Annotated in this window: 53 protein-coding genes and 1 pseudogene (2 of these 54 cut by a window edge); 34 read left to right on the top strand and 20 right to left on the bottom strand. The window is 35.2% G+C overall.

All coding sequences use genetic code 11. The features are described 5' to 3' along the window. The 9 genes from B8967_RS06155 to B8967_RS06115 all read left to right on the top strand — a co-directional run. Positions 1-1,000 carry the 3' portion of a right-handed parallel beta-helix repeat-containing protein gene (locus B8967_RS06155; RefSeq protein ID WP_084085202.1) on the top strand. It extends 131 nt beyond the left edge of the window, so the window shows 1,000 of its 1,131 coding nt (coding positions 132-1,131); the start codon falls outside the window, past its left edge; it ends in the stop codon at positions 998-1,000. 11 nt (positions 1,001-1,011) lie between these two features. Then, positions 1,012-2,160: a glycosyltransferase family 4 protein gene (locus B8967_RS06150; protein WP_084085200.1), complete on the top strand. Its 1,149-nt coding sequence runs from the start codon at positions 1,012-1,014 to the stop codon at positions 2,158-2,160. Between the two features lies 1 nt (position 2,161). After that, positions 2,162-3,058 (top strand): NAD-dependent epimerase/dehydratase family protein, encoded by an 897-nt coding sequence (locus B8967_RS06145; protein WP_084085198.1) that lies wholly within the window; start codon positions 2,162-2,164, stop codon positions 3,056-3,058. Continuing rightward, positions 3,055-4,020, top strand: coding sequence for an MraY family glycosyltransferase (locus B8967_RS06140; RefSeq protein ID WP_084085196.1), 966 nt, complete (start codon positions 3,055-3,057; stop codon positions 4,018-4,020). The genes B8967_RS06145 and B8967_RS06140 overlap by 4 nt, the downstream gene beginning before the upstream one ends. Positions 4,021-4,037: 17 nt before the next feature. Next, positions 4,038-4,583 carry a dTDP-4-dehydrorhamnose 3,5-epimerase gene (rfbC, locus tag B8967_RS06135; protein ID WP_084085194.1) on the top strand — a complete coding sequence of 182 codons (546 nt, stop codon included), beginning with the start codon at positions 4,038-4,040 and terminating at the stop codon, positions 4,581-4,583. 95 nt (positions 4,584-4,678) lie between these two features. Then, a complete protein-coding gene (rimO, locus tag B8967_RS06130) occupies positions 4,679-5,980 on the top strand; it encodes a 30S ribosomal protein S12 methylthiotransferase RimO (protein ID WP_084085192.1) in 1,302 nt (433 codons plus the stop codon). 387 nt (positions 5,981-6,367) lie between these two features. Continuing rightward, on the top strand, positions 6,368-7,042 hold the full coding sequence (locus B8967_RS06125) for a hypothetical protein (protein WP_084085190.1): 675 nt from the start codon (positions 6,368-6,370) through the stop codon (positions 7,040-7,042). A 33-nt stretch (positions 7,043-7,075) separates the two neighbouring features. Beyond that, the gene (locus B8967_RS06120) at positions 7,076-7,783 is read left to right on the top strand and encodes a hypothetical protein (RefSeq protein ID WP_084085188.1); all 708 of its coding nucleotides are present in this window, start codon (positions 7,076-7,078) and stop codon (positions 7,781-7,783) included. Between the two features lie 722 nt (positions 7,784-8,505). Then, on the top strand, positions 8,506-8,877 hold the full coding sequence (locus tag B8967_RS06115; RefSeq protein ID WP_047488394.1) for a septal ring lytic transglycosylase RlpA family protein: 372 nt from the start codon (positions 8,506-8,508) through the stop codon (positions 8,875-8,877). A 69-nt stretch (positions 8,878-8,946) separates the two neighbouring features. Here B8967_RS06115 and B8967_RS06110 read toward each other — a convergent pair whose 3' ends face one another. The 4 genes from B8967_RS06110 to B8967_RS06095 form a co-directional block, all read right to left on the bottom strand. Further along, complete coding sequence (locus B8967_RS06110; protein WP_047488397.1) at positions 8,947-9,711, bottom strand: exodeoxyribonuclease III; 765 nt, start codon at positions 9,709-9,711, stop codon at positions 8,947-8,949. Further along, positions 9,711-10,001, bottom strand: a complete 291-nt coding sequence (locus tag B8967_RS06105; protein ID WP_047488399.1) for a YciI family protein — start codon at positions 9,999-10,001, stop codon at positions 9,711-9,713. Before B8967_RS06105 ends, B8967_RS06110 begins: the two co-directional genes overlap by 1 nt. A gap of 98 nt (positions 10,002-10,099) precedes the next feature. Next, complete coding sequence (locus B8967_RS06100) at positions 10,100-11,644, bottom strand: T9SS response regulator signal transducer PorX (protein ID WP_047488402.1); 1,545 nt, start codon at positions 11,642-11,644, stop codon at positions 10,100-10,102. A 132-nt stretch (positions 11,645-11,776) separates the two neighbouring features. Then, a complete protein-coding gene (locus B8967_RS06095; protein WP_084085185.1) occupies positions 11,777-13,417 on the bottom strand; it encodes a S41 family peptidase in 1,641 nt (546 codons plus the stop codon). Positions 13,418-13,648: 231 nt separating this feature from the next. Between B8967_RS06095 and B8967_RS06090 the strand changes: the two genes are divergently transcribed. The 9 genes from B8967_RS06090 to B8967_RS06050 all read left to right on the top strand — a co-directional run bounded on the left by B8967_RS06090 (position 13,649) and on the right by B8967_RS06050 (position 21,987). Continuing rightward, on the top strand, positions 13,649-14,875 hold the full coding sequence (locus B8967_RS06090; RefSeq protein WP_084085183.1) for an HD domain-containing protein: 1,227 nt from the start codon (positions 13,649-13,651) through the stop codon (positions 14,873-14,875). Positions 14,876-14,947: 72 nt separating this feature from the next. Then, positions 14,948-15,979, top strand: a complete 1,032-nt coding sequence (gene lpxD / locus B8967_RS06085) for a UDP-3-O-(3-hydroxymyristoyl)glucosamine N-acyltransferase (protein WP_047488413.1) — start codon at positions 14,948-14,950, stop codon at positions 15,977-15,979. Then, the gene (locus tag B8967_RS06080; protein WP_047488416.1) at positions 15,972-17,369 is read left to right on the top strand and encodes a bifunctional UDP-3-O-[3-hydroxymyristoyl] N-acetylglucosamine deacetylase/3-hydroxyacyl-ACP dehydratase; all 1,398 of its coding nucleotides are present in this window, start codon (positions 15,972-15,974) and stop codon (positions 17,367-17,369) included. Before lpxD ends, B8967_RS06080 begins: the two co-directional genes overlap by 8 nt. Further along, on the top strand, positions 17,370-18,164 hold the full coding sequence (lpxA, locus tag B8967_RS06075; RefSeq protein WP_047488419.1) for an acyl-ACP--UDP-N-acetylglucosamine O-acyltransferase: 795 nt from the start codon (positions 17,370-17,372) through the stop codon (positions 18,162-18,164). Between the two features lie 76 nt (positions 18,165-18,240). Further along, a complete protein-coding gene (gene efp, locus B8967_RS06070; RefSeq protein ID WP_047488422.1) occupies positions 18,241-18,804 on the top strand; it encodes an elongation factor P in 564 nt (187 codons plus the stop codon). Between the two features lie 70 nt (positions 18,805-18,874). Next, on the top strand, positions 18,875-19,774 hold the full coding sequence (locus tag B8967_RS06065; protein ID WP_047488426.1) for a UDP-3-O-(3-hydroxymyristoyl)glucosamine N-acyltransferase: 900 nt from the start codon (positions 18,875-18,877) through the stop codon (positions 19,772-19,774). Beyond that, on the top strand, positions 19,774-20,340 hold the full coding sequence (locus tag B8967_RS06060; protein WP_047488429.1) for a hypothetical protein: 567 nt from the start codon (positions 19,774-19,776) through the stop codon (positions 20,338-20,340). The genes B8967_RS06065 and B8967_RS06060 overlap by 1 nt, the downstream gene beginning before the upstream one ends. A gap of 90 nt (positions 20,341-20,430) precedes the next feature. Beyond that, positions 20,431-21,303: a succinate--CoA ligase subunit alpha gene (sucD, locus tag B8967_RS06055; RefSeq protein ID WP_047488432.1), complete on the top strand. Its 873-nt coding sequence runs from the start codon at positions 20,431-20,433 to the stop codon at positions 21,301-21,303. Positions 21,304-21,318: 15 nt separating this feature from the next. Then, positions 21,319-21,987: a porin family protein gene (locus B8967_RS06050; protein WP_047488436.1), complete on the top strand. Its 669-nt coding sequence runs from the start codon at positions 21,319-21,321 to the stop codon at positions 21,985-21,987. Positions 21,988-22,061: 74 nt separating this feature from the next. On the opposite strand, the gene B8967_RS06045 is transcribed toward B8967_RS06050, so the two are convergent. From B8967_RS06045 to B8967_RS06035, 3 genes are all read right to left on the bottom strand, one after another. Beyond that, the gene (locus B8967_RS06045) at positions 22,062-23,372 is read right to left on the bottom strand and encodes an ABC transporter permease (protein WP_047488438.1); all 1,311 of its coding nucleotides are present in this window, start codon (positions 23,370-23,372) and stop codon (positions 22,062-22,064) included. 4 nt (positions 23,373-23,376) lie between these two features. Then, on the bottom strand, positions 23,377-24,288 hold the full coding sequence (locus B8967_RS06040) for an ABC transporter ATP-binding protein (RefSeq protein WP_047488441.1): 912 nt from the start codon (positions 24,286-24,288) through the stop codon (positions 23,377-23,379). Positions 24,289-24,393: 105 nt separating this feature from the next. Next, positions 24,394-24,744, bottom strand: coding sequence for a T9SS type A sorting domain-containing protein (locus tag B8967_RS06035; RefSeq protein ID WP_047488443.1), 351 nt, complete (start codon positions 24,742-24,744; stop codon positions 24,394-24,396). 118 nt (positions 24,745-24,862) lie between these two features. Here B8967_RS06035 and hemB point away from each other — a divergent pair, with 118 nt between their 5' ends. Next, complete coding sequence (gene hemB / locus B8967_RS06030) at positions 24,863-25,852, top strand: porphobilinogen synthase (RefSeq protein ID WP_047488446.1); 990 nt, start codon at positions 24,863-24,865, stop codon at positions 25,850-25,852. Between the two features lie 54 nt (positions 25,853-25,906). Here hemB and B8967_RS06025 read toward each other — a convergent pair whose 3' ends face one another. Then, the gene (locus B8967_RS06025) at positions 25,907-26,200 is read right to left on the bottom strand and encodes a TM2 domain-containing protein (protein WP_047488448.1); all 294 of its coding nucleotides are present in this window, start codon (positions 26,198-26,200) and stop codon (positions 25,907-25,909) included. Between the two features lie 131 nt (positions 26,201-26,331). Here B8967_RS06025 and lptB point away from each other — a divergent pair. The 3 genes and pseudogenes from lptB to B8967_RS06010 form a co-directional block, all read left to right on the top strand. Next, positions 26,332-27,057, top strand: a pseudogene (gene lptB / locus B8967_RS06020) (LPS export ABC transporter ATP-binding protein); the annotation flags it as partial. A 591-nt stretch (positions 27,058-27,648) separates the two neighbouring features. Then, positions 27,649-29,445 carry a DKNYY domain-containing protein gene (locus tag B8967_RS06015; RefSeq protein WP_084085179.1) on the top strand — a complete coding sequence of 599 codons (1,797 nt, stop codon included), beginning with the start codon at positions 27,649-27,651 and terminating at the stop codon, positions 29,443-29,445. Positions 29,446-29,618: 173 nt separating this feature from the next. Next, complete coding sequence (locus tag B8967_RS06010; RefSeq protein ID WP_084085864.1) at positions 29,619-31,346, top strand: ABC transporter ATP-binding protein; 1,728 nt, start codon at positions 29,619-29,621, stop codon at positions 31,344-31,346. Positions 31,347-31,396: 50 nt separating this feature from the next. Here the strand turns inward: B8967_RS06010 and B8967_RS06005 are convergent, their stop codons facing one another. Further along, on the bottom strand, positions 31,397-31,861 hold the full coding sequence (locus B8967_RS06005; RefSeq protein ID WP_047488456.1) for a carboxymuconolactone decarboxylase family protein: 465 nt from the start codon (positions 31,859-31,861) through the stop codon (positions 31,397-31,399). 152 nt (positions 31,862-32,013) lie between these two features. Next, on the bottom strand, positions 32,014-32,583 hold the full coding sequence (locus tag B8967_RS06000; RefSeq protein ID WP_047488460.1) for a Crp/Fnr family transcriptional regulator: 570 nt from the start codon (positions 32,581-32,583) through the stop codon (positions 32,014-32,016). Between the two features lie 94 nt (positions 32,584-32,677). On the opposite strand from B8967_RS06000, the gene B8967_RS05995 reads away from it, so the two are divergent. Next, the gene (locus B8967_RS05995) at positions 32,678-33,631 is read left to right on the top strand and encodes a helix-turn-helix transcriptional regulator (protein ID WP_084085177.1); all 954 of its coding nucleotides are present in this window, start codon (positions 32,678-32,680) and stop codon (positions 33,629-33,631) included. 101 nt (positions 33,632-33,732) lie between these two features. Here B8967_RS05995 and B8967_RS05990 read toward each other — a convergent pair whose 3' ends face one another. Further along, positions 33,733-34,224 carry a DinB family protein gene (locus tag B8967_RS05990; RefSeq protein ID WP_047488466.1) on the bottom strand — a complete coding sequence of 164 codons (492 nt, stop codon included), beginning with the start codon at positions 34,222-34,224 and terminating at the stop codon, positions 33,733-33,735. Between the two features lie 179 nt (positions 34,225-34,403). On the opposite strand from B8967_RS05990, the gene B8967_RS05985 reads away from it, so the two are divergent. From B8967_RS05985 to B8967_RS05960, 6 genes are all read left to right on the top strand, one after another. Beyond that, positions 34,404-34,988, top strand: coding sequence for a hypothetical protein (locus tag B8967_RS05985; RefSeq protein WP_084085175.1), 585 nt, complete (start codon positions 34,404-34,406; stop codon positions 34,986-34,988). A gap of 328 nt (positions 34,989-35,316) precedes the next feature. Continuing rightward, positions 35,317-37,737, top strand: coding sequence for a TonB-dependent receptor plug domain-containing protein (locus B8967_RS05980; RefSeq protein ID WP_084085173.1), 2,421 nt, complete (start codon positions 35,317-35,319; stop codon positions 37,735-37,737). A 195-nt stretch (positions 37,738-37,932) separates the two neighbouring features. Beyond that, the gene (locus tag B8967_RS05975; protein WP_047488474.1) at positions 37,933-38,502 is read left to right on the top strand and encodes a cob(I)yrinic acid a,c-diamide adenosyltransferase; all 570 of its coding nucleotides are present in this window, start codon (positions 37,933-37,935) and stop codon (positions 38,500-38,502) included. Then, a complete protein-coding gene (locus B8967_RS05970) occupies positions 38,492-39,139 on the top strand; it encodes a thiamine diphosphokinase (RefSeq protein ID WP_084085171.1) in 648 nt (215 codons plus the stop codon). Before B8967_RS05975 ends, B8967_RS05970 begins: the two co-directional genes overlap by 11 nt. Before the next feature lie 137 nt (positions 39,140-39,276). After that, positions 39,277-40,152 (top strand): tyrosine-protein phosphatase, encoded by an 876-nt coding sequence (locus B8967_RS05965; protein WP_047488548.1) that lies wholly within the window; start codon positions 39,277-39,279, stop codon positions 40,150-40,152. A gap of 122 nt (positions 40,153-40,274) precedes the next feature. Then, entirely contained in the window at positions 40,275-41,669 is a 1,395-nt protein-coding gene (locus B8967_RS05960; RefSeq protein WP_047488479.1) for a type III PLP-dependent enzyme domain-containing protein, read from the top strand. A gap of 72 nt (positions 41,670-41,741) precedes the next feature. On the opposite strand, the gene B8967_RS05955 is transcribed toward B8967_RS05960, so the two are convergent. Beyond that, on the bottom strand, positions 41,742-42,401 hold the full coding sequence (locus B8967_RS05955; RefSeq protein WP_084085169.1) for an HAD family hydrolase: 660 nt from the start codon (positions 42,399-42,401) through the stop codon (positions 41,742-41,744). A 239-nt stretch (positions 42,402-42,640) separates the two neighbouring features. Here B8967_RS05955 and speB point away from each other — a divergent pair, with 239 nt between their 5' ends. The 3 genes from speB to B8967_RS05940 all read left to right on the top strand — a co-directional run bounded on the left by speB (position 42,641) and on the right by B8967_RS05940 (position 45,077). Next, positions 42,641-43,498, top strand: coding sequence for an agmatinase (speB, locus tag B8967_RS05950; protein WP_047492008.1), 858 nt, complete (start codon positions 42,641-42,643; stop codon positions 43,496-43,498). Between the two features lie 68 nt (positions 43,499-43,566). Continuing rightward, on the top strand, positions 43,567-44,409 hold the full coding sequence (locus B8967_RS05945; RefSeq protein ID WP_047492011.1) for a bifunctional helix-turn-helix domain-containing protein/methylated-DNA--[protein]-cysteine S-methyltransferase: 843 nt from the start codon (positions 43,567-43,569) through the stop codon (positions 44,407-44,409). 56 nt (positions 44,410-44,465) lie between these two features. Beyond that, on the top strand, positions 44,466-45,077 hold the full coding sequence (locus B8967_RS05940; protein ID WP_084085167.1) for an alpha-ketoglutarate-dependent dioxygenase AlkB family protein: 612 nt from the start codon (positions 44,466-44,468) through the stop codon (positions 45,075-45,077). A gap of 92 nt (positions 45,078-45,169) precedes the next feature. Here B8967_RS05940 and B8967_RS05935 read toward each other — a convergent pair whose 3' ends face one another. The 7 genes from B8967_RS05935 to B8967_RS05905 all read right to left on the bottom strand — a co-directional run bounded on the left by B8967_RS05935 (position 45,170) and on the right by B8967_RS05905 (position 53,943). Continuing rightward, complete coding sequence (locus B8967_RS05935; protein ID WP_047492016.1) at positions 45,170-47,029, bottom strand: CocE/NonD family hydrolase; 1,860 nt, start codon at positions 47,027-47,029, stop codon at positions 45,170-45,172. 269 nt (positions 47,030-47,298) lie between these two features. After that, complete coding sequence (locus tag B8967_RS05930) at positions 47,299-50,010, bottom strand: outer membrane beta-barrel protein (protein ID WP_084085165.1); 2,712 nt, start codon at positions 50,008-50,010, stop codon at positions 47,299-47,301. Positions 50,011-50,099: 89 nt separating this feature from the next. Further along, positions 50,100-50,519: an SH3 domain-containing protein gene (locus B8967_RS05925; protein ID WP_047492023.1), complete on the bottom strand. Its 420-nt coding sequence runs from the start codon at positions 50,517-50,519 to the stop codon at positions 50,100-50,102. 6 nt (positions 50,520-50,525) lie between these two features. Further along, positions 50,526-51,017: a BON domain-containing protein gene (locus B8967_RS05920; RefSeq protein WP_047492027.1), complete on the bottom strand. Its 492-nt coding sequence runs from the start codon at positions 51,015-51,017 to the stop codon at positions 50,526-50,528. A gap of 258 nt (positions 51,018-51,275) precedes the next feature. Next, positions 51,276-52,187 carry a hypothetical protein gene (locus B8967_RS05915; RefSeq protein WP_084085163.1) on the bottom strand — a complete coding sequence of 304 codons (912 nt, stop codon included), beginning with the start codon at positions 52,185-52,187 and terminating at the stop codon, positions 51,276-51,278. A 9-nt stretch (positions 52,188-52,196) separates the two neighbouring features. Further along, positions 52,197-53,036, bottom strand: coding sequence for a complement C1q domain-containing protein (locus tag B8967_RS05910; RefSeq protein WP_047492035.1), 840 nt, complete (start codon positions 53,034-53,036; stop codon positions 52,197-52,199). Positions 53,037-53,046: 10 nt separating this feature from the next. Then, the gene (locus B8967_RS05905; protein WP_047492038.1) at positions 53,047-53,943 is read right to left on the bottom strand and encodes a hypothetical protein; all 897 of its coding nucleotides are present in this window, start codon (positions 53,941-53,943) and stop codon (positions 53,047-53,049) included. A gap of 597 nt (positions 53,944-54,540) precedes the next feature. Between B8967_RS05905 and B8967_RS05900 the strand changes: the two genes are divergently transcribed. Continuing rightward, a complete protein-coding gene (locus B8967_RS05900) occupies positions 54,541-55,791 on the top strand; it encodes a dicarboxylate/amino acid:cation symporter (RefSeq protein ID WP_047492041.1) in 1,251 nt (416 codons plus the stop codon). 10 nt (positions 55,792-55,801) lie between these two features. Further along, a complete protein-coding gene (locus tag B8967_RS05895; RefSeq protein WP_084085161.1) occupies positions 55,802-56,524 on the top strand; it encodes a phytanoyl-CoA dioxygenase family protein in 723 nt (240 codons plus the stop codon). A 136-nt stretch (positions 56,525-56,660) separates the two neighbouring features. On the opposite strand, the gene B8967_RS05890 is transcribed toward B8967_RS05895, so the two are convergent. After that, positions 56,661-57,671, bottom strand: partial view of a GH92 family glycosyl hydrolase gene (locus B8967_RS05890; protein WP_084085159.1) — the end only. It continues 1,791 nt past the right edge of the window; the window shows 1,011 of its 2,802 coding nt (coding positions 1,792-2,802); its start codon lies beyond the right edge, outside the window; it ends in the stop codon at positions 56,661-56,663.

Genomic DNA, 57,671 nt, shown 5'->3' with positions numbered 1-57,671 from the left:
CCTCAAAAAGGATAACACCATATATTATGACCTCACACTTGCATTACCTAAAAACTATTCTAGGAATGGAAATGTAGATTATACAGAAATTATTCAAAAAATTTTAAATGAAAAAAGGAATGTTAAATTTCCAAATTTTCCTGTATTAATTAATAGTAAAGGACTTTTTTTGAAGAGTAATTCAAAAATTTTTTTCCAATCTCAATCTGAAATTCGCGCAAAGGCAGATCATTCCCCAAAAACGGATATTGAGAATATCAAGGACTGGTATGATATTATCCGAATTTATAATGTAGAAAATGTCACTTTATATAATCCTAAGATTATAGGTGATAGAAAAACACATATAGATAATAAAGGTGAATGGGGAGCAGGAATCGGAATAAGAAATTCAAAAAAAGTTTTTGTTTATAATTCAGATATCAAGGACACTTGGGGAGAAGGGATATTTGTTGGTTCAGAAGATGGAGGATATTGTGAAGATATTCACATCAAGGATGCAAAAGTAGATTTTGCAAGAAGAAATGGAATTGCAATTACATCTGGGAAAAATGTCTTTTTAGATAATATATTGGTTTCTAATACGTTTGGTACGAATCCAATGTTTGGTATTGATATAGAACCTAGTTGGCATAAAGATATCATTGAGAATGTAAACCTAAAGAACGTAATAACATCAAATAATTTTAATGGTGGATTATATGTGGTTCTTTTTGGATTTTCTACAGATGATGCAAAATACAAAAGAAATATAACAATTAATATAGATAATTATTTTAGTGATGATTATCAATATCCTTTTGGACTATTAACAAGTAAGGATAAAAAGAAATATGAACCCACTGGAACAGTTAATGTGACAAATGGAAATTGGAAAAGTTTGAAAAACGGGTTTGTAGATCTTCAAAATGACAATAAACAGGTTAAACTTAATATCAAAAATATATCTACAACTGATAATAAAGATACTAAGGGGATATTTAATAAGAAAAACTTTTAATACATTACATATTGAAAAATTATAAAGTTCTTCACATTGTTACAGTATCATTTGTTATTAATCATTTTTTTGGTAAGCAATTTAAATATCTTAGTAAAAAAACAAATAATGATTATTATCTTGGGTGTACTCCTTCAGAAGAGTTCTTTCAACTGGCGGAGCCACTGGAATACACACCATTTGCTGTAGATGTTACTCGAAATATAAGTCCAATTACTGATTTAAAAGCTATTTATAAAATCTATAAATTCATTAAAAAGAATAATATAGAAATAGTAGTAGGTCATACTCCTAAAGGAGGGATGGTTTCAATGATAGCAGCAGCTTTGTCTGGTGTAAAAACCAGAATATATTTTAGACATGGTATCATTTATGAAACCAGTACTGGTCTTAAGAGATTTTTACTTCAGAATATTGATAGACTTTCTGGAACATTAGCAACCGAGGTTGTTTGTGTAAGTAACTCTGTAAAAGCCATTAGTGAAGCAGATCACCTGAATGCACGATCTAAAAATATAGTTTTAGGCCTAGGTACTTGTAACGGAATAGATACAGAAAATAAATTTAATCCGGAAAAACAAGATGAGTATCTGATAAAAGATATTAGGAACAACACTAAAATTACAGATAAAGATTTTGTAATAGGGTATGTCGGAAGGTTGGTAAAAGATAAGGGAATTAATGAACTTATTGAAGCATGGAAAACCCTTAGAGAAGAATACGATCACATAAAGCTTCTTTTAGTGGGGCCAATTGAAGAAAGAGATTCAATTAGCGAAGAATCAAAAAGGATGATTGAAAATGACCCTCGTATTATCAATACAGGATTTGTATTAAATGCAGCTCCATATTTCAAGTTAATGGATGTTTTTGTACTTCCTACCTATCGTGAAGGATTTCCCACTGTTTCTTTGGAGGCATCTTCTATGAATTTGCCCGTTTTGATAACTAAAGCTACAGGATGTACTGAATCAATTATAGAAAATAAAACAGGTGTTTTTATTAAGAATAATGCGGAAGATATTATAGAAAAAATAGAATTTTATATTGAAAATCCCGAGATGAAGCAACTTCATGGAGATAACGGCAGAAGTTTTGTGAGAGAAAACTTTGAAGAAACAAAAGTTTGGGATATAATACATACAAAATTAGGCTATTAAAATGAACATACTTATCACAGGGATCTCTGGATTTGTCGGGCAAAACTTATCGGAATATTTAGAAAAACAGAATTGTTTTTTTTCAGGTTTATCCTTAAGGAATGACTGGAAACTCCATGATGGTTTCAATGCTTTGATCCATCTTGCAGGAAAAGCCCACGACACAGCAAATACTTCGGCTGACGAGGAATACTTTAAAGTAAATACAGAGCTTACCAAGAAACTTTTTGATGAATTTGTGGATTCGGATATCAGAGATTTCATTTATTTTAGCAGTGTAAAAGCAACAGCAGATACCGTTGATGGAATTTTGGATGAAGGACATGCATCCGACCCTAAGACACCTTATGGAAAATCTAAGCTTTTGGCTGAAGAATATTTATTATCAAAAAAACTTCCCGAAGGAAAGAGATTTTTTATTATCCGTCCATGCATGATCCATGGTCCTGGAAATAAAGGAAATCTGAATCTCTTGTATAAAGTGGTAGAAAAGGGTGTTCCGTGGCCATTAGCTGCTTTTGACAATAAACGTTCATTTTTGAGTATTGACAATTTAAACTTTTTAATACACGAAATACTTAAAAATAAAGATATTCCCTCCGGAATTTATAATTTTGCTGATGATGAAAGTATTTCTACAAATGATTTGATAGAAATTATAGGAAAGGCTTCAGGTAGAAAAAGCAAGCTGTGGAGGCTACCTTCCGGAATGATTTCTTCAGTAGCAAAATTAGGTGATGCACTAAAATTACCGTTAAATTCCGAAAGATTGAAAAAGCTAACAGAGAGTTATCAGGTTTCAAATGAAAAAATTAAGAATGCTTTACATATAAAAACACTTCCTGTATCCGCAGAAGAAGGCCTTTTTAAAACAATAAAAAGCTTTAAAAACAAATGATGGAATATATAATTATAATAACTGTCTTATTTATTGTAATGCTGTTGTATTTTAAAATAGCTGATAAATATAATATTATTGACAAACCCAACCACAGAAGCGCCCATACACAGATTACCTTAAGAGGCGGAGGAATTATCTTTCCTGTTGCATTTATTATTTTTGGGTTGTTTAATCCCAGCTTGGTAATAGAGGAGTATTGGTCTTTTGGTCTGGGCCTGCTTGCGATATGTACAATAAGTTTTATTGATGATATTAGGACATTATCTAATAAAATAAGGCTGTCTGTCCATCTTATTTCAGTTATTTTACTGCTATATTTTACCGGAGCCTTTGCCTTAATGCCTTTTTGGGTCTGGCCTATATTATTTGTTGTGATCATAGGGACACTCAATGCCTATAACTTTATGGATGGTATTAATGGGATGACAGGGATCTACAGTCTGGTTACCCTGGGTTCTCTGGCGTATATCAACAGAGAGGTTATTCAGTTTACTGATCATGATTTTATTTATTATCCTATACTAGCATGCTTTGTCTTTTTGTTTTTTAATTTCAGAAAAAAAGCAAAATGTTTTGCCGGTGATGTGGGAAGTATGGGGATCGGCTTTTGGGTAATCGGGCTTATTACGTTGCTGATCATGAGAACAGGTGAGTATAAATACATCTTACTTTTGGCAATCTACGGAATGGAAGTAGTACTTACTATTATTGAAAGAATACTTTTAAAAGAAAATATTTTTGAAGCCCATAGAAGGCACTTATATCAGCTTTTCGCGAATGAGGAAAAAGTCTCTCATTTACTTATCAGCAGTGTTTATGCTATAGTACAATTATTCATAAATATATTTTTAATACATTCGCACTTTCCAATTTGGGCTATTGTATTAATTGTTTTTATTCCTGCAGGTGGCGTTTACCTGGGATTAAAATTGAGCTTAAAAAAGAAATACAGTTTATAAAAGATTAAAACCTAAATATGAAAATAAAAGAAACTCCCTTAAAAGATTGCTGCGTAATAGAACCTACTATTTTCGAAGATGGGAGAGGTTACTTTTTTGAAAAGTACAATGAGAAAAAATTTGAAGAACTTACCGGTATGAACGGTCATTTTGTACAGGACAATATTTCGAAGTCTTCTTATGGTGTGTTGAGAGGACTGCACCTTCAAAAAGGAGAACATGCACAGGCAAAGCTAGTATCTTGTCTTGAAGGAAGAGTTTTTGATGTCGCTGTTGACCTGCGTAGAGAATCCCCTACTTTTGGGCAATGGTATGGTATTGAGCTAACTCCTGAAAATAAATTGCAACTCTATGTGCCAAGAGGTTTTGGACATGGTTTCTCTGTATTAAGTGAAACAGCCATCTTTTCCTATAAATGCGATAACTTTTATAATAAAGAATCAGAAGGAAGTGTTATCTGGAATGATTCTGAATTGAATATAGATTGGCAGTTGCCGCTCGATGTAGTTCAGCTTTCAGATAAAGATAGAATCCTGCCTACGTTTGCTGAAGGAAACTTTTAAATAAGATATTGAAAACCACTTTTCTAAAGTGGTTTTTATTTTTTAATTTTTTACTCTTCAATATTTTGTATCTTTGCACACTCAAAATCAAAAAGATGCGCACAAAATCTGTAGGGAAGAAGAAAATCAATGTAGTTACTCTTGGATGCTCCAAGAATGTATATGATTCTGAAGTTTTAATGAGCCAATTGAAAGCAAATGGCAAAGAAGTGGTTCATGAAGACCGTGGTGATATTGTAGTCATCAATACCTGTGGATTCATAGATAATGCCAAAGAAGAATCTATCAATACGATCCTTGATTATGTAGAGGCTAAAAACAGAGGGGAAGTGGAGAAAGTATTCGTTACAGGTTGCCTTTCTGAAAGGTATAAGCCGGATTTGATAAGAGAAATTCCAGATGTAGACCAATACTTTGGAACAAGAGACCTTCCTATTCTCTTAAAACATCTTGGAGCAGATTACAAACACGAATTGGTTGGAGAAAGACTCACCACCACTCCCAAACATTATGCTTACCTTAAAATCTCAGAAGGCTGTGACAGACCTTGTTCGTTCTGTGCTATTCCTTTGATGAGAGGGGGACATATTTCAACACCTATCGAAAAGTTGGTGACTGAAGCTCAGAAACTGGCTAAAAAAGGGACAAAAGAATTGATTCTTATCGCTCAGGATCTTACCTATTATGGATTAGATCTGTATAAAAGACGTGCGCTTGGAGATCTTTTAAAAGAATTGGTAAAAGTAGAGGGAATAGAATGGATTCGTCTTCACTATGCTTTCCCAAGTGGATTTCCTGAAGATGTTCTGGATATCATCCGTGAAGAACCGAAAGTATGTAATTATATTGATATTCCTCTTCAGCACATCAATTCAGATCTTTTGAAATCTATGAAGAGAGGAACAACTCACGAAAAAACAGATGCACTTTTAGCAAAATTCAGAGAAAAAGTTCCGGATATGGCAATTAGAACGACTTTAATTGTAGGATATCCCGGTGAAACACAAGAGAGGTTTCAGGAACTTAAAGATTGGGTAAGAGAACAAAAATTCGATAGATTAGGATGTTTTACCTATTCACATGAGGAAAATACAACGGCCCATGTATTGGAAGATGATATTCCACAGGAAGTAAAAGAGGCGAGAGTAGAGGAAATCATGGAACTGCAGTCACAAATTTCATGGGAAAAAAATCAGGAAAAAATAGGTAAAATCTTTAAATGTGTCTTTGACCGTAAAGAAGGGAATTACTTTATTGGAAGAACAGAATATGACTCTCCAGATGTAGATAATACTGTTTTAGTTTCGGCCGAAGAAACCTATATTTCTATAGGAGAATTCGCAGAAGTGAAGATCACCTCAGCTGAAGAATTTGATCTGTACGGAGAGCTGGTATAATCATTTTATTTAGTCTTGATTATCAGGAGTATTGAATTTGACTTTTAGATCTGAAATGAAAATATATTAATGAAAATTAACATAAATATTTAATTTTTACAATTATTTATATTTCTGGTTTTCAATTATTTACGTTTTCACCATATTAAGATTTTTTAAATTTATTTTATAAAGTATATAAATTAAAAAATTATGTCTTAAATTTGCGCCATAAGCAATATTTTTAAATCATATGCTTTCAATAAGTTATTTGTTTGAAATAGAGCTTAAAATGACTATAATGTACTATATTTGTCTATATTAGCTAAAGGAAGAATCACAAGTTGGGATGCATCTTCCTGATGAAAATACTGATGAAAATAATGTAATTAAAATCTTTAAAAACTTATGAAAAAATTTTTATTCACAGCAACTATGCTTGTTTGCCTTTCGGCACTTTCCAAGGCTCAGCAAGGGCGAGTGGGGATTAACACAACCACACCTGCCGCAACTTTAGATGTAGTAGCTAATACTACGGACAATGCAAGACCTGATGCTTTATTGGTCCCTCGTTTAACAAGAGCTCAATTATCAGCTAAGAATAATGCCTATGACACCGCTCAAAACGGTGCACTTGCATTTGTAACGACTCTAGACGGTACTGCCGCTGGTAAAACAGCCAACGTATCTGCTACAGGTTTCTATTATTATGACGCTCCTAACTCTGTATGGAAGAGTGTAGGTGGTGGATCATCTACTCCAAATTTTCAGATTCAAAAAGGTAGACTCCATTCAGTGAATGGTCCTATTGTTTGGGCTGCTGATGATTATTCAGTGGTTGCAACTGCAATGGGAGGAACTAGTCAGCTATTATTACCAAATGCAACTACTCTTCCTTTAAACTCTGTAAGATGTGTATCTGCTAACGGTCCTGGAAACATTGGATGGGATGCAGCAGCTGTAACAGGAACTACAAGACCTATTAATAACTTACCAAGTACAATTACTTCTGCAGGATCTTTCTGTTTTATCGTAGTTGATCAAGCTGGTGTAAACGTTTGGGGTATCCTTTCAGGAAGATAATAGAATTTAGTTGTAATTTTAATTTAAAACAAAATGAAAAAAATAATATTTGCGCTATTTGTAGCTACAGGTACATTTGCAAGTGCTCAGGTTTTATCCAACGGTGTTGTTGCTAACCAGTTCCCAAATGAAAATATCTTTTTAGATGCTTCTACAAATAATAATGGTACGGTTAATGACGGAAAAGGATTATTATTCCCATCAACAGATTTAACACAGTTTACTTTTAAAACAGCTAGTTTAGATGGAATCAACTTCCCATCAGCTTATGATGGTATGGTAGTTTACAATACTGCTACTGGTAATACGGTTACTGGTAATGGAGTAGTAACTGCTGTAACTCCTGGTTTTTACTATTTCTCTAACCCGGGGCAGTCTACGGATGTTACTCCAGGGAGATGGTTACCACTAGGATCTAATGCTAATGCTGGGAAACTAAATATCCTGACAACAGAAACAATTACCAATACTTCAGTAAATAATAAGCAAGTATATGCAGTTAAAGGTTCATTTGCAGCTACTGGTACTTCTACAGCTGTAAATATCCCTGCTCCTGCAGGAATGACTGCTATGTATGGAATTACGATCTACAAAGCTGGAACCAATACAGTATATGACAGAAGTTTATACTCTTATACTGTAGCTACTTCTGCTGGAAATGCAATTACTGGATCTCCTAGTATGTCTGTAGTTTATCCTGCTGATACATATGAATATGTATTAGAATATTTGAAGAATTAATAAGTATTCAATTACACATAATAAAAACCAATGAGTCTTCTCATTGGTTTTTTTAATTATAGCAGTAGTGTAATTGAATTACGTTAGCAGGCTATAAGCATCTTAAAAGATTATCTTTGGGATGAGATATAAAAAATGTGGACTAAGTGAAATTTAGCTAGTTACAGGATGTTATATTGTCGAGTAATCAGAATTCGGGATAAGAATAGATAAAACAATAGGGTGTTCTTCACAATTTTTGATATTAATCTGTTTTTGGATATAAGGAGTTGGAAATATATTCATATTTAAAAATGAATAATGGGGTTTAAATTTTTTTGTTAGGTCTTCTTTTGCTTGTTAAAATAACTTTTAAAGATGAAGCTTTATAACTGGAAACAACCTTTATTACAAATTTTTCTTTTCCCTTTAATCTTAAAACTTTTGTTTCTTTAGAACAGATTTTAATTTTAAAATGAGAATTGTTTATTTTCCAACATATTGATTTACAATAGTTTGTGTTAACTGTTTTTTACAATTATGCATGAATTAGTTAATTATATTAACTTTTAAGCTCTTTTTTTAACACTTTTTAACAGTGTATCCTAAAACGCCTATCCATAGGGGCTTACAAGGACGTTTAACATATGTTTTTGTTTTTATTAACAGTTTTTAACATTCTGACTGTGGACTTTAAAAGATTCCTGATACATTTGCTCCGTCAAAACCAATAAAAGTTCAACATGATGAAAAGATTCATTCTCGTAATCATAATGATGATTTCAACTTTAGGTGTTTATTCTTTTACGAATAATGCCTTAGATGCGAAAAAAACAAGTTATGCATCGTACTACCACGATAAATTTAACGGTAGAAAAACCGCTAGCGGTGAAATTTTTGATAACTCAAAGTTCACAGCAGCAAACAGAACGCTTCCATTCGGAACAAACGTTAAGGTAACGAACCTTAAAAATGGTAAAGAGGTAATAGTGAGAATTAATGACAGAGGGCCTTACCATTCATCAAGATCTTTAGATATGTCTAAAGCAGCGTTCGATGAGATCGGAAATATCAGTCATGGTACCATTCCGGTTGAATATGAAATTGTCGATTAAATTTATGATTTAAATTAAAAAAAAGCCAGCTTTTAAAGCTGGCTTTTTGTATGATCATAGTAGAACCTATCAGACATCTAATTCCAATAAAGCTGGACAGTGGTCAGAATGTACTGCTTCTTTTAAGATGACGGCTCTGTTAAGCTTGTCTTTTAAGCTATATGAAGTAAAGTTGTAATCTAATCTCCATCCTTTATTATTTGCCCGGGAATTTTGTCGGTAGCTCCACCAGGTATAATTGTCAGGATCACTATTGAAAAACCTGAAGCTGTCAATCAATTCACATTCGTTGATGAAATTGGTCATCCACTCTCTTTCCATAGGAAGAAACCCTGAAACATTTTTTAAACGGATAGGATCATGTATATCGATGGCTTCATGACAAATATTGAAATCACCGGATATAATAAGATTGGGAATTTCTTTTTTAAGATTTTTGATGTATTCTAAAAAGTCATGGCAGAACTGCATCTTAAAATCTAATCTTTCAATATTGGAAGCCGAAGGAACATATACGGAAATAGCTGAAAATCCGTCAAAATCAGCACGGATGATTCTGCCTTCATTATCATAGCTTTCAATACCGCAACCGTACTCTACATGATTAGGCTTTATTTTTGAGGCTATTCCAACCCCACTATAGCCCTTTCTTACTGCCGAGTGCCAATAACTGTGATATCCTGATTTTTCAAGACTTTCGATGTCTATCTGGTCGTTTCCGGCTTTGCTTTCCTGGATACAGATAATATCAGGATCAGCAACCTTCAACCAACCTAAAAAATCTTTTGTGAATGCGGCCCTGATTCCATTGACGTTGTATGTAATTAATTTCATTAGTCTTTTATAAAGAATTTAAAGTTTTCATTGTATTTTGAAGGAATAAACTCGATGATTTCATAATCTGCTATCTGATGAACATGAAAAGGATCTTCACTCACGATCTTTTGCGTTTCCTGTTTAGAGACGGTATTGGCAATAATGATGCCTCCGGTTCTCGGTTCCTTTCTTCCTGAAGTAATGAATAGTCCGGAATCATAATACTTTTGAAGAAAAAGATTATGCTCGGGTATATAACGCTCTACATTTTCAAGAGACGTTTTGTAGGTAAGTGAAATAATAAACATACTGTATTTTTTACGAAGATATAAACTCTTTCAGACTATAAAAAAAGAAGCGGAAAAAATCAATTGATTTTTTCCGCTTTTAATTTCAAAATGAAATATTACTTTGGCTCTAAAATGCTAATTGGAATAATACATTCTTCAAGTGAGATTCCTCCATGCTGGTAGGTCTCTTTATAGTAATTTACAAAATGGTTGTAATTTTTAGGATAAGCAAGGAATATATTGTTTTTGGCAAAAATATACTTTGAACTCAGGTTTCCTTTTGGTAAGAAAAGCTTTTCGGGGTTAGTAATTGCCCATACATCACTGCTGTCATACGTTAAGCTCTTTCCTGTTTTATAACGGATATTAGTTGAGGTCTCTCTGTCGCCAACAACCTTGCTTGGCTTTTTCACATATACTGTTCCGTGGTCGGTGGTAATAACCAATTTATATCCGCTTTCTGCTGCTGCCTTAATGATCTTAAGGAGTGAAGAGTTTTCAAACCAGTTGAAAGTCAGAGAACGGAAAGTTTTATCGTCACGGATAAGCTGGTCTACAATATGATTGTCTGTTTTGGCATGCGAAAGGATATCAATAAAGTTATAAACAATAACTAGGAGGTCATTGTTTTTATGTTGGTTGAAATCATCATAGATTTTTCTTTCAAAGTCTGCATTCAATACTTTAAGGTATTTCATAGACTTAGAACCAAGTCCGATTCTTTTCATCTGGTCTTCGAGGAAATCACGCTCAAACTCATTCTTATTACCTTCCTCATTGTCATTGAACCATTTGTCCGGGAAACGTTTTTCAATTTCTGACGGCATCAGACCCGCAAAAAAAGAATTTCTTGCATACTGTGTGGCGGTTGGTAGAATACTGTAATAATAATCTTCAGAAATTTTATTATAGTATTTTGTAAATAGTGGTTCTACAACTTTCCACTGATCGTAACGAAGATTATCAACCATCAGAAGAAGTACTTTTTCTTTTTCTACTTCCGGTTTTACCTTTTCCTTGAAAAGAGTATGGCTCATCAGAGGTTTATCCGAGTCAACAAGCCAGTCTTCATAATTTTTTTCAATAAATTTTGCAAACTGAATATTAGCCTCTTCTTTTTGCGACTGCAAAAGATCAGCAAATTCATTATCCGCTACTTTATCAAATTTAATCTCCCAGCTAAGGATCTTTTTATAGTACTCTGCCCATTCCTGATACGTTCTCAAATAAGAAAGTTCCATAGAAAGGTTTCTGAACTCTTGTTGGTACTGCAGAATTGTTTTCTGTTCCACCAGATTATCCTCCTGAAGATTCTTCTTCAATGAAAGCAAAATCTGGTTAGGATTTACAGGCTTTAAAATGTAATCGGCAATTTGAGACCCGATAGCCTCTTCCATGATGTGTTCTTCTTCACTTTTAGTCACCATAACAATTTTCAGGGAATTATCTTTTTCCTTGATCATAGGAATGGCTTCCAATCCGGAAATACCGGGCATATTTTCATCAATTAATGTTAATGCAAATTTCTCTGAATCCATAAGCTCCAATGCCTCGTTCACATTATTAACGGGGGTTACCTGGTAGCCCTTTTTTTCTAAAAATACGATATGAGGTTTAAGTAAATCTATTTCATCATCTATCCATAATATCTTTTCTGACATAATTTATTTTTTACATGATTATTCTATCAAAATGTTGACCAAATCCGTTTAAAATCTCACAAAATGAGCAGATTAAAAGTTAAATATTAGTTAAATGAAAACAATGGCCAAACGTCTCTGTTTTCATTTCATTTATTCTTTGGTTTCTATATAACGTAAAGCCCTTTGCAATACCTCATCAATTCCATTTTTTATACCCTCTACACTAGGTTTTACTATAATATCGGGAATGATACCGATTCTTTGGGTTTCCCTGCCATCGGGATAATATGCTCCAAGCCCTGTAAAGCAGGTGTCGAGGTCCGCAATCTTAAATCTGATAATATCTCCGTTAGCTCCTGAAGTATTGCTCCCGATTACTTTAGCATTAGGATGCTGCTTAAACATCATGGTCGTTGTTTCTGCCTGGCTTTGGGTATTTTCGTCTACCAAGACAACGACATTCCCCTTGTAATATTTTTTGTTTTTTCTTCCGATACTGTTTTTTTTACTGTAAAACTTGCCGGGATAATTGGTTTCAGGAAAGTTAAATTGATAATAAACAGCCGATTTTGGAAGTAAAATACGGCTTAAAGGGATAATGGTCTGCTTAGGATAATTTCTAAGATCAAAAATAATAGAGGTGGCAGATTCTAAGTTTCTGTACATCTCATCCAAATCTTCTCTTTCAATAACCCCCATATTAACGTAGCCGATACTTTTTTTATTATCTATGAATGTCCACTTTTGGGGAACGGCTGTCGTTTCATAAGTGAGATCTTTTACAAAATATGTTTTTGCTGTGATAGGTAAATTTTGCCCATCTCTTTCAACTTTTACAGAGATTGAATCTCTGTTAGTAAAAAGGAGGAGGTTTTTTACTTTTCTTATTTTTCCCCAGGAATTGGACGCGGGAATAAATTTTCCAAGATCATTAACCATCTGGGGAATGGTTTTACCATTAATATCATAAATAACATCTCCTATACGTAAAGGTATTTCTTCATTGAATCGGGTGGTATTTACTTTGGTAATTACCAGTTTTCCTTCTGCATATGAATATTCTACGGGTATTTTTCTATTCCCGAACTGATGAAGGCTGATCAGCGTTGAAAACAGAAATGCATGGGAGTCATCTGTTTTGGTTACCAGTTCAGCTAAGGCCAGGTGATAATTTTCATCATTATTTATATGAAGAAATGTTGGAATCATTTCTGACAAAACATCACCCCAGTTTTGATCTGTTTCATATTTATAAGGGAAAAAATACTCCACGTAATTCCAGTATCTGAAAAGTTCCAATAATGCGATTTCTTTGGAAGTAAATTTTGAACCATAAGAATTTTCATTTCTGAAATATATTTTCCTTCCCCCTTTTCCTAAATAATGGTTGTCTCCTGTATTCCGGTTATTTTCTATATAATGAAGGGTCTGGGCTGTTTGTTCAGTAAATATATTGGGATTGTCAATCCATTTCAGGTCAAAATTATTCAGAAAATAAACCTTGTCATCCTCTTTTAGACATGATTTACATTCATCTACTTTTCCAAGACTTTCGATCCATTCAGAATATAAGAGGTTGAGCTCTGTTTTGTCATGAATCTTTTCAAGGTCATTGATCTTATGAAAAAGTTGCTGATCCCAATCCAATTTCCCTTTTGCCACATTGGGATGATAATATTTTAAAAACCCCCAAACTCTGCAGAGTGATTCCAGTTTTTGGTTTTCTGATAAAACCTGTGCGGAAAAGTGTAAACTTAAAAATACAAAAAGGAAAAGTGAGAGCTTTCTCATTAAAGGCTATTGTGTTTTCATTCAAAGATAAATCTTTAATATTACAGTTACAAAAGATTTTTTAAAAATAAAATGACCTTTTAAAATCTGATGAATTTAAAATTTTCCGTCATGAAGTCTAGGACTGTTCGTGAAATAGGGAGGTACTTATATAGGTAAGATCTTTAATAGTAAATTAATCAGACCTAAAATTTAAAATCCCTAACTTTGTTTACTAATATTGACGTTTCAATGCAGAATAAGCTTAAAATCATCAACGATCCCGTTCACGGGTTTATCAAAATACCACACGAAATTTTATTTGATATCATTGAACATCCTTATTTTCAAAGATTGAGGAGGATTGGACAAACAGGTCTGCTGAACCTGATTTTTCCGGGAGCAACCCATACCAGGTTTCATCATGCTTTGGGAGCAATGCACTTGATGTTTACAGCATTGGAAACCTTAAAACAGAAAGGCATTAAAATTTCTGAAGAAGAAGAAAAGGGAGCTATGCTGGCCATTTTGATGCATGATATTGGTCATGGTCCATTTTCTCATGCATTGGAAAGTATGCTGATGGACGACTGGCATCATGAAAACCTTTCATTGCTGCTGATGAACGAGCTTAATGACGAGTTTGACGGACAGCTTTCAATGGCTATTGAAATGTTTCAGGGGAAATATCATAGAAAATTTTTTAATCAGCTGATTTCCTCTCAGCTGGATGTTGACCGTCTGGACTATCTGAAAAGGGATAGCTTTTTTACGGGAGTATCAGAGGGGAATATTAATACCCAGAGGATTATTTCTATGATGAATGTTTGTGAAGAAGGAGAATTGGTGATAGATGCCAAAGGAATCTATTCTATTGAAAACTTTCTGACAGCCAGAATGTTTATGTACTGGCAGGTATATTATCATAAAACCTCAGCCTTAGCCGAATTTCTGTTGGTAAAAATTTTGGAACGGGCAAAATATCTGATTTCTCAGGGGATTGAACTTCCGGCAACGGATAATCTGAAATATTTTTTATACCGTGAAAAAAGCTCAGCTTCAGATGAAGATATAGAAAGATTTACACAGCTTGATGATAATGATGTGATTCAGGCGATGAAAGAATGGCAGAATTCTGATGATTTTGTGTTGTCATATTGGTGTAAATGTGTGATTCAGAGAAACCTTCCCAAAACAATCATTTCATCACAGTCTTTTGATCAGGAAATTATTGAAGAAAAAATAAAAAATACCAATGAATTTTTCGGAATCGATAACGGAAAAGAATTGGTACATGAAATCAAGAGAAAACTTGTTCCTTACAACAGAGAAAAGCAACCCATTTTTCTATTACAGAAAAATGGAAAAAAAACAAGGCTTCACGAGTCAGAAGATCAGCTTTTATCGGGGTTAATGGTCAATAAGACCACAAGACATATCCTTATGTTTCCCCGAGATATTTCTAGGTTAGATTCTTAAAGGAATATTAAAATTTAAGATCTGAAACCAAAAAATGTTTGCAAATTCTAGAATTTCTTATCTTTGCAGAATATGGAATTTACAGCTTCGCAAATTGCAAGTTTTATTGACGGTAAAATAATAGGTGATGAAACTGCGCTTATTACAGGGGTTTCTCCAATTGAAAATGGAGAATCAGGACATCTTTCTTTTATAGCACAAGATCGGTTTTCTCATTTTTTGGATACCTCCAAATGCTCCGTTATCATTGTTTCTGAGAAACTTATAGTCAAAGATAGTTACAATCCAACCTTAATTGTTGTAAAAGATGCCTATCTTTCATTTCAGGTTCTGATGAATTTATATCAGGAAATGAGAGGAAGAAAAGAAGGTGTGGAGGATGGTTCATCCATTCATGATACAGCTGTAATAGGAGATAAGGCTTATATCGGTGCATTTACTTATGTGTCGGAGAAAGCTAAAATCGGAGATGGCTCACAGATTTATCCACATGTATATATTGGAAAAGGCGTAAAAATTGGTAAAAACTGTAAAATAGACAGTGGTGCCAGAATTTATGACTATTGCATTATTGGAGATAACTGTGTGATTCATTCTAATACAGTAGTAGGAGGTGACGGTTTTGGTTTTCAACCAACCGCTGAAGGATTCAAAAAGATTCCTCAGCTGGGAAATGTTATCATTGAAGATGATGTTGAAATCGGTTCAAACTGTAGTATTGACAGGGCAACAATAGGCTCTACCATTATTGGTAAAGGAACAAAAATTGATAATCTGATTCAGATTGCTCACAATGTGAAAATAGGACAGAATAATGTAATTGCCGCACAAGCCGGTATTGCGGGTTCTACTACAATTGGTGACTGGAATCAAATTGGAGGTCAGGTAGGAATTGTAGGACACATCAAAATCGGAAACCAGGTGAAAATTCAGGCTCAAAGTGGTGTGAATTCTAGTGTTAATGATAAAGAAACATTATATGGTTCACCGGCAATCAGCTATAATGACTATCTGAGAAATTATGTTCATTTCAGAAATTTCACTGAAATAGTAAGCAGAATAAATAATCTTGAGAATAACTCAAAAGATCATACTAATGAGTGATATGCAAAAAACACTTCAGCAAGAGGTTACTCTTTCTGGAATTGGTCTTCACACTGGTAAAGAAGTAAAACTTACCATTAAACCTGCCAAAGAAAACACAGGTTTTGTATTTGTAAGAACAGACTTAGAGGGACATCCTCAGGTAGAAGCAGATGTAAATTATGTTATAGCAACAGAAAGAGGAACTACATTAGAAAAATTAGGGGTAAAAATTACTACATGCGAACATCTTTTAGCAGCCTTAGTAGGTTGTGATATCGATAATGCAATGCTAGAAATGGATGCTTCTGAACCTCCTATTTTAGATGGGTCTTCAAAATATTTTGTTGAAGCAATCGAAAGTGTTGGAGTAGTGGAACAAAACATTGCCAGAGAATATCTGGTAGTAAAAGAAGTTCTTACCTATAGCGATCCGGCTACCGGTTCGGAAATTACAATTATTCCTTCAGATACATACGAAGTAACAACAATGGTAGATTTTGGGACTAAAGTTTTAGGAACTCAAAATGCTACGCTAAAAAATATTTCTGAGTTTAAAGACGAAATATCTTCAGCGAGAACATTCAGTTTCTTACATGAGCTGGAGATGCTTTTAGACCATGGGTTGATCAAAGGAGGAGATATTTCTAATGCTATTGTATACGTAGATAAAGATCTTACACCGGAAACTACAGAAAAATTAAAGAAAGCCTTTGGAAAAGATAATGTTTCTATCAGACCCAACGGTATTCTGGACAATCTGAACTTAAACTATCCCAATGAAGCGGCTAGACACAAATTACTGGATGTAATTGGTGATTTAGCTTTAGCTGGAGTAAAAATAAAAGGTAAGGTTATAGCTAACAAACCTGGCCATTTTGTAAATACACAATTTGCAAAAAAACTAAATCGTCAGTGGAAATTGCAGAAAAAGAAAAACGTTCCGGACTTTGATCTTACAAAAGAGCCGGTATTTGATATCAACGGAATTATGAAGCTTATGCCTCACAGACCTCCGTTCTTATTAATTGATAAAGTTCTTGAACTTTCAGACTCTCACGTAGTAGGATTGAAAAATGTAACCATGAATGAACCTTTCTTCGTGGGCCATTTTCCTAAAGAACCTGTAATGCCGGGAGTACTTCAGGTGGAAGCTTTAGCACAGACAGGAGGTATTCTTGTACTGGCAAGTGTTCCGGATCCTGAAAACTATTCTACATACTTTATTAAAATTGATAAAGTAAAGTTCAAAAGAAAAGTAGTTCCTGGAGATACTATTATTTTCAAAATTGAACTGATAGAACCTATCAGAAGAGGTATTGTTCACATGCAGGGGTATGGATATGTGGGAGATACAGTGGCAGTAGAAGCAGAGCTTATGGCTCAAGTTGCAAAAAATAAAGTTGATTAAATGATTCATCAATTAGCAGCCGTAGATAAACGTGCGAAAATCAGCAAAAATGTAATTGTAGAACCTTTTACTACAATTGCGGGGGACGTAGAAATTGGAGAAGGAACATGGATCGGTCCTAACGTTACCATCATGGAAGGTGCAAGAATTGGAAAAGATTGTAAAATCTTTCCCGGGACTGTAATTTCTGCAATCCCTCAGGACTTGAAGTTCGATGGGGAAGATACACAAACAATTATTGGAGATAATACAACGTTAAGAGAATGTGTGACTATAAACAGAGGAACTAAAGCTCTTGGATTTACAAAGGTAGGCAGCAATTGCCTTATCATGGCTACTTCCCACGTTGCTCATGACTGTATTATAGGAGATAATGTGATTATTGCCAATGGATGCGGTATTGCAGGGCATGTTGAAATTGGAGACTTTACTGTAATGGGAGGTCTTTCAGCAGTTCAGCAGTTCGGTAAGATCGGAAAACATACCATGATTTCAGGGGGATCACTGATCAGAAAAGATATTCCTCCATACGTAAAAGTAGCCAGAGACCCTATCTCTTATGCAGGGATTAATTCCGTAGGTCTAAGAAGAAGAGGATTTTCTAATGAGAAGATCTTCGAAATTCAAAAAATTTACAGAGCTATTTTCCAAATGAAGATGAATGTTTCTCAGGCACTGGCATATATTGAAAAAGAAATGCTTCCTACTGCTGAAAGAGATGAAATCCTACAGTTTATCCAAAACTCACCAAGAGGTATTGTAAAAGGGTACGGAACCAGCAAAGAAAGCAATTAACAAATAAAGCTAAAAAGTAAATTTGCAATTTGCCGGACAGCCCAATAAAAACTAAATAAAAAGAATAATATAATTAATGGCAACAAGTAACGATATCAGAAAAGGACTTTGCATCGAATTTAGCAATGACATTTTCAAAGTAATTGAATTTTTGCACGTAAAGCCAGGAAAAGGTCCTGCTTTCGTGAGAACAAAACTGAAGTCAGTAACCAATGGAAAAGTACTTGATAATACTTTTTCTGCAGGACACAAAATTGATGAAGTAAAGGTAATCACAAGAAAGTTCCAGTATCTGTACGATGATGAGAACGGATTCCACTTCATGAATAATGATGACTTCTCTCAATTATATATCAACAAAGAAATGATCGAGAACTCTCAGTTTATGAAAGCTGGTGAAGAAGTAACGATCATTCTGAAAGAGGCTGATGAAACTCCACTTTCTGCTGAGCTTCCACAATCCGTTTATCTGGACGTTATTGAAGCAGATCCGGGTGTAAAAGGAAACACTGCAACAAATGCCCTTAAAAACGCGATCGTTGAAACAGGAGCAAGAGTAATGGTTCCTTTATTTATTGAGCCGGGAGACAGAATTAAAGTGAGCACTGAAGACGGTAGCTACTTAGAAAGAGTAAAATAATATATACAATTTACATAAATTCGGTTTGCACTAGCATTCCGAATTTTGTTTTATAAGAAAATCTATTGTTATGAGATTCCATTCTCCACAAAAGCTTAAAACAATTGCAGATCTGATAGGAGCAAAATTTGTTGGTCCTGAAGATTTTGAAGTATTGGGTTCCAATGAGATTCATATGGTGAAACCGGGTGAGATCGTTTTTGTGAACCATCCAAAATATTATGACAAAGCATTGCAGTCTGCTGCTACCATCATCTTGATCGATAAAGAGGTAGAATGTCCTGAAGGAAAAGCTCTTTTAGTTTCTGATGATCCTTTCAGAGATTTTAATGCAATCAATACTCATTTTACAAGAATATACAATTTCACAGAAGAACTTCATGATGTAGAAATCGGTGAGGGTACAAGAATTCACCCTTCAGCAGTCATTGGAAATAATGTGAAAATTGGTAAAAATACACTGATTTTCCCTAATGTTGTCATTGGCGACAGAACGGAAATAGGAGATCATGTAATCATTCAGTCCAATACAGTGTTGGGAGGTGATGCATTTTATTACAGAAAATTAAATGGAAATTTTGACCGTTTAATTTCAGTGGGAAATGTGGTGATCGAAAATAATGTGGAGATTGGAAATGGCTGTACCATTGATAGAGGTGTTACAGATTCTACCATCATTGGAGAAGGCTCAGTCTTGGATAATCAGATTCAGATAGGGCATGATACCATTATCGGAAAAAAATGTCTGATCGCTTCCCAGGTGGGTATTGCCGGATGTTGTGTTATTGGAGATGAAGTAACATTATGGGGACAGGTGGGTATCGCCTCAGGCAATAAAATTGAGAGCGGATCTGTACTTTTAGGAAAAACCGGAGTGAACAGAGACTTGGAAAAAGGAACCTATATCGGGATGTTTGCTGAAGACTTCAAAACATATCTGAAAAAAGAAGTAAAACTAAGACGACTTTGATGAAGAGATTATTTGGATTACTTGTTTTTATTTATACCATAGGCTTTGCGCAGAAATCAGAAATTGATTCTAAAATTACTTTTAATAATGATCAAGTTTTGAATGCTAAAATTCCGTTTATAACCAATCTTTTTGATGGAAATCAAATCGATGAAATAACACTTGCGGATAAGACTATAAAGATTTTGGAAGATGGAAAGAAAGTTAAGTATCCTGCTTCTGAAATTAAAAAAATTGAGTTCACTGATCTCAAAAATAAACCGAGAATTTTTGTGTATTTCCCGGCAGAATCTTCAAAAACACTCATAGAAGAGCTGTACAATGGGAATAAAATAAAATGGTTTAGAAGTTATCAGCGCCATGGTTATGATGGATCTACCTTAAGTACAGATATTTTGTACAAGGGAAATGTAAGACAGGTATTGAGCATCCTTACGAATAATAGAAAAAGATTAAAGGTTCTGATGGCTGATAAACCAGAATTGGAACCGCTTATTGAGAACATTAATTATAACAGACTTAAGGAGGAAGATTTGATTAATGTGCTGAAAAAATATGATGAATAAAATCAGATTTAAAAATTTTTTTAACGACAAATAATCGTTATTTTTGTCTGACGTATAAACTGAAAATTAATAAATTAAAACAACAATAAAATGTCAATTTTAGTAAACAAAGATTCTAAAGTAATTGTACAAGGATTTACAGGGAACGAAGGTACTTTCCATGCTAGCCAGATGATTGAATACGGAACCAACGTAGTAGGTGGGGTTACTCCAGGAAAAGGAGGTAGCGAGCACTTAGGGAAGCCGGTATTCAATACAGTAGCTGACGCTGTTGAAAAAGCAGGGGCAAACGTAAGTATTATTTTCGTACCACCAGCATTTGCAGCAGATGCTATTATGGAAGCTGCTGAAGCAGGTATTAAGGTTATTGTATGTATTACTGAAGGTATTCCTGTAGCTGATATGGTAAAAGTAAAATCTTACATTGCTGACAGAGACTGCAGATTAATCGGACCAAACTGCCCTGGAATCATTACTTCTGAAGAAGCTAAAATTGGTATTATGCCAGGTTTCGTTTTCAAAAAAGGTAAGGTAGGTATCGTTTCAAAATCAGGTACTCTTACTTATGAAGCTGCTGACCAAGTGGTAAGAGCTGGATACGGAATTTCTACAGCTATCGGTATCGGTGGTGACCCAATCATTGGAACAACTACAAGAGAAGCACTAGAATTATTCATCAATGATCCTGAAACTGAAGCTGTCGTAATGATCGGTGAAATCGGTGGTGGATTAGAAGCTGAAGCTGCAAGATGGTATAAAGCAAGCGGATCTACTAAGCCGGTTGTAGGATTTATCGCTGGACAGACTGCTCCAAAAGGTAGAACAATGGGACACGCTGGTGCAATTGTAGGTGGTGCAGAAGATACAGCTCAGGCAAAAATGGAAATCATGAGAGAAAATGGTATCAACGTTGTTGACTCTCCTGCTGACATCGGTGCAACTGTTGCAAAAATCTTAGGATAATCTTAAACCAAACATATGAAAAAACTTTTATTAGCCTCAGCGCTTACCCTCTCCGCTTTGTCTTTTGCTCAAGTTCAATGGAAAAATACCAGATTTGGTGTTACTGCGGGATTAAATTATTCCAGAGTAGCCAATGCCCATAACCCTTCTGGCCCTAGATACACTTTTCAAGGTGGAGCTTTGGCTTTGATCCCGGTTGGAAAGGCAAACCAATTCTATATACAGCCGGAAGTTCTGTACTATGGTGCAGGAGAAACAGGTAAAGATAAGGATGCAAAAGGAAAAGATGGTTATGATGCTGTATATGGCAACAACTATCTAAGTGTACCTCTTTATTTTAAAGGGTATTTTTCAGAATCTGCATCTGAATTCTTTGGAATGATAGGACCAAGATTTAACTTTTTGCTTAACCAGAATGTTAAAAATGTTCCTGCAGACAGACCTTATTACGATCCGGATGTTATTGACCCGGCAAGACCAACAGTCAACGGAAAAGCAAAAAGCTTTAACTGGGGACTAGGACTAGGAGTAGGTTATAGCTTCAAGAGACAGCTGGAAGTAGCCGTTAAATATGATTTAGGTCTTTCAGATACTTATCCTGGTCTTGCAAAAGAAAAAGGAGGTACTGACAAGAAAAAATCTGAACAGGTTTTAGCACTTACCTTAAGCTACATATTCAAATAAAAGTTATTCATCATAACATAAAAAAATCCCGGAATTTATTTCCGGGATTTTTGTTTTATAGTATAAGATAGTCTCTATCCTCTGATCCATTTCCAAAGCTCTTTTAAAGTCGCTTTATTGCCATACATCAATATACCTACACGGTAAATTTTTCCTGCCAGGAATATCATGAAAATGGTTGTTCCCAGCAATAATGCAATAGATAATGCAATCTGCCATGCAGGAACTCCAAATGGTATTCTTGCAATCATTGCCACAGGTGAAGTAAACGGAATAATAGATAACCAGAAGCCCAATGGACCATCAGGATTATTCATTAATGAAAAACTTCCGTACATCCCCAGCATCAATGGTAAGACAGCAAATAAAGTAAACTGCTGGGTTTCGGTTTCATTATCAACGGCAGAGCCAATTGCAGCATAAATTGAACTGTAGAAAATATAGCCTAAAAGGAAGAAAACAATAAATACAAAAATGATCAATGGGAAGTTCATTTCCAGTAAGCTATGAGAAATCTGAGTAGCAAGCTGGGCAATGTCCAGTTTATTCATCACCTGTTCATTTCCGCCGGGCATATTTTTCTGGAGTGATGAAAAACCGGTATTTAAAACCAAAGCACCAATCACAGACATGGTAATCCAGATGATAAATTGAGTTAAGGCAACCAATGTCACTCCTAAAATTTTCCCCATCATCAGCTCAAAAGGTTTTACAGAGGAAATGATAATTTCTACGACACGGTTGTTTTTTTCCTCCAGCACGCTTCGCATAACCCTTACCCCATAAATGATAATAAACATAAATGTTACATACATCAGAATCATACTAAGCCCTGTTTTCACGCCGAAAGCAAGATCAGAATCCTCTTTATTGTCATTAGATACATTAATAGTTTTCAGAGTGAAGCTTTTGTCAAGATCATCTAGCTGAACTTCCTGAATGCCTAACTGCTTGATCTTTTCCTTTTTAATAACATTGGAAATATCAGATACGATCTTCTGTTTCGTATCAAGACCTATTTTACTGTTCACTATTAATCGGCTGCCGCTTTCCAGCTCATCATAATTCTGATTCTTAAGCTCCGGTAAAATCAAAATACCATCCAGAGACTCATTGTCTTTTAAATTATTAACTTTTGCCTTTTCGTCTGCTGCAGAAATAAATTGATAATCCAGTTTATCATTAGATTTGAACTGATCTCTAAACAATCCGCTTTTATCTACTACCTCGATGACACTGTGAGACTCATTAGCTTTAAACATCAGCCCGATTACTGCTCCAAAAGCAATAATAAGGATAGGAGCCAATAAGGTCAATATGATAAAAGACTTTTTCTTAACCTGAGTAAGAAACTCTCTCTTTGTAATTAAAAAAATATTATTCATAAAATTAAGAATGGTTACTTACTGCATTAATAAACACTTCATTCATACTAGGAATTCTTTCGTCGAATGATCTTACCTGGCCTACGTTGACAAGGTCAAGAAGAATATTATTTTGACCGGTTTCATTCTTCAGATCGAATGAGACAAGATTGTTCTCATTTGAAAGATTGAAAATCTCATATCTGTTTTTGAAGTTTTCAAATTGGTCATTGCTAACTTCGGAAAGCGTAACACCAAAAATATTTTTCTTAAACTTTTCTCTTACATCAAAAACCTTTCCGTCAATAATCTTCTTGGAATTGTTGATCAATGCTACATAATCACACATTTCCTCTACACTTTCCATTCTGTGGGTAGAAAGAATAATGGTGGTTCCATTATTTTTGAGATCAATGATCTGGTCCTTGATCAAGTTCGCATTCACAGGGTCAAAACCGGAGAAAGGCTCATCGAGAATCAAAAGGTGGGGCCTGTGTAAAACAGTGACTACAAACTGAATCTTTTGGGCCATCCCTTTGGAGAGCTCAGAAAGCTTTTTTTTCCACCACTGGTCAATATTGAGTTTTTCAAACCACTTTTTTGCTTCCTGTAAGGCGTCATTTTTGCTCATTCCCTTCAGTTCGGCAAAATAAAGAATCTGATCACCCACGCTCATATTTTTATATAAGCCTCTTTCTTCGGGCATATACCCAATATCCCTGATATGATTGGGGTTCAGTTTTTCTCCATTGATGAAGATATCTCCTGAATCTGCCTGGGTAATTTGGTTGATGATACGGATAAAAGATGTTTTTCCAGCTCCGTTGGGGCCTAGAAGCCCATAAATGCTGCCTTGTGGAACGTGGATGCTAAAATCATCCAGTGCGACCTTTTTTCCTGCATTATAGGTCTTTTTAATATGTTCAGCTTTTAACATTAAATTGTTCTTTTACAATTAGTATAAAAAAGTGCTGAAAGTTACGGAAATATTAAACAGAATTGATGTAAAAGAAAAAATCCTGATGATTATCAGGATTCTAATTTATTGTTTTACGATTTGAGTAACTTTTTGCGTGTTGTCACTTAAGATATAACGGATCAGATATTTTCCGGGTTTCAATTTTTCAATATTGATTTCTCCGGAATTCATATTGACAGTATAGCTGGCAACCTGCATACCCAAAATAGAATAAAAAGTCACACTTTTGATTCTTAAAGAAGAATCCTTTGCCTTTATGATAAGGTAATCCTTTGCAGGATTTGGATAGGCAATCATTACTCCATCATCAGCTTTTTGTGAGATGGAACTCGGCTCTTTAAGCTGAGCTTGTAAATTGTTGGAAAATCCAACAAAAGTGCCTACAAATAAAATTAAAAGTAAAAGTTTTTTCATCAAATTTATATTTTCTCGAATATATATAACAAATGTAACAAATTCTACAATCTTGTACAATAGTTTTTTATTGAACTTGTAGTAAATTTGTAGAAACTTATTCAAAAAGTATTCCAAAATGATACATTCAAGAAATAGAAGACTTAGAGTTAATGAATCTATCAGAAGTTTGGTAAGAGAAAATGTGCTTACAACTGATGATTTTGTAATGCCAATCTTCGTAATGGAGGGCGAAAACAAGCAGGAGGCGATCCCGTCGATGCCGGGGATATTTAGGCGGAGTATAGATCTGACCGTAAAAGAATGTAAGGAATTATTTTCTTTGGGAGTAAAAGCTGTCAATCTGTACATGAAAGTGTCAGAAAACCTGAAAGACAATACCGGAAAAGAAGCATGGAATAAAGACGGATTGATGCAGAATACCATTAAGGCGATTAAAGATGCCGTTCCGGGAATGGTGGTTATGCCTGATGTAGCGTTAGATCCTTATTCAATCTATGGTCATGACGGAATCATTGAAAACGGGAAGGTTTTAAATGATGCTACCAATGATGCATTAGCCAGAATGTCTGTGTCTCATGCTGAAGCAGGGGCAGACTTAGTGGCACCAAGTGATATGATGGATGGCAGAGTATTGGTCATCCGTGAAGCATTGGAAGAAAGTGGATTTACAGATGTAGGAATTGTAAGCTATGCTGCAAAATATGCAAGCTCTTTCTATGGACCTTTCAGAAGTGCCTTAGATAGTGCACCGAAAGATGATATGGAAATTCCGAAAGACAAAAAAACATATCAGATGGATTTTCATAATTCCCGTGAAGCATTGAATGAAGTCTATAAAGATATTGATGAAGGAGCTGATGTTATCATGATCAAACCGGGACTTCCTTATCTTGATATTGTTTCTAAAGTACGTGAAGCTATAGATCTGCCGATAGCAGTTTATAACGTAAGTGGAGAATATGCTATGGTAAAAGCAGCCGTTCAAAATGGCTGGCTGGATAATGATAAAACTATTATTGAAAGTCTTACCTGTTTTAAAAGAGCCGGAGCAGATATGATCTTTACTTATTTTGCGAAGGAGGCAGCAATGATTCTGAATAAATAAGAAAAAGATACTATAAAAAAACACCTCAACTAGAGGTGTTTTTTTATGATCATATTATAACCAGCCTTTTTTTCCATACACATAAGTATCATCAAACTGTTTATCACTCATAAACAAGTATAGGATACCTTCTATAAACGGGATAATAGAAGCAGCTCCTAAGGTAACAATATTCAGGACAAGCTGAATAACACCTTCTTTGGTATAACCCAGGTAAAATTTATTGAGAGCCAGCCACCCTACCAGAATACCTAATATGGCCGCTGGAAGTTTCTTTTCCGAACGATAGGGAATATTGTTCTGCTGATTTTGTGTATTTTCTGTTTTTGTATAGCCGTAATTTTCCATTTCCTAATGTTTTTAAACGATTGATTTTTTTCAATATAAGTAGTTTGAAGTTATAAAAAGTTACAATGCTATGAAAGTAAATAAGTTTATATTGCTATAAAGGGAGTTTATATTTTTGATATATTTGCCCTATGATTTTACGAGGAGAAAACTTAATCAAAGAATACGGTCCTAAAAAAGTTGTAAAAGGCGTTTCTGTACAGGTTCAACAGGGAGAAATTGTTGGTTTGCTGGGTCCGAACGGAGCAGGAAAAACCACTTCGTTTTATATGATTGTAGGGTTGGTTAAGCCTACTTCAGGAAAGATTTTTCTTGATAAACAGGAAATCACCACTGATGCGATGTACCGCAGAGCTCAGAAAGGAATCGGATATCTGGCTCAGGAAGCTTCCGTTTTCAGAAAACTTTCCGTGGAAGAAAACATTATGGGAGTACTGCAGCTGACCAAACTTTCAAAACGTGAACAGCACATCAAATGTGATGAGCTGATCGAAGAATTTTCTTTACAACACGTTCGTAAAAACAGAGGGGACCTTCTTTCCGGAGGAGAAAGACGTAGAACGGAAATTGCCCGTTGTCTTGCTACCAGCCCGAATTTCATTCTTTTGGATGAGCCTTTCGCCGGGGTTGACCCGATTGCGGTAGAAGATATTCAGAAAATTGTAAGAAGCTTAGTTGATAAAAATATCGGAATTTTAATTACCGACCACAACGTACAGCAAACGCTGGCTATTACCAACAAAACTTATATCATGTTTGAAGGTAAAATTCTTAAGGAAGGACTTCCTGAAGATCTTGCCAATGATCCGCAGGTAAGAGAAGCATATCTTGGAGAAAACTTCGTTTATCAGAGTATTTTAGACAAACCAAAAAAGAAAAAATATGCCTACAATATCTGGGCAGGAAATTTTGATTCAAAAAACCATTTCCAGGGATTTGTAGATGAAAACTTTAAACAGTTTGATGACCTTAGACTGATGTATGGTTTTGAAGATATCAGCTTTGCTTCATTGGCCAATTCTGAGATTGAACATATCTTTAATGAAGTGGTGGATAAAAATGCAAATAACTCATTTGTTTTCCAGAAAAAAGAAATCAACAGCCAATATTCCTTAGAACAGGCAGAAGCAGCATCTAAAGAGGCAAGTCAATCAGAACTTCACTATCTGACAACGTATATGTATGAGGGATAAAATCGGGGATTTTGTTGAAAATATAAAAATTGGAAGCAAAGTCTTTCCGGATCATGAATATGGTATTCTAACAGATTAAAAAAAATATGAATTTTCAACGATAATCCGCTGGGATATTCCTGATCAAAGAGATTTTGGGGATTGGTGCGGAGTGTGGGAGAGTTTTGTTGAAACTGGCTGAAAAATAGCTGATAACAGTGATCAGTTTAAATATAGTAATGATTAATATTGAGGAAAATAATATTCGTAAAGTCTATGAAGTTTCTTATTTTCATATTTCCTCTTATCTTTTCAATAAAAACAAATGCCCAAACCATAGTTTCTATTAAGAAGCCAGTGGTGAATCCTGTTTTATCTGTTTACGATGCACCCAATCTGGAAGCTAATGTTTATCTTATTAATAAAGATTATATTGTCTTTCAGGGAAATGAAGGGATAAGAAACGTAACGAGCGCAGATACGAAATCCTTTTCTGTACATAAAGTTTATGACGAAATGGCCAGAAATAAAGATGGAATTTTTGTAGAAGGAAATTTTGTAAAAACAGATACATTAGGTTTTAAATATATAGGGACCACTGGTAATGGCCATCTCTGGAAGACCAAAACTAAGATTTATAAAAACCTTACCGAGCTTACTGACTTTACTGCTTCAGAGTTTATTCCGCTGAAAGATTCAAAAGGAAATTATTCCAGTTACCAATACTATCAATACAAGGATCAGGTGTATTACTATGATAAACTGGTCAAAGATATAGATGTCAGTACTATTGTTTTTCTTGACTGGGAATTGTGTTATGACAAAAATGGATTTTATGACAGGGGTGAAAAAGTATTTTTTGAAGGAACTCCTGTAACTTATCTTACTCCGTATTTACAGAAAGCAAAAAATCACGTCCTTAATAGGGAAAATATTCTTCCCGGAAGTGATGCTGATTCCTTTATTAAACTGCATGGAGATTATGCCAAAGATAAAAACCGGGCCTATCATGGTTCTTCTATTGTAAGGGGTGCAGATGCTGCTTCGTTTGTTTCTGTAAATGAACATTTTGCTAAAGATAAAAATCATGTTTACAGTGACAGCAATATAGTGCCTGATGCAGATCCTAATACATTTGTTTTACTGGATAAATTCTATTTTAGAGATAAGAACCATGTTTATTATCAGGATCAAATATTACCCATTGATATAGCAGATGCCGGAAAATTGAAAATATGGAACACAGATTATGTCTATACATTTATCACGGATGGTAAAAAAGTTTTTTTAGCAGAAACTTTATTAGACAAGCCAAAATTTGACGCCCCAAGTTTTGGAGTTATCGCTGATCAGGCACTGTGCTATGATAAAAATGGGATATACATCAGTTCCTATGATGCTAAGACCAATGAGGTTTTATATAAAAAGATTCCTTTCAATTATTCAGGTGCAGTAGACCGTAAAGATATTATCGAAATTCCGGGATATATTTTTTATAAAGAACAGGCATATTCAGATCATAATAATGCCAGTGTTTTTAATCATGTGACTCAGGAACATATTGATATTCTGAAAAACAAGAATAAAGATCTGATAAAAATTAATGGTTCCGTTCAGTTCAGAACCAATTACGATTTTCTATTGGGAAAAGTGGGTAATAATGTTTACTGGAATGATAAAAAAACTTCTGCAGATGCAGAAACATTTGAAAATATTAAAGATACCTATTATAAAGATAAAAACAACGTGTATTTTTATTCTTATAATACAGGATTAACTACTCTCAAAGGAATAGATCCAGGTTCTGTAAGGGTATTTAATGCCTTCCTGGCGGATAAAGATTATATTTATACAAAAAACCACAGAATCATTAAGAGCAAAAATATAGAACTTCTTGCTGCATATGAGGGCTCATGGCCGATGTGTGCAGTAGGAAATCCTGTTTCATCTACTTATTATGTATTTAAAAATGCTGAAGGCTATTGGCTGGCATTGATTTCCGATAAAAATGTTGAAATCAATGAAATACCTGCATCTGATCCCAATCTTAAACAATTTTTAGAAATCAGATAAATCTTAGAATAACAAAGAATTATTTGCTGTAAATCATAATAAAACGTACCTTTTCTCTTGAAACGGTACGTTTTTCAGTTTAAATAATTCCTATGGCAAAACCTTTTAACAGAACAGTTACTTTATTCGGGATCTATAAACAGCTGGTTCCATTTATCAGGCCTTACCGTCCCATGATTTATGGCACATTGTTTCTTACTTTTTTGGGAGCTCTGGCAGCACAGGTCAACCCAATCGTACTGAAATATACGGTGGATGAGGTGACCAAGCTTACCCATCTTCCACATCCCATGACAGAAGGTATCCATATCCTGATCATTATCTCCATTATTTTGTTGGGAAAGGAATTGTTGAATATTTTTATCAATTTCGGACAGAAGTTTTACGGAGAAAAGATCAGAATTAATGTAAGTTCTGTTCTCGCCCAGTCAGCTATAGATAAAATTTTGACCTATAAAGTTGCTTATTTTAATGATGAAAACCATGATTCGGGAAAATTACAGATCAGAATTGACCGCGGTATTGAAAGTTTAACAAAGCTGGTCCAGAATTTTTTCATAGATATTCTACCGCTTTTTTCCAATGCGATTATCGCTTTGATTATAATGTACATGCAGAATGTCTATGTGGGAATGGTTTCTACGATCATTGTTCCCATTTATTTTTATATAAGCTCCCTACAGGCGAAAAAGCTGGGTGGAGTGCGTCGCCAGCTCAGAAACCAGAGAGAAAAGAAAACTTCAGGACTTTTGAATCTGATTAATTCCATTATGGTGATCAAAAGTTTTGTCCGTGAAAAATTTGAAGGTAAAAAGCAGTATGATCTGCAGATGCAGCTCATGGAAAGCCAAATGTTTACCAGAAAGATCAACTTTATTTATGATGGGTTGAAAACCTTTATTGAACAGTTCGGAGTCGTTCTTATTATTCTTTTAACGGTTTATCTTGTGCTGGATCAGCAGATGACTATCGGGGCTATTATGCTTCATATTATGCTTTTTAATAATGTTTCAGCACCTATCCGTCAACTGCACAGGATTTATGATGATATGAATGACGCCATGATCTATGCCGAAGGATATTTTGATATTCTTAATGCAGATCATGAAGCCGAACCCAACGGAACTTTTGTAGAAAAACAGATCAAGGGCGTTTTTGAATTGAAAAATGTTGATTTTACCTATCCCAACGGAACAAAAGCTTTGCATAATGTATCCATGAAAATTGAGAATGGAAAAACAACCGCTTTGGTTGGGTTAAGTGGAGCTGGAAAATCTACGGTGATTAATCTTTTGTGTAAATTTTACCTCCCGGATTCCGGGGAAATCCTGTTAGATGATATCAACCTTAATGAATTTGATAATACTTTTCTGAGAAGTGATCTCGGATTAGTTCTTCAGAAAAATCATATCTTCCAGGGAAGTATTGAAGACAATATCCGCTATGGAGATATGAATGCTGATCTTAAAGAAATTCAGGAAGCCGCAAAAAAGGCTTACCTGCATGAGCAGATTATGGATCTTCCTGACCAGTATAATCATGATGCCACTCAGCTTTCAGGAGGACAGCAGCAGAGAATTGCTATTGCCCGATTATTTCTTAAAAATCCGCCTATCATTTTTCTGGATGAGCCTACAGCAAGTTTGGATGCAATAGCCACAGAGCAGATCAAGAATTCCTTAGATGCCATAAAAGAAGGTAGAACGGTGATTATTATTTCGCATTCTTTATCCCAGATTTTAGATTCAGATACCATTTATGTGATGAAAAAGGGCAGGGTGGTCGAAAACGGGACTCATGATGAACTTTATAGTAAAGATGGTACCTATCGTGAGATTTTTGATGCTTCAGCACGGAGTTTAAACCTGGATAAACTGGTGAATACTTATAAAGAAAACTAAATCAAAAAACTCAGCCGGACAGCTGAGTTTTTTTATTCAATACCCATTTTTCAATGGGCTTTTTCAGGAACCTGATAAGTGCCCACCTCTGCACCAAAAGCAATATTGATTCTATTGTAACTATTGATAGCGATGACGGCCATTGTTAAATCCACTATTTCCGTTTCAGAAAAATAATGACTTACTTGTGAATATACCTCATCAGGAACTTCTTTACCCTGTAAAGCTGTTAAAGACTCAGCCCATAGTAGTCCTGCTTTCTCTTTTTCTGTATAAAATGAACATTCTCTCCAGGCACTTACCAGAAATATTCTCTGTTCGGTTTCACCCTTTGCTCTTAATTCTTTGGAATGCATATCCAGGCAAAAAGCACATCCGTTCATTTGAGATACCCTGAAATAAAGGAGTTCTAAAAACGTATTGTCTAATGATGAGTTTTGTACCTGAAATCCCATGTTGTGAAGTGCATTTATCGCTTTGTTTCCCATTGCAAATGCGTTGATTCTTTGTGACATACTATTTGTTTTTTGATTAATGATGTGACAAATGTAGAACGGAAATTTTCGGAATTTTTTTACAAATGATAAATAATGTAATAAAAAAAGAGGATAGGGACGTGATCAGAATAAAGGCAGACAGAAAACAATAGATTTTCAAATATTGTTATCTATTTCTGCGCTCTGATCCTGCTTAAAGAAACCTGGGTAATGCCAATATAATCTGCCATATCTCCAAGACTGATGCGCTGAATAAGATCAGGTCTCTGTCTGAGAAAATTGTGATACCGCTTTTTGCCGTCGTCCTCTAGCATTTCACTGATTCTTCCCATCATATTCACCGGAGCTTTGGAATATAATTTACTGAACAGTGTTTCTGCACTGTGGTATTTTTTACACAGTTTCTCAATGATATCCTTATGTATGCGGAGAACCTCTGTCTGTTCTACCGCTACAATCATATACTTTGAAGGCTGGCTGGTGAGAAAGCCGCTTAATTCTGCAAAAAAAGCATTCTCTGCAAAAAAGGTCATGATAAAATCTTTGTCACCATTGTCAAAAAATAATTTGACAAGCCCTTTTTCTATAAAATAAAAATACCTGCAGGTTTCATCCGCTTTTAACAGAAAATCCCCTTTTCTGTATGTTTTGGATTCTAAACCTGAAACAAGTCCGTTCATCACTTCCTCTTCTGGTTTTAAGATCTTCTCAATGGTCTGGATAAACTGGGTATGAGGCATAAGAATAGTCTGTTTGAAAAAAATAAAATTAGTAAAAAAGCTCTTATATTTTATGGGATACCTCAAAAAAGAATTTTAGCTTTGTTGAAGCAATATGAACGACCATTATCTTAAAAAACTAGATCGGGTAACCGCTATTCTCACCCAGCTTCAGTCTAAACCTATTGTCAGGGCACAGGATCTGGCAATGAAATTTGATGTCAGCATCAGAACAATTTACCGTGACGTAAAGACGCTGGAAAATGCAGGTATTCCTATTATAGGAGAGGCCGGAAACGGATATTCCCTGATGGACGGTTACAAGCTTCCGCCTGTGATGTTTACCAAAGAAGAGGTGCTGAGCTTTATTACTGCAGAGAAACTCATGCAGAAATTTTCTCATCAGAGCTTAGGAAACCACTATCAGAAAGCGATGGAGAAAGTACGTTCAGTACTGAGGCATTCGGATAAGAGCTTGATTCAGAATATTGAAAAACAGATTGATGTTTTTAATTTTCATGCCCACCCGGAAGATTCTCTTAAAAATGTTATTCCTATTATTTTAGAAAGTATTGCAGAGAAAACTCAGCTCGTTATAGAGTATAAAACGGTGGATTCTACGGTGAGTAAAAGAACAATTGAAACTGTTGGAGTCTTCTTTGAATTCAATTTCTGGTATATCATGGCATTCTGTACCTTGAGAAAAGATTTCAGGCAGTTTAGGGTAGATCGGATTTTGCAGATTTCCAAAACAGAAACTCCTTTTTTACAGGAGTACGGACAGGTGAATGATTACCGTAAAAGATCGAATGTAAATAAATCTATTGCAAAACTATTAGTAGATAAAAAAATAATGTCCCATCTGGTCAATTCAAAAAAATATTATGGACTGATTAATGAAGTGGAAACTGACAACGGTGTGGAGCTGACTTTTGAAACAGAATGGATCAATGATGGTTTCCCCCGATGGTTAATTACTTTTGCCGATTACGCTACTGTTTTAGAACCTGAAAGTCTTCGGATAAGGCTCAATGAGTTGTTGATAAAAATGATGGAAAGACATCAATAAACCTCAACATGACTGCTGAGGTTTAATATAGGCAAAAAGATGAAATGGTTATAAAATGAAATTGAGAATGTTATTAAAAATAAAATAGCCTTCCTGGTGTATTAAAATCTCTCCCAGAAGAAAGGTGGTTCAATTCCCAAAGCTCTCAGGTAAACGTATCCCTGGCCACGGTGGTGAATTTCATTGTCCACAAAATAAAGAACATTCTCATATACCGGGAATTCATACTGTCCGAATAAATTGAAAGTTTCCTGGAAACGCTCTTCTGAAATCTGACCGAAATAGTGATTGATTACTTCTGTTTCTTCATCCCATTTCTTTAAGATATCTTCTTTAGTTTTTGGAATAAAGCCCTCCTCATTATAAGCTTCCGTATTTTTTTCAACAATTCCTTTTAAAGCAACTCCGCCAATACTGATCAGCTCTACTGCCAGTTTTGCGAAAGGTCTCATGCCCCCTATTGAAAATTCAAATAATTCTTTTTCAGGAAAGGCTTCAATAACTCTTCTTGTAAGATTTCTATGCCCTTGCCAGTGCTTTAATAATTGTTCAGTTGTCATAAATTGTTTTGTGGCTGTTGCTGTAGTTGTCATAATTGTATGGTTTTTGTTTGTTATTGTTGAAACAAAGGTAAGACCGTGTTATGACAACAGCTTGTCAGTAGGATTTTTTGATCCTGAAAAATATTTTATTCCTTTGTTAAAATATCTTGACCTACTTTTCCGTTAAAGGAAAAGTATAGTAATAAAAAAAGAAATTGATCATTAGAATTATGAAGAAGTATATTTTGCCAGTTATTACTGTTCTTTCATTAGTTTCATGTAATAAAATTGAAGAAAAAATAGACCAGACCGTCCAAAAAACAACGGAAACGGTACAGCAAAAAGCCCAGCAGGCAGTAGAGGAAACAGTCAAAAAAACAGTTAGCGAATCTATCAACTCATTCACAAACTCTCAGGATGTGAAGTTCAGTGAAGTTTTTCCGAATGCCGGAGCTGGTATAGTTTCAGAAGAAAAAGGAAAGAAGTTCAAATTTCCTAATGGTACTGAAGGCTATATTTTTAAATATAAAGCAGATATCGCTGCCTTATTACCTCTTTTGGAAGGGCAACCTACAAGGGATGAAAGTAAGTCAGATAAAACAGCCCGCAAAATTGATGGACAAAGCCTTATTGATAAAATAAGTTTTATTTCGAAATTTCTTCCTGAAAATACCTTTGATACAGGTTTTTTAGAAGATATTAAGAATGACAAAAGTATAGAATATTATAAGCTAAAAAGATTCCCAAACAGTAGTACTATTATCTACAACCCAAAAAATCAGACCATAATACAATATGTAGAGGTAAATAAATAATTTGGATTGGCCGGCTTTTGCCGGCCATTTTTATGGTCATTGCGAGCCATAGCTGATGCAATTTTAATCTATTTAAATTGATTATCATAAAAGAATAAAATTATGTTTATTTGTAATTTTAATTAATTATTTTTTATATATAATAGGAAATTGTTGCTGTATTTCTTTTTTAGATTATTAATAAGCAATTTTATACTTTTTAAATTATTCTTATTTTTGTAAATCAGTAATGTTTTATTGATTATTGAATATAATTCTTATTATTTATTTTGTTTTCATGTTTAGTATTTAATTTTTTTATAAATTTATTTAATTATTAATACTTGACATGAAAAAGAAAATCTTTAAAAAAAAAATCTATGCATTAGTTTTAAGCGGAGCCGGTACTATGGCATATGCTCAGGAAACTGTAAAAGAAAACAATATAGATGAAGTTGTGGTTACTACGGGGAGAACTAAGCCCAGAACCATAATTACCTCTGCAATTCCTATTGATAATATTTCAGCTGTACAGCTAAAATCTACAGGGCAGGTTACCTTTGATAAAGCTTTGACGTATGCTGTACCCTCTTTTAATTCATCACAGCAAACCGTTTCTGATGCAACAGCTCATTTTGATCCTGCAGATTTAAGAGGATTAGGACCTTCCAGAACATTAGTTTTGGTGAATGGGAAAAGAAAAAATCAAAGTGCTTTAATTTATGTAAATGATACACCGGGAAAAGGTGAGGTAGGTACGGATCTGAAAAGTATTCCGTCTGCCGCTTTACAGAATGTAGAGGTATTGAGAGATGGAGCATCTGCACAATATGGTTCTGATGCTATTGCAGGAGTAATTAATATTATTCTTAAGAACAGCGTTGGAAAAAGTACAGTCAATCTTTTTTCAGGTATTACTTCAGAGGGAGACGGCTTTAATATCGGAGCAGATTTTAATACAGGAATCCGAGTTGCAAAAAATGGAAGTTTGAACCTTACATTGGGGTATTCTTCCCAAAATAAAACTAACCGTGCAGGATCTACTACAAAAGATGAACTTTTTGGGGTAGAGAATGCCTGGACACAAGCCAATCCTGGATTAGGAATGACTATAGGACAGCCAGAGACAAAAGTTGCCAATATGTTTGTAAATTTTGAATTGCCAACAGGTGAAACGGGTAAATTCTATGCTTTTGGAGGAACAACTTACAGGAATGGGACAAGCTATGGTTTGTATAGAACACCCTATTGGGTAACATCAGATTTTGGTTTATTAACTCCAAAAGGACAGCCTTATAATGGATTTCAACCAGAATTTAAAACAGATGTTTATGATTATAACTTAACCTCCGGGTGGAAAGGCATGTTTGGAAAATGGAGTTTTGATGGGAGTGCAACCTTTGGCTCTAATGCAGTAGATTATGTTGTAGGAAATACCATTAATACATCTTTGGGTGCCAATTCACCAACCCGTTTTAAAGCAGGTGGTCATCAGTTTAGTAATATTATAGGAAACATAGATATCAACCGAAATTTTGGTACGTTTGTCTTAGGAGCTGGTGTTGAAGTACGCAATGAAAACTATCAGGCAAAGGCAGGAGAGGAAGCGTCCTATATAGGAACTGGTGCAGAATCATTTCCAGGGCTGCAGCCTCAGAATGAAGTCAATAAAAATCGTCAGAATATTGGCGCTTATGTGAATGCTGAATGGGATATTACAAAAAACTTATTACTTGGAGGAACTGTGAGGTATGAAAACTTTAGTGATTTTGGAAATAACGTTTCCTGGAAAGGAAATGCAAGGTATAAGCTGTTAGATGATAAATTAGTTTTCCGTGGGTCTGTTTCTACAGGATTCCGTGCGCCTTCATTACACCAAATTTATTATTCTAATGTTCAAACCAAAATTACAGGGAATACTGTAGCTAATCAGGGTACTTTTAATAATGACTCTCAAATTGTAAGATCAGATCTTGGGGTACCGAAATTAAATGCTGAAAAAGCCTTTAACATTACTGGAGGATTTGCCGTAAAACCTTTTAAAAACCTTACTGTTACAGCAGATTATTATAGAATAAAAATTAAAGACAGAGTACTTTTCTCAGGAGATATTGGTTACAAAACCGGGGCTCCTGGTAATCCGGATACAACAAACCCTGTGGAAGTAATATTAGACAATAATAAAATAACCTCTTTGAAGTTTTTCACCAATGCTGTAAATACAGTTACTCAGGGAGTAGATTTTGTAGCTAATTACTATACTTCCGCCATTGGTAAAGGAAGATTGGGAATTATTGCTGCTTTCAATTATAACGAAACTAAAATAGTAGATAATATTGCTGTTCCACCTATTTTGGCTGAAAATGGGTACTCAGAAAACTTTTTTGATAGAAAAGAACAATCAAGAATTATCTCTGCAAGGCCAAAAACAAAAACTATTCTTAGTCTTTCGTATGACATTTCAAAGTTTAATTTTAACCTTAATAATACTTATTTTGGTTCTGTTACATGGCAGCATGCTACTGATCCTGCCAAAGATCAGACATTTTCAGGTAAGGTAGTTACAGACATAGTTTTAACATATAAAATCACTCAGGATCTTAAAATTTCCGGAGTCGTAAATAATTTATTTAATATTTATCCGGATGTAATAGATAGCAAAGGAGATATAGTAACAGATCTTGGAGGAAGGTTCAAATATCCTTGGGAGGTCAATCAGTTTGGATTTAACGGAACAACTTTTCAGCTCAATGTTAATTATACTTTTTAATTTATAAATAAAGGAATTGGAATTTGCTTTGTCTTGCTTAGCAAAGGACAAGCAATCTCAAAACATATAAAACCACGTATGCAAATATTAACTGACATTAACTCCTAATGTCAGTTAATTATTTTTTCAGATAGAATAGGGATTTATTACTACGTTTTACTTTTCAAATTGTACAAAAAAAAGTATTTTAGTAGTATGAAAATTTATACCAAAACAGGAGATAAAGGCCAGACGGCACTTTATGGCGGAACAAGAGTTTCCAAAGCCAGTGCAAGGGTAGACAGTTATGGAAATATAGACGAATTGAATTCATTCATCGGAATTTCAAAAAGTCATATTGAAGATGAAGAAGTATTAAGACAACTGAAAAAAATACAGTTTGATTTGTTTACAGTAGGCTCGGAAGCCGCTACACCAGTAGATAAACTCATGTTGGCTAATGGAAAATCCCGCCTTCCCATCATTATTTCAGAAACAGAAATAGAAGAACTGGAACAATGGATGGATGCTTTCGATGAAAAACTGGAACCGCTTCAGTATTTTATCCTTCCCGGTGGTGGAAAATCAGCTACTTTTTTGCATGCTGCAAGAACCATCTGCAGAAGAGCAGAACGGTCATTGGTATTTTTGAATGAATCGGAAGAAGTACGTCCTGAATTAATTAAGTATTTAAACAGACTATCCGATTACCTTTTTGTATTGGCAAGGTATGTTTCAAAACTGAACAACGAACCGGAAGAATACTGGAACCCGAATGAAAGATAAAGTATTGCTTTTCATCAACGGAGATGCTCCGAAATCTTTACCCAATCCTGAAAATTATGGTTTAATTGCCTGCACAGACGGGGCTTTTCACTATCTTAAAAGAATGGGCTTCCCTCTGGACAAGCTGGATTTTATTTCCGGTGATTTTGATTCGCATTCCGGATCAGATGAAGATATGTATCAGGAGAAATTTATACTTACACTGGATCAGGATAAAACAGATTTTCATAAGGCTTTGGAAATCATTATAGAAAAAGGTTTCTCTGATATAGATGTTTTTGGGGGAAGTGGAGGAGAACAGGATCATTTTCTTGGAAACCTTAGCGTTGCCTATACATTTAAGGACCGTATGAGCCTCAGGTTCTATGATGAGTTTTCAGAATATTATTTTATTCCTAAAAATGTTATACTGAAAGGGGTGAAGAATAAGATGATTTCTCTGTATCCTTTTCCGTCAGCGGATAATATAACAACTAAAGGGCTGAACTGGCCTTTAACAAAGGGGAATTTAAGCATTACTACAAGAATAGGAACCCGGAATTTTGCCGTTGAAGAGGAAGTTTCAGTGGAATATGAATCAGGGGATCTGCTTATTTTTGTAGGGATTAATGAAATAGAATATCCCTCAATATATTAAAAATAATCTTTTACCGATAACTGATAACTATTAATGGAAACGGGCTTTGGCCCGTTTAACTGTAAATGACCATTCCAAAACTTTGGAATTTTAAGTTAAAAAAAATTTGTAACTTTTGTGGTGAAACAAAAGAAGTATTGAATAAGTTTATCAAAATATCACTGGTCAGTCTTTCATTATGCTGTATTTTCTCCTGTAAAACACAGCATAATGAAACACCGGAGTATGGGAAAAATGAAACAGAGAAAGCGATCAGGATCAAAAAGGTGATTAACTTTCGAACGGTAGGAAATATTAAAAATACGGAAGGGCGTACTTTAAAACAAGGCTTCTTTTACAGAAGCGGGCATCTTCATAAGCTTAAAAAAAGCTCTTTTGACGAAATTCAAAATCTGGGAATAAAAGAAATTATTGACCTTAGAAATTCAAAAGAAATTGCCCAGAAACCGGATCATCTTCCATCAGAAATTAAGTACAAGAATTATTCGGCCTTTGAAGATCAGGGTGATCAGCTGGATCAGGCTAAAAAACTGGTGCTAAAAGGAAAAGTAAATGGTGCTGATGCAGATAAAAGGATGATAGATTTCTACCGGGAGTATGTCACAGAAAATCCAGAAACCATAAAGACCATTATTACCGAGATTCTGGAATCCAATGAACCTGTTCTCTACCACTGTACTGCCGGGAAAGACAGAACGGGGATTACTACAGCTCTGATCTTAACGATCTTGAAATTTGATAAAGAGACTATTTATAATGAGTACCTTTTATCCAATAATTTTAGAAAAGATCTTGTGCAGAAAAGACTGAGACTGGCCAATAGTCTTCATTTTATGTATCCAAAGATGGATGTGCAGGTTTTAGAAAAGCTGAGCTGGGTCGAAAAAAGGTATCTGGATGCAGCTTTTGGGGAGATCAATAAAAAGTATGGCTCTATGGATGCCTACATTCAGCAGACTCTGGGAATTTCTGAAAGTAAAAGGAACGAATATATTCAAAAGTTTACGTATTGATTATCAGAGAGAAAAATATTTATGGGGTAAGATCATCTTATTATAGAAAATTATAATAAATTTAACACCCAAAAATCAAACTTTTTTAGCAATTTTGCATTTCTTAATTCACTTGTTTAGAAATGAAAATAAAGTACTCGGAACTTATTGATCAGACATTATATTTTCCTACAGAGGAGTTTAATGTTTCTGAGAACAATTTGTTGTTCCATGATGTCCCATTGATGGACGTTGTAGAACAATTTGGCACTCCGCTAAAGATTAGCTATCTGCCGAGAATTTCTCAAAATATCCAGAAAGCCAAGAGCTGGTTTAAAGAAGCTTTTGAAAAAACCGGATATAAAAAGAATTACACCTACTGTTACTGTACAAAATCCAGTCATTTTAATTTTGTATTGGAAGAAGCTCTTAAAAATGAAATTTCTATAGAAACTTCTTCTGCTTATGACATGGATATTGTAAAAGCTCTTTATGAAAAAGAGAAAGTAGATAAAAATATTGAAGTGATCTGTAATGGATTCAAAACCGATGATTATCTGACGAAGATTTCAGATATGATCAATAATGGTTTTGAAAATATTACTCCGATTCTGGATAACTACCGGGAGTTGGATAAACTTACGGAAAGTATAGATTCTACTTTTAATATAGGGATCAGAATAGCTTCGGAAGAAGAACCGAAGTTTGAATTTTATACTTCGAGATTAGGAATCGGATATAAAGATATCATTCCTTACTACAGTCAGAAAATCGCTGAACACCCGAATGCAAGATTGAAAATGCTTCACTTCTTCATTAATACGGGGATTAAAGATACTTCATACTACTGGAACGAATTGTATAAATGCCTTCGTGTATATGCACGTTTGAAGAAGATTGCTCCTGAAGTGGATTCCCTGAATATCGGAGGTGGTTTTCCTATTAAAACTTCTTTGAATTTTGATTATGATTACCAGTATATGGTAGAGGAAATTGTTTCTCAAATCAAAAAATTCTGTGAAGAAGAAGGAGTAGAAGAACCTAATATTTATACTGAATTCGGAAGCTTTACAGTTGGAGAAAGTGGAGCGAATCTTTATAAAATTATTTCCCAGAAACGTCAGAACGACAGAGAAAAGTGGAATATGATTGACTCTTCTTTCATGACTACACTTCCTGATACCTGGGCAATTTCAAGACACTTTATTATGCTTCCGCTTAACCGTTGGGAAGATTCTTACGAAAGAGTATTCTTAGGAGGGCTGACGTGTGATTCAGATGATTATTACAACTCTGAACAGCATACCAATGCAATTTATCTGCCGGTTTTCAGTGATATAAAACCTTTATACATTGGATTCTTCCATACCGGAGCTTATCAGGAGACTATCGGAGGTTACGGTGGAGTACACCACTGCCTTATGCCTCAGCCGAGACACGTCCTGATTCAGAAAGATGAGAACGGTGAGCTGCAGTATGAAATTTTCCGTGAAAAACAGGAACCTGAAGATGTATTGAAACTTCTTGGTTATAAATAGGTTTAGGATCAATAGGCTTTAGCCAAAACTTATACAAAACAAAAGCTCTCAAATTTTTGAGAGCTTTTTATTTTAAAAATATTTTGAAATTTTATCCAGTTCCAATTCTTCATAATCTGAAACTACTGTATCTGCTAATGTATAATCCTGATTTTTTGAATGCGGACTTCTGTAAGCAGCACAGAAGATTTTAGCCCGATGTGCCGCCAGTATTCCGTTGGTAGAATCTTCAATCACCATACAGTTTTCTACCGGTTCACCTGCCATTTCTCCAGCTAATAGAAAAACTTCAGGATGAGGTTTTGATTCTTTTAAATCTGCACCACTGATTTTTCCACTGAAGTATTTTTCAAGTCCGAATTTATCAAAAACCATATTGATAGTCGTCATGGTTGCAGAAGAAGCCAATATCAGCTTTATACCGTTTTCATGATAATGCTCAATCAGTTTTCTTACTCCCGGAATTAAATCAAATTCATCATCGTTATAGAAATAATCCTTAAAATGGGATCTTTTGATCGCTGAAATAGCTTCATGCGTCTGGTTAAGATGATATTTCTGAATTAATGCTTCACAAACTCTTTTGGTAGAAGCTCCGGTAAAAGAAGTATATAAATCTTCGGAGACCAGAATTTCCAATTCATCAAAGGTTTTGAAATAAGCTTTTCTATGCAATGGTTCTGTATCTACAATAACTCCATCCATATCGAAAAGAACAGCTTTTAAAGGCATACTTGAAAGTTTTCGTAAAAATAGGTAATTGAGTTGAAAGTTGAAAGCCGGGAGATCAAAGTTTAAAGCCTTATCCTAGAAGCTCTGCGTAAAAATGATTTTGAAGCGGGACATCTGATATTTACAATCTTAGCTCTTTAAGCTCTCAATTTTCAATTTTTCATTTCCAACTCTTAACTTCTTCGTATCTTTGTGGTCAATATTTCAATCTTTACAACATTAAAATTTTTAAATAAAGCATGAGAACATACGCAGGAATTCCCGAAGAAAACGCAACGTTAGAGAATTCGAAAGTAATGTTGGTAACGGTTCCTTATGATGGAACTTCAACATGGGGAAAAGGAGCTGATAAAGGCCCTGAATTATTCTTAGACGCTTCTGAAAATATGGAGCTTTATGATATTGAAACAGGTACTGAACCTTACCTTGAAGGAGTATATTTGGCTGGAGAAGTTTCTGAGAATTCTAGTCCTGAAGCCATGACAGAAGCGGTTTACCAAAAAACAAAAGAGCTTTTGCAAAATGAAGGAAAAGTATTTACCCTTTTCGGTGGAGAACATTCTGTGTCTATCGGATCTATCCGTGCAGTAGGGGAGAAATATGAAAATTTAACTGTTCTTCAGTTGGATGCTCATACAGATTTACGTCCTGAATTCCATGGATCAACATCTAATCATGCTTGTGCTGTTTTTGAAGCTAACCAGAAACATAACCTAGTTCAGGTGGGAATCCGTTCTATGGATGCTGAGGAAGCTGAATACCTGCCTGAAGGAAGAGTATTCTTTGCTCATGAAATTGCCAACAATGAAAACTGGATCAATGATGTATTGGAAAAAGTATCAGGAAATGTGTATATCACTATTGACTTAGACGCTTTTGACCCTTCAATCGCGCCGTCAACAGGAACTCCTGAACCAGGTGGATTACAGTGGTATCCAACATTGGAATTATTAAGAAAAGTATTTGAAAAATGTAACGTAGTGGCCTTTGATATTGTAGAATTAATGGATTCTCCAATGGCCAAACCAACAGCCTTCTTGGCAGCTAAGTTATATTACAAGATGCTTGCTTATAACAATATTTATAACAACAACTAAATTCCGCAAGAATCGGATTTTTTCTGCCGTATATTCTTAGGAAATTTGTGAGGTAAAACAGAATAAAAATGTCCACACAAAATCAAATAGATTATAACAGAATTGCCAAAGCGATAGAATATATCCAGAGCAATTTCAGGCTTCAGCCAAGTTTGGAGGAAGTGGCAGAGAATATTCACTTGAGTCCGGCTCATTTTCAGAAGATCTTTACAGATTGGGCAGGAACAAGTCCGAAGAAATTTTTGCAGTTCATCAGTCTTGAACATGCTAAAAATTTATTGAAGGAAGAAAAGGCAAGTTTATTTGACACCGCATATGAAACAGGGCTTTCCAGTACCAGCAGACTTCATGATCTGTTTGTAAAAATAGAGGGAATGTCTCCTGCAGAGTATAAGAACGGAGGAAAAAGTCTTGTCATTAATTATAGCTTTTCAGAAAGCCCATTTGGAAATATAGGGGTGGCTTCCACAGAAAAGGGAATCTGCTATATGGCTTTTGAAAACGATAAAGAATCAGCATTAGGGAATTTGAAACATAAATTTCCTAATGCTTCTTTTTTTGAAAAGCAAGATGCACTTCAGAAGAATGCATTGTCCATATTCGATAAAGACTGGACAAAACTCAATACCATCAAACTTCATTTAAAAGGAACTGATTTTCAGCTTAAAGTTTGGGAAAGTTTATTGACTATTCCGATGGGGAAGCTATCTACGTACGGTACTTTGGCAGAAAAAATAGGAAACCCGAAGGCTTCCAGAGCGGTAGGAACTGCCATAGGAAGTAATCCGGTAGCATTTCTTATTCCTTGCCATCGTGTTATTCAGTCTACCGGACACCTTGGTGGGTACCGATGGGGTAGTGAGAGAAAACAGATGATTGTGGGCTGGGAAAGCTCACAGCTTTACTCCTAAGTGTTAACTTATTTACAAAAACATTACGTAATTTGTATTAACAAAAACAGAAATTAATGCTCAGCCTGTTCGACGAAACACCAGATTATCCTTTAAGCCTTCTTCCGTATGACGGAACAGTTCATTATTATGGAAAGGTCTTTTCAAAAGAAGAGTCTGATGCGTATTATGATTATCTGTTCAATCAGATTCCCTGGGAACACGATGAAGCGATGATTTTCGGCAAACTGATTCTCACCAAACGAAAAGTGGCCTGGTTTGGGGAAAAAGCTTTTGAATATACCTATTCAAAGAGAACAAAATATGCAAAATACTGGACCCCTGAGCTACTGGAATTAAAAAAGAAGTGTGAAGAAGTGACTGGTGAAACGTATAATTCATGCCTGCTTAATTTATACCATAACGGAAGTGAGGGAATGGCTTATCACAGTGATGGGGAAACCGACCTTAAGAAACATGGTGCTATTGCTTCTCTTACCTTTGGAGCGGAGAGAAAGTTTTTATTTAAACATAAAACAACAAAAGAAAAGGTGGAAATCTTCCTTGAACAGGGAAGTCTGCTGGTTATGAAAGGAACAACTCAGGATCACTGGCTTCACAGGCTTCCCCCAAGTACAAAAGTAAAAACCCCCAGGGTGAATCTTACCTTCAGAACCATTGAAGATTAAAAGAAATCACACCTATTGATCACATGGGCAATATCAGCTCAATCTGCGAGTATAAAAAAATAAAAGCTGTTCATCCGAACAGCTTTTTCTCTTTATTTTAAAACCTCAGCTTCAATAGAGCTGTCATCATAAATTTTGATTAATGCCTTAGTATAATCTTCTTTAGTAGCAAAATTAGGATTATCCAGGAACTTCTGTGGATTAACAGCAAACAGAGGAAACCAGGTACTGCTGATCTGAATCTGGATTTTATGTCCTTTTTTGAAAGTGTGAACAACATCCTGAAGTCTGAAGTTGACCGCTGTTTTCTGATTCGGAACTAAAGCTTCTCCTTTTTCTCTTGTATTTCTAAATCTTGCCGGCATAATTTCACTTCTTACCATCTGATGATAGTTTCCATAGATTACCCCGTCTTTCTTCTCTGCAGGTTTGAAATCTTCAGGATATACATCAATCAGTTTTACGGCAAAATCAGCATCCGTGGAAGTAGAGGCAATACTAAGCTTAGCCATAATTTCCCCGGCAAAAGTAATATCATCTGTCAGTACATCAGTGGTGAACGTCAATACATCAGGTCTTCCTTCTGCAAATCTCTGATCTTCCGACATATAATTTTTAGGTGTAAAGCCATTAAAATCTTTTAAGTGATCGGAACTTAAAACCGGGTTTTCGGGATCACTGTAATATTCTGAATATCCTGAGCCGGAAGTTTTCTTTAAGGTTTTGTCTGATAAATAGAAATTAACCTTCTGTGCATTTTTAGGAGGATATGAAGCAAATTCTTTCCATTCTTTGGCTCCGGTATCATACATTAAAGCTTCAGGAAGTCCTGCATCTTGTTTTGTATTTCCTTTCAGGTAGTGATTGAAGAATTTAGTTTCAATATTTTTCTGATAATACGTCGCAATGCTGTCTCCGAAATAAGTTTCACTGTGGAAATGTTTTCCCTGTTCCTGAGACCAACCCCCATGAGAGAAAGGTCCCATTACAATAGTGTTTTTCGCTTTTGGACTTGTTTTTTCAATCGTTTTGTAAATATTCAAAGGACCGGAAAGGTCTTCTGCATCAAACCATCCTCCTACGGTCATCACGGCATGATTGATGTTTTTCAGGTGAGGAAGAAGGTTTCTCTTCTGCCAGAATTCATCATAGTTGGTATGGTTCATAATTTCTGTCATGAAGAAATTATTTTTGTAATATTTTTCATAAGCATCTTTTAGGGTACCAAGGTCTCTGTAGAACTTGAGGCCATCTTCAGAAGTTTGCTTAATGAATGAATCCATATACCAGGCTTGTTTTTCAGGTTGTGTTTTCTGAACCCCAAAAACAGGGAATGTTCTGAAATAGCCTAGCATAAATCTTCCGTTATGAAGGAAATCGTCGTTCCAGAAATCCGATATCGGAGCCTGAGGAGAAGAGGCAACCAAAGCAGGATGCTGTGCTAATGTACCTACAGCAGTATAAAACCCCGGATAAGAAGTTCCAAACTGTCCCGCTTTACCATTATTATCTTTAACGTTTTTCAAAAGCCATTCTATTGTATCATACGTATCGGTACTTTCATCCACATCTTTTTTTGTTTTACGTTCTACCTGAGGAGTCATATTGGTAAAAGTACCTTCACTCATATATCTTCCGCGGACATCCTGATAGACGAAGATATATTTATCTTTCATCAGATAAGTATTAGGGCCTACCTTTGTTTTATATTCATTTTCTCCATAAGGAGCAATGCTGTAGCAGGTTCTCTGCATCAGAAAAGGATATTTGTTTTTAGCTGAAATATCTTTCGGAATGTATACTGCTGTGAAAAGCTTCACCCCGTCACGCATAGGAATATAAAATTCTTTCTTGGTGAAATTATCTTTAACGAAATTGTCTTTCTGCTCTGTTTTTTGAGCTTTTCCAAGAAGGAAAAAAAGAATACATAAAACTGAAATATGGAGTTTCATAAAAAAAATTTACGGCTAATTTAAAAATAAAAATACGTTTATTACTAAATCTTATTTAAAAGGTTTTTATCATAAACATTTACGTGAATAAGCATGAGAGGATATTTTTAAACAACCTTGTCAAACTTTCAATTGGCCACCCCTCCAGAGGAAGGGAATTTCAGGTCTTCAATTGTAATATTATTCAAGATTACAATTCTGTATGTCCATAAAAATAGCCGGAAAGAACCGGCCATGATCAAAATGATATATAAAAATATAGTCTTGCTTTATTTCCTTTTTTTACCGGCAAATTTATTGAGTTTCATACTCAGCGAAAACATAATGTACCGTTTCAGGATCAGATCTTCACGATCTTCAAAATAAGAATCTGTGATGGTTCTCCTTACACTTTGATTTTGATTTAAGACATCATAAATTTTCACTTTTGCTGTCAGCTGTTTTTTGAAAAAAGAATAACCTAGACTGGTATTCCAGAAATAAAAATCCTTTTTGAATCCGGGAGCGATATTGGAGTTGGTATTGTATTCAAAATCATTTCCGAAAACCAGCCTGCTCTGGAAAAGATAGTTGGTAAGTTCCAGTTTTAATGACTGATTGGTGGTATTGACTCTGTCGATATTGTAATTGGAGTATTTTGATATATTATATCCGATTCTGTATGAGGGTTTAATACTAAACTTTTCCTTGATCTCAAAGCTGAGGTTAAGTCCAGGATTAAAACTGTATGAGTTGCTTTTGAAAGCCTGTCCGTTGATAAAACCATTATTGTAATTGTAATTCAAACTGAACCTTGGGGTGATGGTAAGTTTCTTGTCCTGCCACTTAAAAATCTTGGTTAAACCTGTACCCACCGTAAAATTTTTATTTCCACTTATATTATCATAAGTGACAATCTGCTTTCCGGCATCATCATATTTAGTATAATTAATAACATCATTATTTCTGTAGATAAAACCTACGTTGATATAATAGTTGAAATTTTTGATAATATTAAATCTGTTAAAAGAAACATTGCTGTTCGTCATCCAGGTGTTCTTTAAATCGGGATTTCCTGTATAGGTAACCAGCGGGTCTGATTCATCCTTATAAGGAGTCAGCTGTCCTGCCCCGGGAATATTGAAGCTGGAAGAATTGGATACGGTAAGTCTGGTACGCTCAGAGAAAACATACTGAAAACTCATGGTATATCTGGGAAGGACAAAGTTTTTCTGAAGATCATACTGCTGTCCTTTGAAAACAGAACTTACCGTCATTTCCGAAATGTCAAGATTGGCAACGCTCCAGAGATTAAACTTCTTTTTGAAAAGAGAAAAAGAAAGTTCAGGTGATAGCTGGTTGATGGTTTGGTTCATGCTGTTGGAAAGAACAGTATTGTATTTGGAATATTGTCCTGTAACAGGGTCAAAATCATTGAAATCTCTGGAATTCCGGGATACTTTTGAACTGTATTCCAGCTGAAGGCTTACAATTGCTGAATCTGAGATAGGTTCTGTATATCCCGCACTGAAGCTATAATTATTATTTTGAGTCTTATTCTTCTGCAGCTGGTCACGGTTATCTGTGGTTGTGCCGGTTTGGTTATAAAATGTATTTTGTGACTGGTTGATATTATTATCGTTGGACTCAGAAATACTGGTGTTGATGGTAGCAGAAATTGACCTTCCTTTTTTCTTTAAGTTTTTCGAAAAATAAATATTCGGACTAAAGGTATTGCTTTCTCCATTGGTACTGCTGGAGGATGTACTTTCATTAAGCCGTTTATCATCTCTTAACGTTGAAGACTGTGATCTGTTGAAACTGAAGTTTTCCGACTTTGAAAAAGATGGAGATATATAAATATTGGTTAGAGAATCCAGTTTTATTCGGGCTGAGCTGTCAAAATTATACTGTCTGGTTTCAGTGTCACCATTGCTTTCAGAGTCGGTTTTGAGTGTATAGCCGGGAAGAAGGGTTGTTCTTGAAACTTTAGACCGGGTTTCCAGGGTAGAATTGGAGTATTTTACACTGAGGTTATCAAGATCTGCGTCTCTTCCCAATTTGTCATTGTAGTTAAGACCAATAGTGGTAGATCTTTGGATTCCATTGCCTCCGGTTTGGGTTCCGGCACCTCTGATGCGTCCCATATTATCAAAAACATCATCAGCAGAAACACTTTTAGAATTGATATTGTTGGAAGAAGCCAAAATACTGATTTTAGTGTCTCCTTTAAAATAACTTAGAAGCCCGCTACCTTCATATCGTTTATCAGAACCATAGCCCAGGGTAAGTCTTGAAAGAAATCCTTTATTCTTCTTTTCATCAATATTAAAATTGATCGTGGTATTCTGAGATTTGGGAGGCTTTCCGCTAAGTTCTTCTTCTTTTGTTTTTGTTGTCGTAAACTGAATATTTTTAATAATATCTGCCGGAAGATTTTGTAAAGCCATTTTACCATCTTTATCAAAAAATGGTTTGCCATTGACCATAACCTGATCTACATCTTTTCCATTCACTGTAATTTTATCATCATTACCGACTTCCACTCCGGGGATCTGTTTTAAAAGCTCCAGAATTTTGCTGTCGGGGCGTACTTTGATTGCTGATGCATTAAATTCTACGGTGTCATTTTTTATTTTTACAGGAGAGACCGTAATTTTGACCTCATCAATATTGATCACGGCTTTTTTCTCAAGCTGAATGTCACCCAACGATAAAGACTGGTCAATTTTTTCAAATCGCTTAGAATAAGATAGGTTTTCAGCATCAATTCTCAGAATAGATGGTTCTTTGAGCTCATCCATTTTTAGTGAAAATTTTCCCTCCTTATTGGTAGCAGTATAATTGACAATAGATGAATCTTTTGTCTTCAGCAGATATACCGTTAGATTTTCTACAGGTTTCTTTCCCAGATCCGATACTTTTCCGTCAATATGCAGTTTTTGGGCATGTACAATCACAATATTGCATACAAAGAGCAATAGCAGTAAGACTTTCTTCATTTAGTTTTTCAAAGACGTAAAAATAGAAAAACATCCCAATATAGGGATGTTTCTCAGTATATTTCTGAAATTAATTTTCGTAAAATTAATTAAGCTCTCAAATATCTTGAATAAGCATATCCTTCCTGACCGTCAGCAGTTTTCACTTTCCACCAGTCATCAGAAGTCTGCTCAATTAAAGTTACTGAAGAACCTTTTGCCGCTTTTCCTACAACAGCAGCTTCCGTAGAAGGCTCTTGTCTGATATTCAGGTTAGAATCTTCTGTTGCGATCGTTAAAGAAGCACCTGCAGCAAGACCTGCTACCTGTACATCAATATTGATATCTGAAGAAGAATATGTAGAATCAATAGCACCTAAAGCATTCCATACTGCATCTTTTGCAGCAGTGTTTGAAGCATTTCCGGAAACATAAAGAATTCCGTCCTGCTCCTGAACCTGAAGGTTTGAAATTCCTGCAGACTGAGCTGCTGAAACTACACTTGAATATTTATCTTGTAATTCGCTCATCTTAAATTATTTTACAGTTAGGTTATTGTTATATTTTCCAATTTTCAGAGCATCTACAGATTCTTTGATCTTTCTAGCCTGTAAACCTGAAACATTTCCTGTAAGGGTAAGTTGTCCGTTTACAACTTCTACTTTTACAGTTGGGAAATCTTTTACAGCATCCTGAACTTTTTTCTGAACAGCAGGATCTACAGCAGAAGTTGTTTCAACAGGTGCCGCTGCAGGCGCAGGTGCTGCTATAGTAGACATATCCATTACGTCTTTTACTCCACTGATCGCTTTTAATTGTGTGATCATTGCATCCTTAGACTGCTGATCTGCAAAAGTTCCGCTTAAGTGAGCTACACCTTCTTTTACTTCAACAGAAGCATTGGGATTAGAAGTTACTACAGTTGTAGCCTGAGTCTGAAGATCGGCATCAGATACTTTCTTTTTACAAGAAACTGCTCCGAAAGATACAGCTACAGCTAATGCAGCCATTGCGATAGTTTTTTTCATATTGTATATTTATTAATGTTGTTATACAATCAAATGTAATAATAAAATTTGTACCAAAAGAATAAAAAATCAATAAATGTTTCTTAAATTTTTTACAATATTTTATAAACCAGGGATTTAATTTTTAAGTGTTATACATCTTTTCTAGGGTCTTTCCGATCTTTTTTGTTTAGGATTACTAAACAAAATGTTCATTAAAGAATTTCCACTTCATTGGAGAAAACATGTAAACAGCCCTCTTGTTTGTTACAGAATGTTTTACTGTTCAACTATTGTAAGTGAATTATAGGCTCCACTTCCTGAAGTATCAAACTGGCTGACTGTTCCATCAAATGCTACTGTAATCCAGATAAAAGGTCTTAATTTGTCTCCTTTATTTAAATACACACTTACTGTACAAGCTGAGCCTACAGGTACTGCATTAGGACTTCCTCCTGTATCAGAAGCATATCCATTATTTGTTTTTACTCTTTGGGTGATAGTACCCGCTGAATTTCTAACTTCCCAAATTGCCTCTGTTTGATTATTGGCTCCAGTATTCACCTGGCTGGATTGTAATGCGAACGTAAAAGTTGCAAAGTATACACCGTCACGTGGTGCTATGAATTCACCTGTAGCCGGGTTAAAATTTGCAGTCGGAACACCCGAATCAGAGTCTAATTTCTCAGCCCAGTTAGTTAGGTATGAAGATCTTCTTTGAACCACCCCGGATTTAGTTCCTATTTCCGAAGGTACTGCACTTTCAAATACGTATGTATCCTGAGTAATCTTACTTGCCATTACGATGATACGAGGTTTCCCTTTTGGGAAAAAACTAACCCAGGAAGAACCGTCGGAAAATTCTAAATAGCCTTTTACCCCAATAGCAGGACTTGCAACATATCGTAAGGTACCTGCACCTGCTTCGGCAGCTGTTTTTGTAGTATTCCCAATAGCCACAGAACCATTGGTCCCACCACGAAGATCCATAGCTACCTTCGGATTAGCTACCAGCACACCCATTCTTCCGGAAGGGTCAACCACAATATTACCCGCATTTGTTTTAATTTCTACAGGATTTGTCGGATTGGGTACTCCAATTCCTATTTGAGCATTTATATAGCTTACTTGAAGTGATACAATAAGTAAAGTACTAATGCATCTTTTTATTTTATTTTTTGATACCATCATTAAGTGTTTTTATAATTCGCTAATGCTTAAATTATTTAATTTGCTGTCATTTAGTGTGTTTCGCGCGCTGCCAATATTATGCCTTACGCTAAACTTTATAGTATCATCTTTCTTGAGATTGAAAATAGCATTACAATTTCCACTTATATAATTGCTTACTGCACCAGCCTGAAAAGCGGGATAAGAATTTATTGTTTTAAATACCGGAATATTATTAGAGCTTTGGCTGCTTTCTATGGCCGTTTCTATAAATGTATTTTTAGGGATATTTCCATTAGATAATGTGATGCTGAAAGAAACCAAATAAAAACCATCACGTGGAGCTTTGAAAATTCCGCTGGAAGGATCGAAATCTCCACCAGTGCCAGCACCTAAATCAACTGTTTCTACCCAACCGGTAATGACCGTTGATGCAGCACTCGGAATGCTTTGGGCAGAGCTTTTATTAGCGTTTACAAGGGCCTTGGTAGGGGGAGTAAGTGGTAATGCTATCCATTGTTCACCATCAGAATACTCTAAAAATCCACCGGAATTGTAACGTATGGCACCTCCACCTGCTGTAGTAGGACTTTGGGTATTACTGCCCAAACCGATAATTCTTTCGTTACTTGAAGATCGAAGATCAACTTTAGTAACCGGATTTAAAAGGCCAACCCCTAACTGACCGGTTGATGTAACAACGATGTCATTAGATATTTTTGTTGCATCGGGTGTGGAACCATCATCTTTTCCTGCGTCAATGTGTAAAGGCTGTGCAGGATTCGGGATGAAAAACCCTACCTGTGCAGTAGTTTTTATGATAGAAAAAACTAAAATACAAGTGAATAATTTAATTATATTGATTTTCATACTCTATATCTTAATGTTCTATTACGGTTAAATTATTAAATCCATCATCCGGATTTGCGGGATTCAGAGGGTCGGTGGTAACCCGAAGTGGAATAGCACTTGAGGCAAGGTTCTGATACAATCTGACACTTACTCTGGTACCTGCATCCAATGTGAGTGTAACAGTACTTGAGCCTCCAGCCTGTGTGGAGCGTGTAGCATTGGCATCATCAGATGAACCCGTCATAGATTGGCCGAAAGTTTTATAGACACTGGCCAGAACCGTGCTTGTAGCAGGGTTATAAAACTGTGATTCCACTCTGGAGCCATCAGTAATAACAGTACCGTTAAAATTAAATGTTAGTAAAAAAGTATAGGTTCCATTACGGGGAGCTGTAAATTCACCCGAACTGGGGTTAAAGCTATTGCTCATGTCACGTACCTCATTCCAATTAATAATAGTTGTTGCCGAAGCTGTAGGTATTGACTGGCTTACAATTTTCCGAACTACTACCACAGCCTTTTGAGGGGCAACGTAAGCTTTATGCCATACTGTACCATCAGACACTTCAATTTTGGCTCCTACCGGCGTATTATTTACATCATAGCGTACAGCACCTGCTCCTGCTGCATTGGCCAACATACTCGTAGTACCGATACCCAGAGAATTTTCATTTGCTGTTGATCTCATATCTAACTGGACCTGAGGGGTAAGAACTCCCGCTCCAATAAAGCCTGTTACTTTATCGATCACAATATCATTAGAAAGTTGTGCCGGAGTTGGCGTTCCTGAAGTTGGATTATCCTTGGCACCGTCTACGTGGAACATTCCTTGTGGATTACCTGTGCCTATACCAATTTGTGCATTAAATATATTGATAAAAAAACATAGGGGAAGTATCAATATTTTGTATTTTTCTTTTTTCATATTCTCATGTAGAATTTCAAGCAATTAATTAAATGTAGTAAGCGTTAATCATTAGCTATCAATCAGCTTATTTTAAAAATTTCATAAACTGGTTTCAAAAATCAAAAAATGTACATTAAATCTCATGGATAGTATTTTGATTTTTAATGATGCAGTACCTTTAAATTGTTGCGTTTGAGGGAATAAGCAAAATTTAAAGTTTAAAAATTAATTGTACTGCATGCTCTTAAAAACAGATATAAGTTTCATCATAATAAATTTAATTTCTTATAAATTAATGTGTTTTTAGAATCTTATTAATGTAAACGTTAGGTTCTAATCGTTTTATAATATATTTTATGCAAAACTGATAATTTTATGCAATCAATCAAAAAATAACGAATCGATATATTTCGAGACGTTTATAGATTTTAGTATTGCAATTAAGGGCGTTTTAATTGATTGATGGTTAGTTGAATAGATTGTAAACCATCTATTGTTTTTTTTATTTTCAAAATACCCGTCGGGTTATTAAAATTCTACTCTAAAATTAATCCGTTTTGAAGAAAATCTTATGCCAACTGAAAAACCATTATATTTGCGCAAATTGAACTATATATGAAAGGACAGAATAAACTTTTTATAGCAATTATCATTGCACTTATCCTGGGAGTAGGAATTGGAGGAATAGTACATGTAAAATATCCGGAAAGTGCGGAACCTTTTTCCAAGAATATAAAATTATTGGGAACTGTTTTCATCAGATTGGTACAGATGATCATTGCCCCATTGGTATTTACCACTTTGGTTGTTGGGATAGCCAAAATGAGTGATATCAAAATGATCGGAAGGGTAGGGACAAAAGCCATGCTTTGGTTTATTTCTGCTTCTCTGATTTCCCTTTTTATAGGCTTGATGCTGGTAAACTGGCTGGAACCGGGACATGTAACAAAGCTACCAATCCAGGATGTTGCTTCTGCTGAAGACCTTCTTAAAAGCAGCAAAAGTTTTTCTTTGGAAGACTTTGTGAAGCATATGATTCCTAAAAGTTTATTTGAGGCTTTTGCAACTAATGAAGTATTACAGATTGTAGTATTCGCTATTATGTTTGGAGTGGCTTTGGCAAATTTGGGAGAAGAATATGCTCAGCCGGTCGTTAAACTTTTCGATATTATTGCGCACGCTATCCTTAAAATGGTAGGATATATTATGTGGTTTGCTCCTCTGGGAGTATTAGGAGCTATTGCAGCAGTAGTGGCTACTAATGGGTTTGAAATATTTAAAGTCTATGCCATTTATTTAAGAGACTTCTTCTTCGCATTAGGAGTTCTATGGCTTGTTCTTTTACTGGTAGGATATCTGATCTTAGGAAACCGTCTTTTTGATTTATTGAAAAGAATTAAAGAGCCTTTATTGATCGCATTCTCCACAACAAGTTCGGAAGCTGTATTCCCAAAATTGGTGGAAGAGCTTGAGAAATTCGGATGTAACAGCAGAGTAGTATCTTTTATTCTGCCTTTAGGATATTCTTTCAACCTGGATGGAAGTATGATGTATATGACATTTGCCTCTATCTTCATTGCCCAGATCTACGGTATTGAAATGACACTGGGGCAGCAGATCACGATGCTTCTGGTATTAATGCTTACTTCAAAGGGTATTGCCGGAGTTCCAAGAGCTTCACTGGTGATTATTGTGGCTACCTGCTCGATGTTTGGTATTCCCCCGGAAGGAATTGCTTTAATTCTGCCAATTGACCACTTCTGTGATATGGGAAGAAGTATGACAAATGTATTAGGAAATACACTGGCTACTTCTGCAGTTTCTAAGTGGGAAGGACAGTTAACCGAGCCCTTAGATAAAATTTAAAGATTTATCAATGAGTTTAAAAAACTTAGAAATATATAAAAGCCATATTCTTGAATATGGCTTTACTGTTATAAACACTATTTTTTCTCCTGAGGAAATTGATAAAATAAGCTGTGTTCTTGAAAATATAGATACTTCAAAAGAAAATTTCAGGAAATCTGAAGGCCTGTTTGCTATTAGACAGTTTTTAAAAGAACTTCCGGAAATAAAAGACCTCATCTTTAATGAAAATATTCAAAGAGTGGTTAAAGAAATTTTCGGAGAAAAATATTTTGTGGTAAAAAGTATTTATTTTGATAAGCCAGAAACCTCTAACTGGTATGTAGCATATCATCAGGATCTCACTATTTCTGTAGATAAAAAATTGGATGTACCCGATTTCGGCCCTTGGACCACAAAACAAAACCAGTTTGCCGTTCAGCCTCCGCTACCTATACTGGAGAATATTTATACCATCAGAATTCATCTGGATGATACGGATGAAAATAATGGAGCCTTAAAAGTGGTTCCAAAATCCCACTCCAAAGGAATTTACAGACCTGAAACTATCGATTGGAAGGTGGAAACTGAAGAAATATGCAATGTAGAAAAAGGGGGAATCATGATTATGAAACCTCTTACCCTTCATGGTTCCAACAGGACCACCAACGGTAAAAAGAGAAGAGTGATCCATATAGAATTTTCTGACATGGAACTTCCGGAAGTCCTGCAATGGTCTGAAAGAATACATTGAGATAAGAAACAAACCCCTCTTCAAATTCTGTAGAGGGGTTTGTTTTAGCTTTAATCAGAGTATAGTATTTCACTGTCAGGATCTTCAATACTTTCCTGATCGTAACAGAAAAACAATAGAAATTCTTTTTCTCGTTTTATTTTGCAGAGATTTCATCAATAAAGATATAAGCATCTCCACCGGCGCCCTGATGCCATTCCGGAAGCTTTCCGAAATAATAAGCTTTTACTTTGAGATATCTGGCTTCGGTAGGAAGTATTTCCGTTGCAAAGTCTTGTATCTGAACCTTTTCGTCTTTAGGATCGATCGTATTATCTATTGTTTTCAAAAGAATAAAGTCTTTACCATTCATAGAAACATAATATTCCACTTTTTTGGGCATCAGGATCCAGGCTTTACTGTCCTGAAGATAGGTGGAAGATAGTTTTGTGATCTGCTGAGGAGATTGGAAATCAATAATTGCTTCGAAATTCTGCCCCTGATATCCATGCCATTCCCCTTTTCGCCAGTTGATATCTCCTCTGATTCCGTCAATTAATGCCAGTTTTCCATTAGCTGTATACTGAGGAGTGGCTTTTGAAAGAATATGGATATCCCAATAATTCGGTCTTCTGTTAAAATTGGCTACTGTGGCAGAGCTTTTCTCACCATTTTTTTCGGCATATGCGAGAACCTGAGTCGTTTTTGTGATAGAGAAAGGTCCTTTATAAGGAATGAATGTTTTTCTTTTATTGGCATCACTTTCATCCATAGTCATATAATACACTTTATCACCGGGGTGTAATGGAGTAATCTCAACCTTTGTAGAAAAGTCAAAAATCCGGTCAGCTGAAATTATAGGGGAAGCTGTGATCTGATCATACTTAAAATCTTTAAATGATTTTACATTTTCAAATCCCAGTTTTTTAAGTTCTGCCTTACCTGTATTTTTGGTAATGGTTTTCGTAGTTCCGTCTTCAAGATGAATTTTAACCTCATCAAAATAAGGAGTAGTTGTTGCCCATTCAGGTAATCCCGGGGTTACAGAATAAATTCCCATTGAGCTTAGCACATACCAGGCACTCATCTGTCCGCAGTCTTCATTTCCAATAAGTCCGTCCGGTGTATTTTTATAAAAATTATCAAGGATATATTTAATTTTAGCATC

The sequence above is a fragment of the Chryseobacterium sp. YR221 genome (assembly GCF_900176315.1).
Classification (GTDB): domain Bacteria; phylum Bacteroidota; class Bacteroidia; order Flavobacteriales; family Weeksellaceae; genus Chryseobacterium; species Chryseobacterium rhizosphaerae.
The sequence above is the reverse complement of the archived record's forward strand: the minus strand, read 5'-3'. Positions and strand labels throughout refer to the sequence as shown.

Excerpts from the sequence above, each read along its gene's own strand:
- hemB (WP_047488446.1), top strand. The coding sequence starts at position 24,863 with ATGATACATTCAAGAAATAGAAGACTTAGAGTTAATGAATCTATCAGA.
- B8967_RS05905 (WP_047492038.1), bottom strand. The coding sequence starts at position 53,943 with ATGAAAAAAGAAAAATACAAAATATTGATACTTCCCCTATGTTTTTTT.
- B8967_RS05895 (WP_084085161.1), top strand. The coding sequence starts at position 55,802 with ATGAGTTTAAAAAACTTAGAAATATATAAAAGCCATATTCTTGAATAT.
- B8967_RS06090 (WP_084085183.1), top strand. The coding sequence starts at position 13,649 with ATGCAGAATAAGCTTAAAATCATCAACGATCCCGTTCACGGGTTTATC.
- lpxD (WP_047488413.1), top strand. The coding sequence starts at position 14,948 with ATGGAATTTACAGCTTCGCAAATTGCAAGTTTTATTGACGGTAAAATA.
- B8967_RS06015 (WP_084085179.1), top strand. The coding sequence starts at position 27,649 with ATGAAGTTTCTTATTTTCATATTTCCTCTTATCTTTTCAATAAAAACA.
- B8967_RS05925 (WP_047492023.1), bottom strand. The coding sequence starts at position 50,519 with ATGAGCGAATTACAAGATAAATATTCAAGTGTAGTTTCAGCAGCTCAG.
- B8967_RS06035 (WP_047488443.1), bottom strand. The coding sequence starts at position 24,744 with ATGAAAAAACTTTTACTTTTAATTTTATTTGTAGGCACTTTTGTTGGA.
- B8967_RS05910 (WP_047492035.1), bottom strand. The coding sequence starts at position 53,036 with ATGAAAATCAATATAATTAAATTATTCACTTGTATTTTAGTTTTTTCT.
- B8967_RS05980 (WP_084085173.1), top strand. The coding sequence starts at position 35,317 with ATGAAAAAGAAAATCTTTAAAAAAAAAATCTATGCATTAGTTTTAAGC.
- B8967_RS06105 (WP_047488399.1), bottom strand. The coding sequence starts at position 10,001 with ATGTTTATTATTTCACTTACCTACAAAACGTCTCTTGAAAATGTAGAG.
- B8967_RS06025 (WP_047488448.1), bottom strand. The coding sequence starts at position 26,200 with ATGGAAAATTACGGCTATACAAAAACAGAAAATACACAAAATCAGCAG.
- B8967_RS06140 (WP_084085196.1), top strand. The coding sequence starts at position 3,055 with ATGATGGAATATATAATTATAATAACTGTCTTATTTATTGTAATGCTG.
- B8967_RS06050 (WP_047488436.1), top strand. The coding sequence starts at position 21,319 with ATGAAAAAACTTTTATTAGCCTCAGCGCTTACCCTCTCCGCTTTGTCT.
- B8967_RS05990 (WP_047488466.1), bottom strand. The coding sequence starts at position 34,224 with ATGACAACTACAGCAACAGCCACAAAACAATTTATGACAACTGAACAA.
- B8967_RS06045 (WP_047488438.1), bottom strand. The coding sequence starts at position 23,372 with ATGAATAATATTTTTTTAATTACAAAGAGAGAGTTTCTTACTCAGGTT.
- efp (WP_047488422.1), top strand. The coding sequence starts at position 18,241 with ATGGCAACAAGTAACGATATCAGAAAAGGACTTTGCATCGAATTTAGC.
- B8967_RS06010 (WP_084085864.1), top strand. The coding sequence starts at position 29,619 with ATGATTTATGGCACATTGTTTCTTACTTTTTTGGGAGCTCTGGCAGCA.
- B8967_RS06060 (WP_047488429.1), top strand. The coding sequence starts at position 19,774 with ATGAAGAGATTATTTGGATTACTTGTTTTTATTTATACCATAGGCTTT.
- B8967_RS06115 (WP_047488394.1), top strand. The coding sequence starts at position 8,506 with ATGATGAAAAGATTCATTCTCGTAATCATAATGATGATTTCAACTTTA.
- speB (WP_047492008.1), top strand. The coding sequence starts at position 42,641 with ATGAGAACATACGCAGGAATTCCCGAAGAAAACGCAACGTTAGAGAAT.
- B8967_RS06005 (WP_047488456.1), bottom strand. The coding sequence starts at position 31,861 with ATGTCACAAAGAATCAACGCATTTGCAATGGGAAACAAAGCGATAAAT.
- B8967_RS05915 (WP_084085163.1), bottom strand. The coding sequence starts at position 52,187 with ATGATGGTATCAAAAAATAAAATAAAAAGATGCATTAGTACTTTACTT.
- B8967_RS06100 (WP_047488402.1), bottom strand. The coding sequence starts at position 11,644 with ATGTCAGAAAAGATATTATGGATAGATGATGAAATAGATTTACTTAAA.
- B8967_RS05900 (WP_047492041.1), top strand. The coding sequence starts at position 54,541 with ATGAAAGGACAGAATAAACTTTTTATAGCAATTATCATTGCACTTATC.
- lpxA (WP_047488419.1), top strand. The coding sequence starts at position 17,370 with ATGATTCATCAATTAGCAGCCGTAGATAAACGTGCGAAAATCAGCAAA.
- B8967_RS05955 (WP_084085169.1), bottom strand. The coding sequence starts at position 42,401 with ATGCCTTTAAAAGCTGTTCTTTTCGATATGGATGGAGTTATTGTAGAT.
- B8967_RS05995 (WP_084085177.1), top strand. The coding sequence starts at position 32,678 with ATGAACGACCATTATCTTAAAAAACTAGATCGGGTAACCGCTATTCTC.
- B8967_RS06080 (WP_047488416.1), top strand. The coding sequence starts at position 15,972 with ATGAGTGATATGCAAAAAACACTTCAGCAAGAGGTTACTCTTTCTGGA.
- B8967_RS06000 (WP_047488460.1), bottom strand. The coding sequence starts at position 32,583 with ATGCCTCATACCCAGTTTATCCAGACCATTGAGAAGATCTTAAAACCA.
- B8967_RS05930 (WP_084085165.1), bottom strand. The coding sequence starts at position 50,010 with ATGAAGAAAGTCTTACTGCTATTGCTCTTTGTATGCAATATTGTGATT.
- B8967_RS05940 (WP_084085167.1), top strand. The coding sequence starts at position 44,466 with ATGCTCAGCCTGTTCGACGAAACACCAGATTATCCTTTAAGCCTTCTT.
- B8967_RS05945 (WP_047492011.1), top strand. The coding sequence starts at position 43,567 with ATGTCCACACAAAATCAAATAGATTATAACAGAATTGCCAAAGCGATA.
- B8967_RS05975 (WP_047488474.1), top strand. The coding sequence starts at position 37,933 with ATGAAAATTTATACCAAAACAGGAGATAAAGGCCAGACGGCACTTTAT.
- B8967_RS06095 (WP_084085185.1), bottom strand. The coding sequence starts at position 13,417 with ATGAGAAAGCTCTCACTTTTCCTTTTTGTATTTTTAAGTTTACACTTT.
- B8967_RS05985 (WP_084085175.1), top strand. The coding sequence starts at position 34,404 with ATGAAGAAGTATATTTTGCCAGTTATTACTGTTCTTTCATTAGTTTCA.
- rimO (WP_084085192.1), top strand. The coding sequence starts at position 4,679 with ATGCGCACAAAATCTGTAGGGAAGAAGAAAATCAATGTAGTTACTCTT.
- B8967_RS06120 (WP_084085188.1), top strand. The coding sequence starts at position 7,076 with ATGAAAAAAATAATATTTGCGCTATTTGTAGCTACAGGTACATTTGCA.
- sucD (WP_047488432.1), top strand. The coding sequence starts at position 20,431 with ATGTCAATTTTAGTAAACAAAGATTCTAAAGTAATTGTACAAGGATTT.
- B8967_RS05970 (WP_084085171.1), top strand. The coding sequence starts at position 38,492 with ATGAAAGATAAAGTATTGCTTTTCATCAACGGAGATGCTCCGAAATCT.
- rfbC (WP_084085194.1), top strand. The coding sequence starts at position 4,038 with ATGAAAATAAAAGAAACTCCCTTAAAAGATTGCTGCGTAATAGAACCT.
- B8967_RS06110 (WP_047488397.1), bottom strand. The coding sequence starts at position 9,711 with ATGAAATTAATTACATACAACGTCAATGGAATCAGGGCCGCATTCACA.
- B8967_RS05935 (WP_047492016.1), bottom strand. The coding sequence starts at position 47,029 with ATGAAACTCCATATTTCAGTTTTATGTATTCTTTTTTTCCTTCTTGGA.
- B8967_RS05920 (WP_047492027.1), bottom strand. The coding sequence starts at position 51,017 with ATGAAAAAAACTATCGCAATGGCTGCATTAGCTGTAGCTGTATCTTTC.
- B8967_RS06125 (WP_084085190.1), top strand. The coding sequence starts at position 6,368 with ATGAAAAAATTTTTATTCACAGCAACTATGCTTGTTTGCCTTTCGGCA.
- B8967_RS05960 (WP_047488479.1), top strand. The coding sequence starts at position 40,275 with ATGAAAATAAAGTACTCGGAACTTATTGATCAGACATTATATTTTCCT.
- B8967_RS06040 (WP_047488441.1), bottom strand. The coding sequence starts at position 24,288 with ATGTTAAAAGCTGAACATATTAAAAAGACCTATAATGCAGGAAAAAAG.
- B8967_RS06145 (WP_084085198.1), top strand. The coding sequence starts at position 2,162 with ATGAACATACTTATCACAGGGATCTCTGGATTTGTCGGGCAAAACTTA.
- B8967_RS06065 (WP_047488426.1), top strand. The coding sequence starts at position 18,875 with ATGAGATTCCATTCTCCACAAAAGCTTAAAACAATTGCAGATCTGATA.